The following is a 44,311-nucleotide window of genomic DNA, read 5'->3' as shown; positions in this document are numbered from 1 at the left end:
GGCAACTGCCCCGCTTTAAATTTATGCTTTTAAATCTAACTTTAATTCTAGTTCATCGAGCTGTGCATCAGCAATAGAAGCAGGTGCATCGATCATTACATCTCGCCCTGAATTGTTCTTAGGGAATGCAATATAATCTCTGATTACCTCATTTCCATCAAGGATTGCTACCAAACGGTCAAATCCGAATGCTAAACCACCGTGTGGAGGAGCTCCGTATTTGAAGGCATTCATTAAGAATCCAAACTGAGCTTCAGCTTCCTCTCTTGTGAATCCTAACAGGTCAAACATTTTAGACTGTAGCTCTTTATTGAAAATTCTGATAGATCCTCCTCCAATTTCATTTCCGTTAAGAACCATATCATAAGCATTGGCTCTTGCCTTTCCGGGATCAGTTTCTAATAAGTGTATATCTTCTGGTTTTGGAGAAGTGAAAGGGTGGTGCATTGCGTGATAACGTCCACTTTCTTCATCAAATTCCAATAATGGAAAGTCTACTACCCAAAGTGGTGCAAATACATCTCCTTTTCTTAATCCTAAACGATTTCCAAGCTCCATTCTCAATGCAGAAAGCTGAGCTCTTACTTTGCTTTCGTTTCCGGAAAGGATCAGCATCAGGTCTCCTTCTTTAGCTCCGAATTTTTCAATGATCTTAGCTAGATCTTCTTCGTTGTAGAATTTATTCACCGATGAGGTCTTCACTCCGTCATTCTGGAATTTTGCCCAAACCATTCCTGAAGCTCCTACCTGAGGACGTTTTACCCAATCCACAAGCTCATCAATTTGCTTTCTGGTGTATTCTGCACATCCTTCTACATTGATTCCCACAACCAATTCAGCATCGTCAAAGATTTTAAAGTCTTTTCCTTTTACCAGCTCATTAAGCTCTACGAATTCCATTCCGAAACGGATGTCCGGTTTGTCATTTCCATATTTTTTCATCGCATCAGCGAAAGTCATTCTTGGGAAATCTCCGAATTCCTGACCTGTAATGTCCTTAATAAGAGTTTTGGTCATTCCTTCAAAAACATTCATGACATCTTCCTGCTCTACAAAAGCCATTTCACAGTCAATCTGTGTAAATTCCGGTTGTCTGTCAGCTCTTAAATCCTCATCACGGAAACATTTTACAATCTGGAAATATTTATCCATTCCACCTACCATCAAAAGCTGCTTGAAAGTTTGTGGAGACTGTGGCAATGCATAGAATTGTCCCGGATTCATTCTGCTTGGTACTACAAAGTCCCTTGCCCCTTCCGGAGTAGATTTGATCAAAACAGGAGTTTCCACTTCAATGAAGCCTTCATCAGATAAATAATTTCTTACTTTCTGTGCCATTTTATGACGGAAGATCAATTTATCCTTTACCGGGTTCCTTCTGATATCCAGATAACGGTATTTCATTCTTAATTCTTCACCACCATCCGTTTCATCTTCAATGGTGAAAGGAGGAAGTTGAGAATCATTCAGAATCGTTAGTTTCTCTACTAAAATTTCAATTTCTCCAGTTGGAATATTTGGATTTTTACTTACTCTTTCAATTACTTTTCCGGTAGCCTGAATCACAAATTCACGTCCTAATTTCTTAGCCTCTTCCATAAGCTGTGCTGAAGAACGGTCCTGATCAAAAACAAGCTGAGTAATTCCGTATCGATCTCGAAGATCTACCCAAATCATAAATCCTTTATCACGGATAGTCTGTACCCATCCGGATAGTGTAACTTCTTCATTCAGATTTTTCAGAGAAAGCTCTCCGTTGGTGTGTGATCGAAACATAATTATTTGTTTAAAGTTCAATGTTTAAGGTTCAGCCCTGAACCTTATTTTTTTCGTTGGCAAAGATAAGATTTTTGCAGGTTTTATAAATAAAAAAAACTTCCGAAATGGAAGTTTTTGGGTATGGTAATAAGATTTTTTAATCTCTTTTTGCTCCTCTTTCAATCAAATATTGCGCGATCTCCACGTTTTTTGAACTTTCTGCAATTTCAAGAGGAGTCTGGTTTTGACATTTTTTATTAATGTTCACTTTACTGTCCAGCAGAAACTTTACGATAGTTTTTTTTGTTGATAATGTACTGAATCCAAGTGGTGTAAAAGATTCGTTACCTATTGTAAAACATTTGTTGTAATCTCCTGGTGTAAATTGTTTTTTGAATTGTGTTACATCATCAGTATAAATGGCTTTCATTTTTTCCTGTGTCATCTTTTGAGCAGAAAACATATTGGCACATAATAACGCTCCAAATAGAAAGGTGGTAGAGATTATTTTTTTCATAAGGATAATTTTTAAGAATATACAAATCTAAATTAAATTTTATTATCAATTGCTAAGTTTTACTAATAATTGGATTTGTATTTTTGGGTTTAAATAAATTATTGATTGTAAAATGATGAAATATGTTGATTTTTTGAAAAAAGCTTTCAGTGGAGAGGATACAGATTTTACCAAGGTGAATATCAGAAGTGCTGTTTTGCTTTTAGCTATTCCGATGATGCTGGAGATGGCTATGGAATCTGTATTTGCACTAGTTGATCTTTATTTTGTGGGGCATTTGAAAGAAAGTGGTTTTGCTATTCAGACAGTAGGGCTTACGGAGTCTGTACTTTCAATTATGTATTCTATTGCGATCGGAATGAGTATGGCTGCTACAGCTTTAGTGGCAAGAAGGATTGGTGAAAAAAATCCTGAACAGGCTTCCAGAAGTGCTGCACAGGTAGTGTTGGTTTCATTTGTTATAACACTTATTTTAAGCTTGCTGGGAGTAATATATGCTGAAAAAATACTGATTCTGATGGGGGCAACACCCGAAGCTGCTGCTTATGGAAAAGACTTTACAAGAATCATGATGGGAAGCAGTACAATTATTATGCTTTTATTTTTAATCAATGGTATTTTCAGAGGTGCAGGAAATGCAATGATTGCCATGAAAAGTTTATGGATAGCGAATATTGCCAATATTATTCTTTGCCCGATCCTGATCAAGGGTTTAGGACCTGTTCCTGCTTTAGGGCTTACCGGAGCAGCATTAGCAACTACTATAGGAAGAAGTATCGGGGTGATCTATCAGCTGTATCATCTTTTAATAGCAGATACACAGATCCGGATTAAGCTGAATTATTTTAAACCCCATTATGATTTAATCAAATCTATTATAAAAATAGCTACTCCGGGAATATTTCAGTTTGTAATTGCTTCATGCAGCTGGATTTTTCTTGCGGAGCTCGTTGCTACTACCGGAGGCGAAAATGCTTCAGCTGGTTACCAGACTGCATTGAGGCTGATGATGTTTTTTATACTTCCGGCCTGGGGATTGAGTAATGCTGCCTCTACTTTGGTCGGACAGAATATGGGGGCTAATGAAATGGGACGGGCAGAGCAGTCTGTTATGAAAACAGTGAAGTATAATGCGGTCTTTATGTTGATAGTGAGCTTAATCTTTGTTTTTATGGGAAATTTCCTGGTAAGTTTTTTCACCCAAGAGGTTGAAATTAAAGAATTTGCTGAAAATGCACTTCATATAATGAGTACAGGCTTTATTTTCTATGGAATCGGGATGGTGATGATCAATGCATTCAACGGGGCAGGTGACACCTGGACACCAACCTGGGTAAACTTTTTTGGATTTTGGTTATTTCAGATCCCTTTGGCTTATTTTCTTTCCAAGCATTGTGAGATGGGCCCAAAAGGAGTGTTTATCTCAATTCCTGCAGCTGAAGCATTGATTACTGTAATTGCCTTTATTTTGTTTAAAAAAGGGAGATGGAAAACGGTGAAGGTTTAGATGGTGTATATGAAAGATCCCAAAAGCTAAAAAAACTTCCCGAAAGAAGTTTTTCTAATAGGATGTATTGAAATTTTTTATAAAAGCCATCATCATTTATTTTGAATGGAATTATTTCTTGATAAATTTAGAAAAGAATCTTCCTTCTTTATTTTATATTGTTAAAATGTAATTTCCTTTAATAAGTGATGATACATTTATTCCTTTACTTCCATCTGCATTATCTTTAGAGAGTACCAGCCTTCCTTCGGATGAATAAATATTCATTTTACCGGTTGCGTTGAAATTTAAAATATCATCCTCCCGGATCATTATCCCAGAAATATTCTCCGTTTGTAAGAGTTTCTGCTCCTGTTACGGGAAGGATTCCCGTATGAACAATATTTTGAAAGACCTGTCCCCAATTTCCCTGGCTGTCTTTAAGTCGAATTGTAAAAGTATGAAATCCATTAGCAGAAGGAATAAATGATGTATCTTGAAGTACATCTTCTATCACATTATCAAAATTACCGTCCAGGGCTGTTAATGCTATTGTATTTCCTTATCCTGGATCAGTATCCCATTAGTATTCTCTATTAAAATTTTGATTTCAATTTATTTAAAAGAGAAAAGAATAGATATTTTTAATTTAAGTACATTATTTTACAGAAGAGGTTCTCGACTTTGAACAAAATATTTTAGAAACTTTTACGGGTAATTTTTTGATTTTAAATACATATTTTTTAAATTCGTTATAACAACAAAATACTTATTATTATGGGAAAAGGAGACAAGAAGTCCAGAAGAGGAAAAATCAACGCCGGAAGCTATGGGAAAAGAAGACCCAGAAAAGCGTCAAAATCTGTTGTAACTTCTGAAGAAAAAGCTAAAAAGTAAAGTAATAAAAAAGACCGGAGATCATTTCTCCGGTCTTTTTTGTATAAAAATTAAATTAATTATTTTCCAAAAATATTTCCAAGGATACTGCCTAAGCCGCCACTTTGTTGTTGCTGGTTTCCGCTTCCACCAAGTACATTTCCTAGAATATCACTCAGAGGATTTCCTGATGACTGGGATTGTCCATTACCTAAAACACTTCCCAAAATGTCATTTAAAGGACTGGATTGCTGAGTCTGGGCCTGATTCGTGGCATTTCCAAGAATGCCATCTAAAAGTCCTCCTAAACCTCCTGCACCTACATTGTTTTCTTGTTTCTGCTGACCAATATATCCCATAACTACGGGAGCCAGCATGGCTAGAACAGGACCAATTTTATCAATGGAAATTCCTGTATTTTGTGACAGTTGATTTTCTACCGTACTCTTTTGTCCTCCAAAAATATGATCAAGAATAGAACCTCCTTCGGCTTGTCTTGTTTCAATCTGTGAGGCATCATTTAAGATACTTCCATTATGATCTTTATCTAAAGCATTATTTAAAGACTCTGCTTCTTTAGCATCCTGAGACTTGTTTCTAAGATAAGAAATGATCAGAGGGGTAGCTACAGCCAATAGAGCAATTACCTGGTTTCTGCCGATCCCGAATTTGTTTTCAGCCTGTTCAGCAACCTGGTTGCTTGTGTTCCCTGTTAGTAGATCAATTAAACTCATTTTTTGTGTTTGTTAAGGATTAAGTAACCCAAAGCTAACAAAAAATATGCCTTACAAAATCTCTGTACTTCATAATTATTGTTAAAGTTTTCTAATCTGTTCGTTTGTATATCCTTTACTTTTTAGAATCTGTATATACTCAACAGCACTTACTGTCATCCAGTGAATAGGTTCAGGAGCTTCTTTTTTATCAAGTGTAAACTCCAGAATTCCAACGTTGTTGTTCATCCATGGAAGTAAGTAATACTCCAAGCCGCCTTTATATTTTTTATAAGTATCGAATTCTTTGGCTTTTTCAGTAGAAGCTACTATAGTGTAACAAAGAATATAGCCCATGGGAATAAAAAGGCAGACCCACGAAAACTTTCGAAAACTAGCATATTTTACGGAAGACAGACCGTAGCCAATAGCAAGTGCAAAGATAATATTGAAAGGAAGGAAGAAAACATAATTATCTGAAACAGCATAGAATGTTGAAAAACCATACACACATACCGCTCCTACAAAAAAAGTGTAAAACATTTTTTTATTGGATTTAAAGAGTAAAATAACTCCTGCAATTCCAAAAAAAACAAATATATTAAAGTTGTAAATGAGATAAGCCAATGATACAAAAAAATCTCTTAAATACTGTGATGGTGTTTTTTTAAAGGAATCTTCCACCCAGGTTCCCTGGCTTGAGGAGTAAACAGAACTCACAGAAAGACCTTGTAAGATATTCAGGATAAATAAAAATGAAAACAATCCTATAAAAATAAATAAAGAAGGATAAAAATATTTTTTCTCACTTCTGAAATAAAATAGGAAAATAAAGAAAGCGGGAATTAAAAGAATATTCTGAATATGCACCCAGAGGCTAACTCCTAGAAAGAAAGCACTCCAGATAATATACTTTTTTTTATCCTCTGAAAATACTTTTATCATTGAAAAGAAAAAAAGACTGATCCATAATGTATTGTAAGTATACACTTCTATAATCTCAGCATTTCTCCAAAACGAAAAACTGAACCCAAAAACTATAGCGGTACTTAGTGAAACCCATTCAGTTTTAATCAAACTTTTGAGGATGAGGTAAATAACAGTAACTGTTGCGGCTCCTGAAGTTACAACCAGAAACCGACTGGCATCAATAGCATTAAAGCCCGTAAGGAGTTTAATTAATATTGCTGTATTTACATATAAAAAATGGCTTGTTGCATCCGCCACTGTTGCCCATTCTTCTTTTTCCACAGACAATACAAAACCAACGCAGTCGGCAAATGGAATTCTTGAGAAACTTCCTATATAATAAATGCCCCAAAATAGTAAGAATAAAAATAGTACAGATAGATATTTATTCATTCCTAATTCTTTATAATAGGAACATTAGAACATGCTTCTCCGAACATAAGTGATTTTACAACAGGTTTCAGCTGCTCTACCAGTTCTATATAAGCATTTTCAGGAATTTCCTTATCAGAGCAGCCTTTTACCAGTACTCTTTTACCTCTCATATCTCCGAAATCATAAGTCTGTATAGCATTGTGCATCAAAATAACCTCAAGATCCTCACGACTTCCAAAAACAATTTTTTTAGAAACGTCTGTAAGCTTTGCTGTCAGTACAAAATATGCCCAAAGTGGAATTATTGTATCTACAGAATTGTAAATGTATATGTATGAGTCTCTATATTCTTCAGTATCGATTGCTTCCACCTTTTCACGGAAATCTTTCTCCTTAAGGATCATTTCCTGAAAAAGAAAATCTTTAAGATCCACCCCCTTTCTTACCCCTTTTGGAAGCAAGGTAGAAAGGTCAAAATTCACAAGGCCGCTTTCGGCAACTTTATTTCTGATTTCAAATTCTTCTGACATTTTTATCATTATCTTTGGACAAATTTACAAATTAAGATCATATTTATTTTAATTTGTTCTCTATCCTTACCATAGAAACCTCATATAATTCGGAATTATCTATGATTATAGACGGCTATGGTTACACAAACAAATAATAAAAGATTTCGAAAGAAATGAAATACTACATTATTGCAGGAGAAGCTTCAGGTGATTTGCATGGAAGCAATTTGATGAAAGCTTTAAAACAAAAGGATCCCTCTGCCGAATTTAGATTCTGGGGTGGAGACCTAATGACAGCTCAGGGAGGAACATTGGTGAAACATTACAGAGATCTCGCTTTTATGGGATTTCTGGAAGTGGTGATGAATCTGCGGACTATTTTGAATAATATAAAATTCTGCAAAGAAGATATTCAGAACAATAGACCGGATGTTCTTATTCTGGTAGATTATCCCGGTTTTAATTTAAGGATTGCCAGATTTGCTAAAGAGCTGGGAATTAAAGTGGTGTATTATATCTCTCCACAACTTTGGGCCTGGAAAGAAGGGCGTGTAGAGATCATCAAAAAATATGTGGATGAAATGATGGTCATTCTTCCGTTTGAAGAAGATTTTTACAGAAAACACGGTGTTCATTCTCATTTTGTAGGACATCCTTTGTTAGATGCTATCTCTGATCTGAAGGAAATAAGTCCAGAACAGTTTAAGTCTGAAAACGGACTGAACGAAAAAGAAATTATTGCCCTTCTGCCAGGTTCCAGAAAGCAGGAAGTGGAAAAGATGCTTGAAATAATGCTTTCCGTAAGGCCGTATTTTAAAAACTATCAGTTTGTAATTGCCGGAGCGCCAAGCCTGCCCAAAGAGTTTTATCAGAAATATGTAGATGATAATGTCCATTTTGTTTCCAACAAAACTTATGATTTGTTGAGATGTTCAAAGGCTGCACTTGTCACTTCCGGAACTGCTACCTTAGAAACAGCATTGCTGAATATTCCTGAAGTCGTTTGCTACAAAGGAAGTAAAGTATCTTACGCCATTGCCAAAAGGCTGGTTAAAAATATCAATTATATTTCTCTTGTCAATCTGATTATGAATAGAGAGGTAGTAAAGGAGCTGATCCAGGCTGATTTGAGTACAAAGAACCTTGTAGAAGAACTTAATAAAGTGTTAGAAGGCCAAAAAAGAGACCAGGTTCTGAATGATTATAAACTGTTAAGAGAGAACCTAGGAGGAAAAGGGGCTAGTGAGCATGCTGCTGATGTGATTTTAAAAGTTTAATCCGGCTTTGAGAATATAAACTGATTTTTTACCATGAATTACTTTAACCGTTTCTTATTATCTATCATATTAACGTTTTTTTTCTCACACAGTTCTGCACAGAAGAAAGGGAGGGAAAACATTCAGATATTCTATTATGGCTGGTATGGTAATCCTTTAACAGACGGTAGTTACTCCCATTGGAACCATGATATTCTGCCCCATTGGAAAGACCCGAAATGGAATGATCTTGGTCATTATAAAGGAGGCAATGATATCGGAGCTAATTTCTATCCTGCTTTAGGAAATTATAGTTCGAACGATACAAAGATCATTGAAAAGCACATGAAAATGATCAAAGAATCCGGAGTAGGAGTTGTTGTGGTCAGCTGGTTAGGGAAAGATTCCTATACAGATAAAAGCATGGCTCAATATCTGGATATTGCAGATCGTTTTGGTTTAAAAATAGCATTTCATATAGAACCATTCTATAAAAATATCACTGAGCTTAAAGAGCAGCTTTCTTATCTTGTACAGACTTATTCTCATCATCATGCTTTTTATAAAAAGGCAGGTAAACCGTTATATTATGTGTATGACAGCTACAAAATTTCTAAAGAAGAATGGGCGAAACTGCTAGCTGATGATGGAGAGAAAACGGTTAGAAATACAGAGCTTGATGCATTTTATATAGGATTATGGGTAGAAAAGAATGATTCGGCTTTCTTTGATTCATCCGGTTTTGACGGGTTTTATACTTATTTTGCAAGTGAAGGATTTGTGTTCGGAAGTACCGTTTCAAATTGGAATTATCTTGCAGACTTTGCGAAACTGCATAATCTCATTTTTATCCCATGCGTAGGCCCTGGATATTCAGATACCAGAATAAGGCCCTGGAATGAGGCTAATTTTAAAAGCAGAGACAATGGTAAGTATTATGAAAATATGTTCGATGCTGCTATAAAAGTTAAACCCGAATTTATAGGGATCACTTCATTTAATGAATGGCATGAAGGAACCCAGATAGAACCTGCTATTCCTAAAAAAAGTGGGGATTTTACTTATGAAGATTATGGTAAAGATCCTGAATTTTATATTAAAGAAACGAAGCATTTGATGGATAAATTTCTTAAAGAGAAGTAAAGTAAATCTAAAGTTTCTTTTAGGAGTAAATAATCACGCGTTCTATTGGCGTTTTTACAAATAAAACAATATAGTTTCGGTAATTAGGGAGATGATGCTGTGATGATTAATTTCTTACTTTGGTGAGGTAATTGATTGGAATTGAATAAACAGCCTCTACTTATTTTAGTTATATGCTTTATTCTTGGAATATTGTTCCAGGATAAATTTTTATTAGAAGACGGTCGTGTTTATTTTGTGATGATCGCTGGTCTGGTAATTTTACTTGCATTGCTTTTTCATTCTTATTTTTTGCATAAAACAAAAGCACTTATTCTGGGAACCCTGTTCTTTTGTGCAGGAATTATTCTTCATTTCTTTAATACAAATCCGGCAGAACTTAAACCGTTCGGTAAGGAAAAAAGAGTTGTTGTTTTTATGATTACTCAAAAATTAAACTCGACTGAAAAGTATAAGAAATATGAAGGTATAGCACAGCTGGAAAACAAAAGAATTAAATCAGTTTTTTATCTTCCCAAGAATAGCAAGGACCTGGATTTTGTCCACTATTACAAGTCTGAAGTTTTCATTACAAAGCCTTATTCTCCACAATATGATTTCCAGTTTGATTACTCCAAATATCTGAAACGAAAAAATATTCAGTATCAGATTTATCTTTCAAAAGAAATTTTATCTGCAGGACGGAATGATTTGAATATTTCAGATAAGATCCGGCAGCAGAGGTTTGAAGTTCTTAAGAAAATTGATGAGGTGAAAATTTCTGCTACAACCAGAGAGTTTTTAAAAGGAATTATTTTGGCAGACAGAACTGAGATGGATGCTGATACCATACAGGATTTCAATAAGTCCGGGCTTGTTCATTTTTTAGCGATTTCCGGGACTCATATTGTTGTCATTTTCGGAATGGTTTATTTCCTCATGATACGATTGGTTCCTTTACGATTCAGAAGTTATACCGTAATTTTTAGTTTGCTGTTTATTTGGCTCTTTTCAGGATTTATAGGGTTCGGAAATTCAGTATTGCGATCCTGTATTATGCTCAGTGTATATTTTATATACGTATTACTTCAGAGAAAACCCGATATGCTTCATTCATTGGCATTATCAGCGTTTATTATTCTTATTTTGGATACTCAGCAGCTGTTTGAGGTAGGATTTCAGCTGAGTTTTATAGCGGTATTAGGAATATTTTGGCTGAATAAGCCGTTACTGGATCATTTCCCGAAACAGGATACCTATTTGAAAAAACTTGTATTTAATACCATTACAATATCTTTGTCTGCTCAGCTGGCAACGCTCCCGCTCGTACTGTATTATTTTCATCAGTTTTCTTTTATCTCTATCATCGCTAATTTTATCGTTGTCCCTTTTTCGGAAGTAATTATTGTCTTTTCTTTCCTAATGACAACCCTCATTGCTATCGGCTTTGACTTTGAATTAATCAATATTCTCTATGATTTTATTATTCAGATCTTGTTAAAAGTTATACACGAATTTGCGGATGTTGATAAATTCTTTTTTGATGATATATCTGTAAATTTAGTTGAGGTGTTGCTGGCCTCAATAATTGTTTATTTACTGAGACCGGCCGTTCATAAATTTGATTTCAGAAACACAATGAATTTAATAATGGCCGTTTTGATGTTTTTTATGGTAAGAGCCGGATATTGCGCTGTTGAAAATCAGAAAGAAGAAATATTACTGCATGATTCTGGAAGAAATAAAGTTTTATCAGTAAAGACGGGTGGTAAGGTATGCTTCTGGATTTCGGATATGGCAGACCGTGACAAGATTTTACGGTTTATTGTTAAACCTTATTGTTCTTCAAGAAGGGTAGATCGTTTTATAATAAAACCACTCCCAGGGTCTGTGCAGAAAGTAGTTTTTAAAGATCAGATTTATGATATAAAATAAGGTTTTTGTTTTTATATTTTTCCTGTATTTATAAAGTATTATAATCTTATTTAGAAAGATTACAAACTGTCTAATTGTGAGATTTCTCACTTTTCGATATTGTTAACATTTCCTAATTTTGTAGGAAATTCAAATTTAAACTTATATGGCAGGTTTAACGAGTTCTACGATAGGTAGAAAATACGCTATGGCATTATCAGCTATGTTTTTGCTGATTTTTCTTATACTGCATTTGACAACCAATTTGTTATCAGTTCTAAACAAGGATGCATTTAATACAGCATCTGACTTTATGGGCTATAATCCTTTTGTGCAGTTCTTAATGCAGCCTATTCTTGGCTTTGCAGTAATATTCCATTTTGCGATGGGATTTGTACTTGAAATCAAGAATAACAAAGCGCGTCCGGTAAAGTACGCATCAAACAACGCGTCTGTGAATTCTTCATGGATGTCCAGAAATATGATTATTTCCGGAGCTGTTGTGTTGGCTTTCCTGGCGCTTCATTTATATGATTTCTGGTTACATGAAATTAATTACAAGTATGTAGAAGGGCTGGCTCCTGATGCAGAACGTTTCTGGCCGGAACTTCATGAGAAGTTTGCTGACCTTTGGAGAGTGGCTTTATATGTGATCTCTTTTGTTCTATTGGGATTACACTTAGCTCATGGCTTTCAGTCTTCGTTCCAGTCAGTTGGAGCAAGACATCCAAAATATACGCCGGTAATTAAGGCTTTTGGGAAATGGTATTCAATCCTTATTCCTGCAGGATTTATCATCGTTGCAGTTTTTCATTTTGTAACTCAATAATATCAATATACTAGTATGAGTAAATTAGATTCAAGAATTCCGGCGGGTCCTCTTAAAGACAAGTGGAAAAATCATAAAGACCATATGAACCTTGTTGCACCAAACAACAGAGATAAGATTGATATTATTGTTGTTGGTACAGGTTTAGCAGGTGGTTCTGCTGCTGCAACTTTAGCAGAGCAGGGATATAATGTAAAAGCATTTTGCTACCAGGATTCTCCAAGAAGAGCGCACTCTATTGCGGCTCAAGGAGGGATCAACGCAGCTAAAAATTACCAAGGAGACGGTGACTCTACTTACAGATTGTTCTACGATACCATCAAAGGTGGTGACTATAGAGCAAGAGAGGCCAACGTTTACAGATTAGCTGAAGTTTCTGCTAACATTATTGACCAGTGTGTTTCACAGGGGGTTCCTTTTGGAAGAGATTACGGCGGTCAGCTAGACAACCGTTCATTTGGAGGAGTTCAGGTAAAAAGAACGTTCTATGCTAAAGGACAAACAGGTCAGCAGTTATTATTAGGTGCATATTCTTCAATGAGCCGTCAGATTGGTAAGGGTAGAATTAAAATGTACAACCGTCACGAAATGATGGAATTGGTAATTGTAGATGGAAAAGCAAGAGGAATCATCGCAAGAAACCTGGTAACAGGTGAAATCGAAAGACATTCTGCTCACGCTGTTGTTATTGCTTCTGGAGGTTATGGAAACGTATATTTCCTTTCTACCAACGCAATGGGTTCAAACGTTTCTGCAGCTTGGAAAATCCACAAAAAAGGAGCGTATTTTGCAAACCCTTGTTACGTACAGATTCACCCGACTTGTATTCCGGTTCACGGAACGCAGCAGTCTAAACTGACTTTGATGTCTGAATCATTAAGAAACTCAGGAAGAATTTGGGTTCCTAAGAAAATTGAAGACTCAGTTGCGATCAGAGAAGGTAAATTAAGACCTGAAAATATTAAAGAAGAAGATAGAGATTATTATTTAGAGAGAAGATATCCTGCATTCGGAAACTTAGTGCCTAGAGACGTTGCATCTAGAGCGGGTAAAGAAAGATGTGATGCTGGATTCGGAATCGAGAATAATGAAACGAAAGAAGGTGTTTACTTAGATTTCTCTACAGAAATCATTAAAAAAGGTAAAGAAGCCGCTATCGAAAAACATATTCACAATCCTACAGATCAGCAGATCTATGATTTAGGAAAAGCTTGGATCGAGGAGAAATACGGTAACTTATTCGTAATGTACGAAAAGATTACTGCTGATGATCCTTATAAGACTCCAATGAAGATTTATCCTGCAGTTCACTATACAATGGGTGGTGTATGGGTTGATTATAATCTTCAGTCTACAATTCCAGGATGTTTCGTAATTGGTGAAGCTAATTTCTCTGATCACGGAGCAAACAGATTGGGAGCTTCTGCTTTGATGCAAGGTTTGGCAGACGGATATTTCGTACTTCCCTACACGATTGCAGATTACCTTTCAGCGGACATCAGAACAGGTACAATTCCTACAAACTCTGAAGATTTTGATAAAGCTGAAAAAGAAATTAAAGATAAAGTTGATTTCTTCTTAAATAATAAAGGAACTTATTCAGTAGATCATTTCCACAAAAAATTAGGACACATCATGTGGAATAAGGTAGGAATGGGAAGAACTCCTGAAGGTTTGAAAGAAGCTATTGCTGAAATTGCTCAGGTGAAAAAAGAATTCTGGGCAGACGTGAAAGTTCCTGGTGATGCCGATGGAATGAACACTGAGCTTGAAAAAGCATTCAGAGTGGCAGATTTTATTGAGCTTGGACAATTGATGGCTATCGATGCTTTACACAGAAACGAATCTTGTGGTGGACACTTCAGGGAAGATCATGCTACTTCAGAAGGTGAGGCAGAAAGAGATGATGTTAACTTTAAATATGTTGGAGCTTGGGAATATCAAACAGATGATATCACAACAGAAGTTCTGCATAAAGAAGACTTGATCTACGAAAACATTGAAGTTAAAGCAAGAAGTTACAAATAATCTCCAACCTATAAAAAAATAATTATGAGTGCAAAAAAAGGCCTTCATCTTACCCTAAAAATTTGGAGACAAAAAAATAGCAAAACTAAAGGTCAGTTCGAGACCTACAAAATATCAGATGTTTCTACAGATTCTTCTTTCTTAGAGATGTTAGATATTTTGAACGAAAATATTATTAACGAGGGAAAGGAACCTATCGCTTTCGATCACGACTGTCGTGAAGGAATCTGCGGAATGTGTTCTCTTTACATCAATGGTAGAGCACACGGCCCGGATACAGGTATTACAACTTGTCAGCTTCACATGAGAATGTTCAAAGACGGTGAAACTATCGTTATTGAACCTTGGAGAAGTGCTGCTTTCCCTGTTATTAAAGACTTAATGGTAGACAGAAGCGCATTCGACAGAGTAATGGCTGCAGGAGGTTTTATTTCTGTAAATACTTCTGGTAATACGTTGGATGCTAACGCAATTCCAGTTCCTAAAGAAGATGCAGACAAGGCAATGGATGCTGCTGCTTGTATCGGATGTGGAGCTTGTGTAGCGACGTGTAAAAACGGATCTGCAATGCTATTTGTGGGAGCAAAAGTTTCTCAGTTTGCTTTACTTCCTCAAGGTAGAGTAGAAGCTAAGAGAAGAGTTCTGAACATGGTGAAAGCTATGGACGAAGAAGGATTCGGAAACTGTTCAAATACTGGAGCATGTGAAATTGAATGTCCTAAAGGTATTTCTCTTGAGAATATCGCAAGAATGAACAGAGAGTACATGGCTGCTTTTGTAGATCAAGGATAGAATTGATTCAAATACATAAAAAATCGCCTTCATTTTGGAGGCGATTTTTTTTATGGAGGTTGATTACCTGTTAAAGTTTGTTAACTTATTAATAAGCTTTAGCATTCTTTTATTTAATAAGTATATATTTGGAGGGCATTTGAATTGTTCTAAAGAAATTTTTCATGTGCTTTTTAAAGGTGAAAATGTATTTAAAACATCACCTTTGATCGGTCCTAATAAAATTTTTAAAAAAAATAACCAGTGTGAATTAAGAAGCCCTAAAAAGCTTATTTTTGTATAATATTAAAATTGAAATGAAAAAATATCTTTTATTGTTTATCATCGCGATTTTCGTGATGTCTTGTTCAAAAAAAGTAGAGGTAAAAGGAAAAATTACTGGAAGTTCACCATTAGAAAGAATTGAATTTGTTGAAGCTTCAGGAGTAGGAACCTTGCCTTTGATTAATATAGGCTTAGATAAAGACGGCAACTTTTCAGGAAGCTTTGAAGCTCCAAAAGATGGTATGTACGTGATCAATTATGCAAACAAGCAAAACCTTATCTACCTTGAAGGAGGTCAAAAGGTTAATATTTCCGGAAATGCAATGACTTTTCCTAATGAATACGTGATTACCGGAGATGCTAAAAAGAATAATGATTTCCTTACAGCAAGTCAGAAGTTTCTGGGAGAATATGGTACTAAAGTTAATTTAGGAGCATTAATGAGCGGAGACGAGGCAGCATTTGTAAAAGGAATGCAAAAAGTGGAAGCTGACATTAATAAGAATATAGATGACCTTGCTCAGAAAAATAACCCAAGCAAAGGACTTTTAGCATGGAAAAAGAACGATGCTAAAGTAACTATTCTGAACCTGCTTGCTAACTATGAAATGTCACATGGTCCAATGTCTGGAAACCCATCTTACAAAGCTTCTAAAGCTTTTAAAGATTACGAAACAAAACTGGATGATGACAAAGATGCAATGGTTAAAGCTATTCCTCTTTACAGACAGTACCTGCTTGTAAAAATGACTCCCGATTTTCAAAAATACGCGGAAGCTAACAGCAAAGGGAAAACAGGAATTACCACTTCAGAGATGTTTGCTCAGTATTTGAAAACTAAGAAAGATCTGTCACAAACTGCAAAAGACTATCTTTTGGCATTTGTAATGGCTCAGGCTGATATTCACCCAACAACTCCTGCAGCGAACATTGATAAAATTAAAAAAATCATTGATACAGATATTAAAGATGCTACCATTAAAAGTGACCTGTTAAAAATGCAGGTAGCTATTACAGGACTTAAAATTGGAGATGCAGCTCCTGAAGCACCTTTGGTAAAACAAGATGGAAAGGCGTATAACCTTTCTGAAAACAAAGGGAAGCCTTATATGTTATTCTTCTACGCTTCATGGAATCCTTATATTGGTGAAGCTACAGTACCTGTTTTAAAAGAAGTAGTTAACTTCTATAAATCTAAAATGAACTTTGTATTCGTAAATGTTGACGATACTAAAGATCAGTTCATCAAAACAAGTAATTCTTTACTGAAAGGAATTCAGGGAGTAAACGTATATGGTGAAAAAGGAATGGAATCTGAGATTGCTAAGAAATATGGTGTTTACGGATTTAAATTACCTTGCTTTGTAATCGTTGATAAAGACGGGAAGATTGCCAGCAGATCTTTTGTGAACTTAGGTGAGCAGGAATTGGTGGTTATCCTTGATAAATTAACCGGTCTTTCAGCGCCAAAAGTAGAGCCGAATATGCAGCAGATGCCACAGCAATTGCAAATTGATCCTTCTGCACAACAGCAGGCTCCACAGCCAGCAAATCCTCAACCTGCTAAAGCAAAATAATAAACTTTAACATAGTATAGAGACCTTATCTTCGGATAAGGTTTTTTTTATTGTATTTTTGCAAAATGGAACCGAAAGGTTTCGTATTAGAAAAATAGAATTTATAGAATGAGAAAGAAGAAAGATATTATTCTTGAAAATATTAAGCTGTTAAATGCCGGAGCAAAAGGAGTCGCTATTGGTAAAACGGAAGACGGTAAAACAGTATTGGTTTCAGGAGCCATTCCTGGGGATATTGTAAATGTCAGAGTGAAAAAAGCTAAAGCCAAATATTATGAAGGAGTAGCAGAAGTTGTTTTGGTAAAGTCTCCTTTTAGAGTAGAGGCTAAATGTATTCATTTTGGCACTTGTGGAGGATGTAAGTGGCAGAATATGAGTTATGAAAAGCAACTTGACTTTAAACAGGAAGAAGTATATAATAATATCAAAAGAATCGGAGGTATTGATGATTTTGAAACCGTACCCATTTTAGGTTCTAAAGAACAGTATTTTTATAGAAATAAAATGGAGTTCTCTTTCTCCAATGCAAGATGGCTTACCCAGTATGAAATCAGTTCCGAAGAAAACTTTGGGAGTAAAGATGCTTTAGGATTTCATATTCCGGGAATGTGGAGTAAGATTCTTGATCTTAAAGAATGTTTCCTGCAGGAAGATCCTTCCAATGCAATAAGGCTGGCTGTAAAAGAATATAGCGTTAACAACGGACTTGATTTCTTTGATGTGAGAAACCATGCAGGGTTTTTAAGAACCCTAATGATGAGACAGAACTCTAAAGGTGAATGGATGGTACTTTTCCAGCTTTACAGAGAAGAGAAAGAAAACAGAGAAAAACTTTTTGAATTCCTGTTGGAGAAATTTCCGCAGATCAAAACATTGGTATATGCTATCAATCCAAAATCTAACGACTCTATCTACGATCTGAACATCAATGTTTACTTTGGAGAAGGATACCTGATGGAAGAAATGGATGGCCTTAAATTTAAAATAGGACCTAAATCTTTCTTTCAAACCAATTATAAACAAGCTCTGGAATTGTATAGAAAAACGTTGGAGTTTGCAGATCTGAAAGGAGATGAAGTTGTATATGACCTTTATACAGGAACCGGAACCATAGCACAGTATGTGGCTAGAAATGCAAAACAGGTAATAGGAATAGAATCTGTACAGGAAGCAATAGATGCTGCCATTGAGCATGCTGAATTAAACGGTCTTACCAATACAACGTTCTATTGTGGAGATATGAAAAATGTCTTTAATGATGAGTTCTTAGAAAATCATCCAAAGGCAGACGTCTTAATCACTGACCCTCCAAGAGATGGAATGCATCAGAAAGTAGTAGAACAGATTTTAAAACTGGCACCGGAAAAAGTGGTATATGTAAGTTGTAATTCTGCTACACAGGCAAGAGATCTTGCATTAATGAAAGAACATTATACGCTGGTTAAAATATTACCTGTAGATATGTTTCCTCAGACCCACCATGTAGAGAACATTGCGTTATTGGTAAAAAAATAAAAAATTATTTAAATTTGAATTTCAAATCTTAATATGAAACGCCAGTTCCATCTGACTAAATAAAAATATAAAAATATACAGATGAAATATTTTAAATTTCTTATCATAATATGCTTTTTAGGAACGCTTTTTTCCTGTGGAGGAGAGGATGATATTTGCGAAAGTGGAGAAGGTACCCCGAGAATGAAAGTCGCATTCAGATCTGCAGATTCGGATAAGCCAAAAACACTGGATTCACTATACGTGGCAGTGGATTATGGTTCCGGAAAAGTTGATTTGGGGAGGCTTGTGAAAATTGACTCAAGGCTTATTCCTTTAAGAGTAGACGATTCTCCTTACACTGATGTGTATTTTAAACTGACAATTAAAGGAGCTGAATCTAAAGTAAGAATCAACTATACTACAAAGTCGAGTTATGTATCTCCCGGTTGTGGTATTAAGAAGTATTATGAAAATTTAAAATCAGAATTAATAACCCCAAATCCCGTTCTTAAGCTGGAAGACGGACTAAATCAAATAGAGAATGAAGACAAGACTAATCTTTACCTTGTTTTTTAGTTTATTAGGAATAATAAGCTGGGCACAGGATAAAAAAGGAGAAGAAAAAAAGGAGCATACTAAATATGAACCCAATTTTATGGTTGGTCTTGATGCCTTGAATACAGGGATGGGATTTTTCTCAGACAGAAAGCTGTATCAGGGATTCATTTCTTCAAAAATTAGAGGAAATGTTCATGCTGTCGCAGAAGCAGGTTTCGAGAAGAATATATATCAGAAGAATGGTTATGACGCCAAAGTAAATGGTCCCTTTGTAAAATTGGGGGGATTCTATATGTTGGCAAAAGATGCAGAAAATGAATTCAACGGTTTTTATGCGGGAGGAAAAGTGGCCGGATCATTCTATAAGCAGGAATATATGGCAGTGCCTGTTCGTGGATTTGGAGGAAGTAGTTCTTCTGAAACTTTTCCCTCATCATCTCAGTCATCTTTTTGGCTGGAAGGCACATTGGGAGGAAGAGTGCAGCTGTTTACTTCCAATTTCTATATTGATGTGAATCTCCAGCCGAGATATTTGATGTATACATCCAAGCAGGATGATATCTATCCGATGATTGTACCAGGCTTTGGGAAAAGCTCTTCAAAGTTCAATATGGGATTTGCATGGAATATTGCGTATAAATTTTAGAAATAAAAAAGATTTGCTTTTAAAGTATATAAAACACAAACTGTAGAACGTTCTACAGTTTGTGTTTTTTTTAATAAACATAAGTGTTGAATGTATTTTATTAAAAAATATTGAATCATTTGTTAACATAATGTTTAAAATAGCTATATTTGGCAAAAATTATAATTGTATTTTAATTTATGAAAAGAGTATTTACTGCCTTAATTTGTAGTTTGATAGGTATTTCTGCGACTGCACAGTGGACACCTACCAGCGCTAAAGTAGATAGCCGAAAAAGGCCAACAGATGTTAAAACCAGTACTGTCGTGTCATATTTCAAATTGGACCTAAATCAATTAAGATCCAAATTGAAAGACGCACAGGAAATGGGAAGAAATGCTAAACCTATTGTTGTTTCAATCCCTACTTTGGACGGGAAAGTTAAAAATTTCAATGTTTATAGTTTTCCTGTTGTTGTGAAAGAACTTGCTGATCAATATGAGCTAGGTTCTTATGTAGGAACTGCAATTGATGATCCTACTCAGAGTATTAGATTCTCTGTGGCACCAAATGATTTTCAATCAATGTTGTTTAACAATGGAAATTATGAATTTATTGAACCAGTAGATAAATCAACAGGATTATATTCTGTACATCCTAAAACTGCAAAATCAGGTGACAAGGCTTTTGTATGTAGTACTGCAGAAGCTCCTTCTTCTGTAAAACAAATTGATAACCTGCTTAAAAGAGGTAAATCTTTTTCAAATCAATTGGGTAATACTGCTGTAGGTAATACAAATAAGAGTTACGATAAGCAATACAGAACATTAAGATTAGCAATGTCTGTTACAGGTGAATATACTCAGTTTTTTGGAGGTGTTGCGGGAGCTTTAGCTCAAATTAATGCTACAATAACAAGAGTGAATTTTGTTTTTGAAAAAGATTTTGCATTGCATTTAAATGTATTAAATTATCCGGCTCTTATTTATCCGAATCCTGCATCTGATCCTTATGCGACAGTTACGAACGCGAGTCAGCCACCATCTTCTTGGAATACTTCGCTTCGTGATGTTTTGGCATCCCAAGTAGGGCAGGCAAATTATGATATAGGTCATTTATTTGGGGCTTCAGGAGGTGGAGGAAATGCAGGGTGTATAGGTTGTGTTTGTTTAGATCCTCTTCCTACTGGTTATGATCAGGTAGTAGGCTATGGCAAAGGATCGGGAATCACTTCACCGCTTACAGGAAGTGTAAACCCAACTCTTGCTGCGCCGCCATCAGGTGATACATTTGATATTGATTTTGTTGCTCATGAAATGGGCCATCAATTGGGAGCAACTCACACTTTTGCACAGACTTTGGAAACTTATGGTACCAATATGGAACCTGGTTCTGGATCTACAATTATGGGGTACGCAGGTATTACAGGTGCTACTACAGATGTTCAAGCGCACTCAGATCCATATTTTCACGTAGTAAGTATAGATCAAATCCAAGATAATCTGATAGATAAAACTTGTGATGTAGAAACTCCAATTGTAAATAATCCTCCAGTGATTACAAGTATGGCAGATGTTACGATTCCAAAAGGCACTGCATTTGTATTGACGGCTTCGGCTACGGATCCCGAAAATGATCCTATGACTTATACTTGGGAAGAAGTAGACAACGCAAGTGTTACTATTAATAAGACTAATTTGGGATCAACTTTGACAGGAGCTACTTTCAGGTCGTTAACACCAACGACAAGTCCTACTCGTTATTTTCCTAAGTTAGAATCTGTATTAAATGGATATTTAGACAATAGCAATAATACTTGGGAATCAGTTTCAAAAGTTGCAAGAACAACAAATTTTGCAGTGACTGTAAGGGACAATAATCCAAACCCGGCTCAGCAACAAGCAGATTATGATATTCAAAAAGTTATTGTTGGGAATGATGGACCTTTCAAAGTAAATACTCAGTACTTAAACGGTGGTACTACAAATGTATTAGAATGGGCTGTTGCCAATACAGTTGCTGCTCCATATAATGTAGCGAATGTTAAAATTGACTATACTACAAATAATGGAACTTCTTGGGTTACGTTAGCCGATTCTACTCCTAATGATGGTACTGAAAGTTTTACTTTCCCTGCATCTTTAAATGGGCAGTTAATCAAGTTAAGAGTTTCATCTATTAATAATGTATTCTATGCAATAGGACAAATTAATGTAATGGCATTTTCTGCATGTGATGGTTCTGCTCCTTCAGGAGTGGCAGCAAGTAATATTACCTTAAACGGAGCTACTGTAAGTTGGACACCAGTTTTAAATGCTACTTATATTATTAATTACAGAAAAACAGGGCAGACAACTTGGATACAAACAACCTCTAATACACCTACTGTGACATTGTCTGGCTTAGCTGATGGAACAAGCTATGAAGTTCAAGTAGCAGCTGTTTGTTCTGGAACTGCAGGAACATTCTCAAATCCAATAACTTTCGTAACTACAGCAGTAACGTATTGTACAGCAGCAAGTGATAGTGGACAGTATAATTATATTTCTAATGTTACATTAGGTACAGTAAACAATACAACAGTAGGAACAACATATTCAGACTTTACAACAAATCCGATATTACAAGCTACTTTGCAAGCAAATAGTTCAAATACAATCAGTGTTTCTATTACTACAACAATTAGTGGTGCTGCAAATAATGGAATGGCTGCATGGATCGATTACAATAAAAATGGTCTTTTTGAAGCTAATGAAAGAGTTTTAAATATGGTTGGAACAGCTTTACCAGTTGGAGCTACTCCAAAAACTGCAACGTTTACTGTTCCATCTACGGCGGTGACAAATTCTCCATTAAGAATGAGAGTCGTTACAGTTTTACTTAACGCGGCAAGTATTGGTGCTACTATACCAGATTCTTTTGCATGTGGATCGTTTTATAATGGAGAAGTGGAAGACTATAACGTAGTTATTGCAGATAACCTTGCAACTGCTGAAACTAGTGTGAAGAACAACGGTATTCAGATCTATCCAAACCCTGTAAGTGATATTCTAAATGTAACTAAAGTTTCGGATAAAGCGACTTATAAAATTTATAGTGCCGTCGGACAATTAGTAGATAGTGGAAATATCAATAATGGAAAAGTTAATGTTTCAACTTTAATTAAAGGTGGATACGTTATTACGATAGATGAGAAGGGCGCAGAGCAATTCAAATCTAAATTCATCAAAAAATAGAGTTAACTCTTAAATATTAGTAAATCCCCGGGACTTCCCGGGGATTTCTTTATTTAAAGCATAAGTGAATAAATTGTTTGATTTTTACAAAAAAAATCTAAAAGCACCTGTAAATTAATAATAAAAAATGATTAGATTTGTATGATTAACATTATAATGAAAACATTATGAAGAAACTCTTTACCTCTTTAATTCTGTTTCTCTGTTTGATTTGTACAGGCTTTGTATCCAAAGTCTCGGCTCAGGCAGGTCAGATCGGGACAGGAACAGGTACCTCTGTGTACCTCCCCATACGTTCCTACTACGGGTATAGCTACTCTCAGCAGATTTATACCGCTGCTGAAGTTACTGCTGCCATAGGTACATCTACCTATATCACATCCGTAAAATTTTATGTGAATACAGCTGTTCCCTCCCAGGATGTCTATAAGGATTGGGTAGTGTATATGGGAAATACAACCCAAACCGCTTTTGCATCCAATACCAACTGGGTTCCGTTTAGTTCTCTGACTCAGGTTTATTCCGGAGATTTACCCACTCTGACCAATGGAAACTGGGTGACTTTGCAATTAACCACTCCCTTTCAGTGGAATGGTACAGATAATCTTGTAATTGCTGTTAATGAAAAAACTCCGGGTTATTCAGATTCACCAGGTGTAGCTTGGGGATCTTACAATGTAACGGGAGGAAACAGAGGGATGGTTTATTATGAGGATACTGTCAATCCCAATCCTGCATCACCTCCTGTAGCAAAAGATGTACTAGCCAGTATTCCAAGAGTACAGCTGGTAAGTTATCTTTTGACTGCTTGTACAACAGCTCCTCCTGCTAATATTGCAGTAAGTAATTTAACAGCTACTACTGCGAATGTTACCTGGAATGCAGCTACAGGAGGTACTTATATTGTTAGATACAGACCTGTAGCAGGAGGACCATGGGTAACTATTAATGTACCGGGAACCCTTACAGGCAGCCAGGCATTGGCAGGGTTGATAGAACAGACTCAATATGAAGTTCAGGTAGCCACCATCTGTGGAGGTACTACAGGAGCATTCTCTTCTAGTGTAAACTTTACTACACCAGCTATTACATATTGTACTGCGGCTTCTACAAGTTCAATTATAGACGGATATATCAGCCAGGTTGCGGTGACGGGATTAGGTGCTCCTTCTATGGTAAGTAACTCAAACTTTAGTAATTATACAGATTATAGCACAGATCCCACAAGACTGGTTACTCTGGTAAGAGGTAATACAGCTACGGTTAGTGTTGCTAAAACATGGCCGGATTATCAATGGGGATTTGGAACAGCGGTTTGGATTGACTTTAACCGAAATGGTGTTTTTGAAGCCAGTGAAAGAGTATTAAACTCTGCAAGTAGTACAACAACTCCTGTTACAGCTACTTTTACCGTACCGGGAACTGCTTATAGTGGAAACCTTACAACAAAGATGAGAGTTGCTTTAGCAGAAAGTGTAACCCCTGGTGCTTGTGGAACTTTCTCTTATGGTGAAGTAGAAGATTATGCTGTGAGGCTGATTGATCTGTCTGCTTGTACAGCAGCACCTCCTGCCAATATCTCAGTGAATAACATATCACCTACCTCAGCTAATGTTACCTGGACCTCAGCAACGAATGCTACTTATATAGTAAGATACAAACCTGTAACTGCAGGAACTTGGTTATCAGTGAATGTCAATACACTGCTGGCAAGTAATGTTTTGCTTAACAATTTACTGGAACAGACTCAGTATGAAGTACAGATAGCTACTGTATGTGGAGGCACTACAGGAGCGTATTCATCCAGTGTACTCTTTACTACCCCTGCTATTACTTACTGTACAGCGGGGCCTACAAGTACTACTTCAACCGGGTATATTAATAATGTAACCGTTACTCCAACAAATACACCTATTATGGTGAGTGATTCAGGGTCAGATGGTTATAAAGATTATACCACAGATCCTACAAGGGTCATTATAATGGAAAGAGGTTCTACTACTAATAAAATTTCTGTAAACAAATACTGGCCGGCTTCTGCTACTTCTTATAGCGTGGCTGCATGGGTAGATTTTAACAGAAACGGTACTTTTGAAATAAGTGAAAGAATACTGAATACTACCTATAATACAACAACTCCGGTAACTGCAAATTTCGTTGTACCTACAACAGTAAGTGGGCTTGTTTATACAGGTACTCTTCCTACCCGTATGCGTGTTGTCATGAGATATTATGATACCGCTAATGCTTGTGGATCATTTACACAGGGAGAAGTTGAAGACTATGCTGTGAAGTTTGTAGATTCTCAAACTTGTACAACTGCTGCTCCAACAAATATTACAGTGAATAGCGTTACTGCTACTACAGCTACAGTATCATGGGTTTCAACAGTTGGTGGAACATATACAATTAGATATAGAGTAGCACCTAGTGGTACATGGCAGACCATTACAGTACCTGCAGGTCAGAATTTCTATACCATTACTGGTCTTACTGAGCAGACTAACTATGAAGTTCAGATTTCTACGAAATGCGGTACTTCTACAGGAGGGTACTCTTCATCAGTAACATTCACAACACCGCCATTAAGTTACTGTCCGATGACAGGTACCGGAACTAACGATCATATTTCAAATGTAACCGTTACTTCTTCAAACCTGGGAGTTCCTGTGATGAATAATACTTCAGTGCAAACGAATTATATCAGTTACGCAACCCCTCAGACACTTATTACTTTAGATGTTAATTCTCAAAATAATAAAATCTCTGTAGCAAAAGGTTGGACTGGTTCTACAGGAAATGACGCTGTAACAGCATGGATTGATTTTGACAGAAACGGACAATTTACAGATGCAGAAAAAATTCTGGTTTCTGCTGCAAGTACAGCTACTCCTGTTACTGCTACATTCTCTGTTCCTTCAACTGCTTATACTGGTGCACTTACAACTACAATGAGAGTTGTCTTGAAACGTACAAGTGCTCCTGTTATGTGCCAAAATGCAATAGACGGAGAAGTAGAAGACTATAAGGTGAAAATAAGACCATGTAGCAATGCTACTCCAAATGCTCCTACATTTGTAGCTACACACACTTCTGTTACAGTTAATATTACAGGGGCAGGGGTAAGCTACGTTGTGAGATACAGAGTTCAGGGAACTACAGCATGGACTCAGGTGTATGCTTCTACACTGTTAGCAAATATTCCACTTATAATCAATGGATTGACGCCAGCTACAACTTATGAAGTTGAAATTGCAGCGATTTGCGGAGATGTGGTAGGAACTGCTACTGCAATAAAAACATTCACTACAAGATGTGACCCAACGCCTCCAAGTGTTACAGTTACTAATATTACCCCAACCACTGCATTGGTTACATGGAACCCAACTGTACCAAGTGCTACCTACTATATGCAATGGAGAAAAGTAGGGACTACAACATGGAATAATGTTAATCTTCCTGCTCCTCCTACCAATACATATGTACTAGGAAGTGTGACTCCTTTAGAGCCATATACAACGTATGAAGTGCAGATTGCTAATAAGTGTAACGGAGAAACAACGATGAATCCATATTCAAATCCGAAAGTATTTACTACGGAAAGAATATGCCAGCTTCCTCCTCCTGGTTTAACGATTACCCAATTGTTACCAACATCAGCGGAAGTTAAGTGGGATCCGTTCCCGGGAGCGACCTATCTTCTTAGATACAGAAAAGTAGGTATTCCTAGCTGGACTGAAGTTCCATCATTAGTTAATAATTTAGTATTAACAGGTCTTACTGAACTGACAAAATATGAAATGCAGGTTGTAAATATCTGTAGTGGTACACCTGGAACTTATACTCCTCCATACTACTTTACAACTCCTACTGTGGTGTATTGTAAAATGGCTTCAGGAAGTTCAACAGGAGAACATATTTCTAAAGTTACAGTTAAGCCGAATGGTAAAAAGACTATGGAAAATGAATCAGGAGCATCAACTTATACAGATTATACAGGCGTTCCTAAGACTTTCATAGAATTGATTCAAGGATCTACAGATAATGAAATCATTATTGAGAAGAAATGGACTGGAAATACCTACAATGAAGGAATTGCAGTATGGATCGACTTCAACAGAAATGGAGAGTTTGATATCAATGAAAGAGTATTTACTTCACCTCCAAATACTACAAGCCCGGTATCAGGGAAATTCAATGTTCCTGTGGATGCCTTTGTAAGTATGACTGATTACAAATATGTTGTAATGAGAGTCGCAATGGAGAGAGATGGTATTCCAGTGAATTGTATCGGCTTCAAAAACGGAGAGGTTGAAGACTATACGGTAAGAATTTCTAAACCGGTAGTTGCTAATCCTCTTGATCAGACTGACATTATGATTTATCCTAACCCGGTAAGCTCAGTATTGTTTGTGAAAAATATTAGCAAAAGAGCTAAATATAAAATCTACAATTCAGCAGGGCAGGTAATCGCAGATGGTATCCTATTAAATAACCAAATCAACGTAAGCAGATTGATTAACGGTGTTTATGTAATAGATATCGATGATAATGGTAAAACTGTTCAAAAGAAATTTATTAAAGAATAATAGCTAAATTTCACATAGAATAAGCCTCCGGAAACGGAGGCTTTTTTTTTGCTCTATGAAAAATTTTTGATAGTAGCTTATGTGATTGAAATAAAAGAGATAGAATAAAATATCTTCCACTTTATTCTTTGCTCTGTCATCCATTCAAATAGGATCTGTAAATGAGTAATAAAGCATCCTGTTAAGGCTATACGTAGTCTTTTTTATTATGGTTGAGGGTTGACAGAAAACTTTTTATACGATCTAAAAGCTGGGATAAAGTGTACTCTTTCTGGACAGAAAAAGAGGCTTTCCTTTTAGGGTAGCCTCTTTTATTTATTCAATACTAAAGATTACTTTTTCAGTCTGTTCCTTTAGTTCCTCCAGATTAGTGTTATTGTAGATAATGCAATCCGCCATTTTGATTTTGTCTCTTTCTGACATTTGTTTTTCCATGACAGCTTCTACTTCACGGTAGGTCTTATGATCCCTGTCCATGACTCTCTTAGTTCTGATGTTATCTTCAGCAGTTACCAAAAGAGATTTATAACATTGTCTGTTGAGTTTTAATTCAAATAACAATGCTGTTTCTTTGAAAATTAAATATTTAGTCTGCTTTTTCACCCAATTTTCAAAATCAATTCGCACTGCCGGATGGATGATTTCATTTAATTGGTGAAGAAGATCTTTATTATTAAAAACGTTTTCTGCAACAAATTTTCTGTCGTAAAGGCCGTCTTTATCATAAGCCTTTTCTCCTAGCAGTTCTTTAATTTTGACCTTTAAGTCTTCACTCTCATTGACGATGGCTTTTGCCCGGTCATCAGAATAGTAAACCGGAAAACCGAATTCCTCAATAAAATGAGCTACTGTAGTCTTTCCAGAACCAATTCCACCTGTTAATCCTATGATCTTGGGTTCCGGTTCCGCTTGCTGTGTTTCAGAATGCAATTCCTCCATATTTAAAAATTAATATCCAAAAACATCATTAAAGCTGAAAGTCTCATCAAGTCTTACCCCTTTTTCAGTCATTTTAAGACTTGCCAGCTCGTGGTGAGCATCATGTTCAAAGAAAAGTAAATATTCATTATCTATACATTGTTTTAGAAACTTACCTTTCTCCTCCAATGTTAAAAGAGGTCTTGTGTCATATCCCATCACATACACCTGATTGATGTGTCCTGCAGTAGGAATAAGATCTGCAGCAAATACAACGGTTTTTTCCTGATATTGAATAACCGGAAGCATTTGCTTTTCTGTGTGCCCATCTACAAATATGACATCCATCTTCAGATCCGGTGCAAAACCGTAATTGCCGGTTGTAGGAAGTGGTAGAAAGTTTAGTTGTCCGCTTTCCTGAATAGGCATAATGTTTTCTTTAAGGAAACTAGCCTTTTCCCTTGCATTAGGCTCCGTTGCCCATTGCCAATGATTTTCATTTGTCCAGAAGTGTGCATTTTTAAAAGCAGATCTGTATCCGGTTCTGTCATCATTCCACTCTATAGCACCGCCACAATGGTCAAAGTGAAGGTGGGTAAGGAAAACATCCGTAATATCTTCCTTTACAAAACCATATTTTTTTAAATTTTTATCAAGATTATCATCTCCCCAAAGAGAATAATGGCCGAAAAATTTATCATCCTGTTTGTTACCAAGACCGCAGTCTACCAGAATAAGTTTCTTTCCGTCTTCAATAAGCAGGGAACGTGTTCCAAGCTCGATTAGGTTTTTTTCGTCTGCCGGGTTAGTTTTTTCCCACAGACTCTTTGGGACGACTCCAAACATGGCACCGCCATCCAGTTTAAATTTTCCACATTGTATTGGATATAGCTTCATATGTATATTTTGATTATTTTTTTATTGATTTCATTTTGTCAGCAATCTTTCTGGCATTATCATCTGATTCTTCAAGATGAGAAATGATATTATGAAAATCTGCTTCTTTTCTGTTTTGAGACAGCTTCTGTTTGATAAATATTTCGGTAGGAAGAATTTTAACTCCAAAAGCACCTTTCATCTCTTTTTCCACAAACTCCTTTCCCATATCTTTTACCATCATTGGGCACTGCTGGAATTTTTCGTATTTTGAAGTTAGTTTTTCTAAATGAGCATAGAGTTCATCATGATTCATTACTTCAATTTTACCATAAATCTGTACCGCCTCATAGTTCCATGTAGAAACATTGACGTGATCATACCAACTGCTGGATATATAAGTATGAGCCCCTAAAAAATCGCATAGAACTTCATCGCCGTTCTTCAATGTTTTTGCCTGCGGATTAGCTCTTGAAATATGAGCTTCAATATAAGGATTTTCAGAATCATCCTCATTCAGAATCATCATAGAATGAGTAGCGCGGATTTTATCCACCGATGAAATGAGTAAAGCAAAAGAATTTTCTCTGATGATCTGTTTCATCACATCATAATCTTCACTTCTGTATAATTTAGGTATGAACATAAACTTTCACTAAGTTTTAAACCCTGAGCTTTAGTTAAAAAAGCTCTCCCGGATTTCGGGGTAATGCAATATTTAAATGTTTATAAGCTTTATCTGTAACCTCCCTGCCTCTTGGAGTTCTGATAATGAACCCTTCCTGAATCAAAAATGGCTCGTATACCTCTTCCAATGTTTCAGGATTTTCAGCAATTGAAGTTGCCAGAGCAGAAATTCCCACTGGTTTTCCTTTGAAGTTTTCAATCATGACCCGCATGATCTTATTGTCCATTTCATCCAGTCCGAACTCATCTACATTCAGAGAATTTAGCGCGTACTTGGTAATAGTTATCTCTATTTCACCATTCCCTTTGATCTCTGCAAAATCTCTTACCCTTCTTAGCAGTGCATTGGCAATTCTGGGAGTTCCGCGGCTTCTTCTCGCAATCTCAATAGCAGCATCCTCATAAATAGCAACACCCAGCACTCTTGCACTTCTTTGAATAATCATTGATAAAAGTTCAATAGAGTAGTATTCCAGCCTGCTTTGAATTCCAAATCGGGCAAGCATTGGCTTGGTAAGCATACCACTTCTGGTAGTCGCCCCAACTAATGTAAAAGGATTCAGCCCGATCTGTACACTTCTTGCATTAGGACCTGTCTCCAGCATGATGTCGATTTTATAATCCTCCATGGCAGAATATAGATATTCCTCTACAATCGGAGAAAGACGGTGAATCTCATCAATGAAAAGAACATCATTTTCTTCCAGATTAGTTAGTAAACCAGCTAAACTTCCCGGCTTATCCAATACAGGGCCCGAAGTGATTTTGCAGTTTACCCCAAGCTCATTGGCTATAATATTGGCTAAAGTTGTTTTTCCAAGACCTGGAGGCCCATGTAACAAAACATGGTCCAGTGCACCGCCACGTCTTTTGGCAGCAGTCACGAAAACCTCAAGATTTTCCAGTGTTTTTCTCTGTCCTGCAAAATCTTTAAAGCTCTGAGGACGTATTTGCTCTTCCTGCATCAGCTCCTCTCGTGAGTAGTTTTCTTTATCTGGATGTAAAAAATCTGGCATTAATTCATTTCATTTACCTCAAAGATAGGAAATTTAGAATAAGGTTGAGGAGTAGAATAAGAAAAGGTTAATATTGAGGCCTGGCTTTAGCTCCAGGTTAAAAATGAGGGCAGATAAGATTGAAATATTTGGGATATTTTGATTATTTTTGAGAGTAATTAAAAATTGAATTATTACCGATTTACTTTTTTAATCTGTTCGGATTCCTTCGGAATAACTAACCGGACACTTGCCTTATGATGCCGCAAGCATCTAAATATTGAAAATTATAAAACATTATAATTCATTTTCTAACCTTTAGCCTTAATACATGAAATTAATAGGACCATTTAAGCAGGTAGTAACACTTGCCAACTTACCTTTAAGAGGAAAACTTTCCGATGATCAAATCGAAATTATTGTTGATGGAGGAATTGTAGTTAATCACAATGTCATCCAAAAAATTGGAAACTTTGAAACATTAAAATTAGAAAACCCCAACATAGAAATCGAACAGATAGAAGAAGATCAGATTGTTCTTCCTGCCTTTGTAGACTCTCATACCCACATATGTTTCGGAGGTAACCGTGCCAATGACTTTGCAATGCGTAATGCGGGTAAGACATACCTGGAAATTGCAGAAAGTGGCGGCGGAATCTGGAGCTCTGTACAGCATACAAGAAATGCTTCGGAAGAAGAATTACTGAAAACCCTTTTAGAAAGAATCAATTTCCTTGTTGACTTAGGAATTACAACCATTGAAGTGAAAAGCGGATATGGCCTGGATGTGGAAAACGAGTTGAAAATGCTTCGTATCATAAAAAAGGCACAGAATTCTACAAAAGCAACATTAGTTTCCACTTGTCTCTCTGCTCATTTAAAACCTAGAGATTTTGAAGGAAGCAATTCTGAATATTTAAACTATATCATTACCGAGATTTTACCAAAAGTAAAAGAAGAAGATTTAGCGAAACGTGTGGATATCTTTATTGAAAAATCGGCATTCCAGCCCGAAGAAAGTAAAGATTTCTTGCTTAAAACTAAAGAATTAGGTTTTGAAATTACCGTTCATGCAGACCAGTTTACCCCGGGGAGTTCAAGAATTGCTGTGGAAGTAGGTGCTAAATCTGCTGATCATTTAGAGGCGACGATTGATGAAGATATTGAATTTTTAGCTCAGTCTGATACAGTGGCTACTGCTCTTCCGGGAGCAAGCTTAGGATTAGGAGAAAAATTTACTCCTGCCAGAAAATTACTTGACGCAGGAGCTATTGTGGCTATTGCAAGTGACTGGAATCCGGGATCTGCCCCAATGGGGAATTTAATTACCCAGGCTTCAATTTTAGCTACCTTCCAAAAATTAACAACTGCTGAAATACTGGCAGGAATGACTTTCCGTGCTGCATATGCTCTTAACCTGGAAGACAGAGGAAAACTGGAAGTGGGGAAAAAGGCCGATTTTGTTACCTTTAAAACCAATAATTTCCAAAATGTACTTTATAATCAGGGAAGTTTAAAAGCAGAACATGTTTATATTAACGGAAATAGTATTGATTAAATAGTAAAAAACCTATTGAGTATATGGAAGAAAAACACAATGAACTGAAACTTAATTACCGAGAATTTTGGGATTGGTTTTTAACAATGGAAAAGAATTTTTATGAAGTTGTTGAAAAAAAAGATGTGAAAGCTATTGAAAAAGATTTTTTTGATGTTATCGCTCCTAAACTTAATCAGGTGAATGAGGGATATTATTTCCTGACCGGAATGTCTGATGATATTACCGCAGAATTGATTATTACTGTAGAAGGAGAAATAAAGAATATTGTTTTTGCAGAAGAACTCATTGATGCTGCTCCCAAACTCAGCCATTGGAAATTTACAGCGCTAAAACCTGCAATGGATATACAGCAGATTAGTGTCAGTATGGGCGATTATCAATTCTCTAAGGATACTATTTTCTTCTATTCCAATGAACAGGAAGAATATCCGGATGAGATTGATCTTGTTTTTGTCTTTAAAGGCAATGCCGAAAATAAAGATAAAATCACTACAGGAGTCTGTATCTTTTTGGATAACTACTTAGGAGAATTAAACTTTGCAACGCAGATCGATACCTTTACGGTTGTTGGGATAAACGAAGCTGAGAAAGAACTTGTCCCTATTGAAAAGCTGAAGGATTTTCTGCAATGGAGGGAAAGAGAATTTGTAGAAAAGTATAAAAGTGCAGAGAGAGCTGATAAGGAAGCCGAATTTTCAATTCTAAGAGCTGACCTGGAAAATGGCAGACCTCTTCTTGCCTGTATGGATATGTCTTTACTAAAATATGATGCAAAAACTTCCTACCCATGGGTGGCGGTACTTAAAATTTACTATGATGGAGATAATAATGATGGGCTCCCTGAAAAAGAGGATTTCGAAAAATTAAGCGATATTGAAAATAAAGTGATTGACGAACTACAAGGAGAAGAATATCTGTATATTGGAAGAGAAAGTGCTGATAATGTAAAGGAAAGTTACTTTGCAGGAAAGGATTTTAGGAAGATTTCTAAAGTTTTCAATGCGATAAAGCAGGATAATCCAGAATATAGAATCTCTCCCGGAATTTTTAAAGATAAATACTGGCAGTATTTTAAATATTATACAGAGAACTAAAAGTAAATTTTACTTTAACAAAAATAAACAAATGTGGAAGAACTCTCTTCCACATTTGCTTTTTAATGAAGGGTGACTAAACACTGATATTGTTTTTTTATATAAACAATATTAATTAGCTTTACTGAATATAATGATGTGACTAAAATTGAATTTTTAAAGAATTATGTTTCAAAATATTTGGCAGGGTAGAATGGATGGAGAAGAACTTCTCTTCCACAGACTATTTCAGAGAGTAAAAGAAGAACACAATTATGACAATATTGTAACCAATGACTTTGCTTTACATGGCTTTGCTGTGGACGAAGGAGTCAGGAGAAATAAGGGCCGTCAGGGAGCAAAAGATGCTCCAGATGTGATTAGGAAAAATATGTCTAATTTTCCGGTTATTCTTCCGGATTTTTCCATGCTTGATTTTGGAAACGTTACTTGTGAAGACGGTAATTTGGAAAACACCCAGAATAATCTTGCTAAAAATGTTTCAAAAGTACTTTTGAAAGGTGGAAAATCTCTTGTTCTGGGCGGAGGGCATGAAGTTACGTATGCTCATTATTTAGGCGTTAAAACGGCCTTTCCGGAACAGAAAATAGGAATCATTAATCTTGATGCCCATTTTGATAACAGACAACCAGAAAAAGGAGTAGGGCCAAGTTCCGGAACAGGATTTTGGCAGATCGCACAAGAAAAACCTATTAATTCTCTTCATATCGGTATTCAGAGGAATTCCAATACCTTAAAACTTTTTGATACCGCACATCAGTACGGAATGAAATACATTCTAGCCGATGAATTGTTCTTTGAGAATCTTCCCTCGATCTATCAACGCATTGATGATCTGCTGGATACCGTAGATTTTGCTTACCTTACTATTTGTATGGATGTTTTTAATGCTTCTATCGCTCCGGGGGTTTCTGCTTCGGCTTATAATGGTATCTTTGCAGATGCAACCTTTATGCATTTTTACAGACATATTTTAAAAAACAAAAAACTGGTTGCACTGGACGTAGCTGAAGTTAATCCGTCTTTCGATATTCAGGACAGGACGGCAAGGCTGGCAGCATGTCTGGTGAATGAATGGCTAATGATATAAGGTAAGGTTCTATTTTTCCGATAGAGAAAATCATTTTTTTATTGACCCTTAGGGAATGGAATTTGCTGATTTCAGCGTGCTTTTAAAATGAAAGCACTCATAAATTCATTAGCTGAATTTAAAACAGAAATTATATTATGGAACAATTAATTGAAAGCAAGCTTATTAAAGCAGATAAAGCGTTTTCAGTGTGGAGAAAAGTGTCGTTTGAGGAAAGACAGAAGTTAATTGCCAAAGCAGCAGAAATTTTAAAAGATAATTCAGAGAAGTTTGGAAGGATCATTACTACGGAAATGAATAAACCTATTTCAGAATCAATTGCTGAGGTAGAAAAGTGTGCATTAATGATGAATTATTATGCCGCTGCTGAAAATATTCTAAAACCTGAAAGAGTTGAATCTGAATTTACTTACTCTGAAGTGCATTATGCTCCAAAAGGGGTGATTCTAGGTGTAATGCCTTGGAATTTTCCTTTCTGGCAGGTATTGAGATTTGCTGTTCCGGCTATTTTGGCAGGAAACACAGTGGTTTTGAAACATGCTTCAATTTGTTTCGGAAGTGGAAATGCAATAGTAGATGTTCTTTTGGAGGCAGGGTTTCCAGAAGGAATTTTTCAGAATCTTGAAGTAGGGCATCAGGCTGTAAAGGAAATTCTTGAACATGATGTTGTAAAAGGAGTGAGCTTGACAGGCAGCGGAAAGGCAGGTGGTGAAGTTGCTTCGATAGCTGGTCTAAATATCAAAAAATCTTTACTTGAACTAGGGGGAAGTGATGCTTTTATCATTTTTGAGGATGCGGATCTGGATAGTGCTGCAAAAGCTGGAGCAAAATCGAGACTTCAAAACTGTGGGCAAACCTGTACTGCTGCGAAAAGATTTATTATTGATGAAAAGATTGAAGATGAGTTTTTACCAAAATTCATTGAAGAATATAAAAAATATGAGATTGGAGATCCTTTAAATAAGGAAACTAAGTTGTCAGGGATGGCAAGACCAGACTTAGCCGATGAATTGGAAGCTCAATTCAACAGAGCGTTGGAAAATGGGGCAGAAATCATTATTCCTCTGGAAAGAATTTCTGAGAACGAATTTAAACCCGGCCTAATCAGAGTTCAGGAAGGCAATCCTATTCTAAAAGAAGAACTTTTTGGACCTCTTGGAATGATAATGACCTCTAAGAATGATGAGGAAGCTTTACAGATGGCAAATGATATTCCTTTCGGACTGTCAAACTCTGTTTGGACGAAGAAAGTAGAACGTCAGTTATTCTTTATTGAAAACCTGGAATCCGGAACGGTCAATATCAACAGAATGACGAGTTCTGACCCTCGCTTCCCATTTGGAGGAAGTAAAGCTTCAGGATATGGTACAGAGCTATCGCTATTCGCTTTAAAAGAATTTGTGACGGCAAAGACTATCGTAGGAAATTAATATTTTGTATCATGCAAGATGATGTGTTATGATACGAACTTTATATGGTAAAATAAACGCTCCCGGAAATTAATTTCCGGGAGCGTTTTATAGATGTTGGCAAACTACCTATAATTTGCCTTTTCTTTTATATTAGACGGTAGTCAATCTCAATGTATTTGTTTTTCCACCTTCATAAGATGGGGTGGCATTGATGTTGATTACGAAATCTCCGGTTTCAATAAAACCATAATTATGCGTTAACATATTCACCTGGATAATCGTTTCGTCAGTAGACTTCTTCATATCATAATAATAAGCATGAACACCCCAAAGAAGGTTCAGCATAGTAATAACTCTTTTGTTACCACTGTACACAATGATTTGGGAATTCGGTCTGTGAGCCGCAAGCTGGAAAGCTGTATAGCCAGAATGGGTAAGGGTTACAATAGCAGAAACATTAGTTGTTTTAGCAATTCTTACTGCTGCAAGACATACTCTGTTAGTGATGAATCTCTCATCGATACAGTTGTAGTCTTTTTCAATAGGTTCATTTTTATGTTGATAGAAATGAGTAGTCTCAATGTTTTTAACAATTTTCGCCATGTTTTCCACAACCTGTACCGGATACCTTCCTACAGAAGTTTCTCCTGATAGCATTACCGCATCCGCTCCGTCCAGTACAGAGTTGGCAACATCATTTACTTCCGCTCTTGTTGGCGTTAAGCTGTTGATCATCGTTTCCATCATCTGAGTAGCAATGATAACCGGTTTAGAATAGAATCTTGCTTTTTCTACCAGATTTTTCTGGATAGCAGGAACTTCTTCCATTGGAACTTCCACACCCAGGTCACCACGGGCAACCATCAGTCCGTCACATTCTAATAGAATTTCTTCAATATTTTTTACCCCTTCAGGTTTTTCAATCTTCGCAATAATTGGAGTTTTGAATTTACCATTTGGATGTTTTGCAATTAATTCTTTAAGGTCGATAATATCCTGAGCATGACGTACAAAAGAAAGGGCCATCCAGTCAACTTCCATATCAAGCATGAAGTTGGCATCCTGAACATCCTTTTCTGTCAATGCAGGAAGAGATACCTGGGTATTAGGCAGGTTCACTCCTTTCTTAGAACTTAGAGGTCCGCCTTGGATTGTTTTAGCTTTTACAGTATCCTTCTCATTGGTTTCAATAACCTCCAATACAAGCTTCCCATCATCAATAAGGATTCTTTCCCCTACTTTTACATCCTGTGGAAACTGTTGGTATGTCATATAAACCTTGGTAGAGTCACCTTCCATCTTTTCATTAGTGAAGGTAAGAATATCTCCAGGGTTCAGATAAGAACCTTCTTTTACAACGCCTACTCTTAATTTCGGCCCCTGCAGATCTCCCAGAATACCCACTGAATAACCATACTCGCTGTTTAGCTCTCTAATTATTTCAATATTTGATCGAACTAAGTCGTAATCTGCATGTGAAAAATTTATTCTGAAAATATCAACACCCGCTTTCATTAAATCTAACATAACCTCCTTCGATGATGAAGCAGGCCCTAGTGTTGCGATAATTTTTGTCTTCTTTAAATACTTATTCATAATACTGGATAATTTGATAAAGTTCCTCATCAGAACTCAGTGTGTAATCTTGAATTGGAAACACAAGATTTTCAGGGAGCAAAATTACGGAAAAATCAGGAAACTGTTCCGAACTATGCAAAATATATTCTACATCTACCTGATTATTTAATAAAAATTTAATGTTTTCTTCTTCTGTAAAAAGTTCAGTTTGAACTTTTTTTTGCTTACTTTCAGAAGATTTGTTTGAAATAAATGTAAAACAGGTTTTAGAAAACTTGTGATAGGCTTCAAATCTTGGAAAAAAATAATCATAATAGCCTCCGTGAAAGACAAGATCTTTTTTTCTTGAAAAACTGAGGTTATTTGTTTTATTTATTTGGTAGAAAAACTCGTGAGCGGGTATATCTTTTGCTAATCTTACCAATCCTATGGCAATATCTTCAAATTCTATCTCATCCAGATCATAAAGTTTTTGAATTTCCAAGTATATTTTCTTTTTTATTTAAAATATAAAATGCCCTTTGCGCAGCCTTTTCTTCAGCTTTCTTTTTGGAAGTTTCTGTTGCATTGGCAATTTTCTCATCTCCCAGCCATACATGGCATCTGAATACAACCGACTTATTGACCTGTATTTCCTCACAGGTTTCGTACTTTATGTTTACCTTCTTCTTTTGGCTCCATTCTAGAAGGAGGCCCTTATAGCTTACAATTTTATTTTCTAGCTTGTTTATTTCGGAAGGCGTCAGTAATTTTTCCAGAATAATCCTTTTACAGGCATCATAATGGAAGTCTAAATAAACGGCACCGATTAAGGCTTCAAATAAATTTCCGGAGATATTCTCACCTAAAGCTGATGAACTGTTTTGCTTTTGCAAAAAACTGGTAAGCTTAAGGTCTTCTCCTAATTTATTAAGGTTTTTCCTATTAACAATCTTAGATTTCATCTGTGTCAGGTATCCTTCATTGGCTTGAGGATAGGTCTGAAACAAATGACAAGAAATAATTGTACCCAAAACAGAATCTCCCAAAAATTCAAGTCTCTCATAGTTGCTGTCTTGATTTTTAGAAGAATTTTTTAAAGAAAAAGCTTCACGGTAAAGAGCAATATTTTGTACCTCTGTACCCAATACTTTTTTAAGCTCGGTACTAAGGAAAAAGTCTCTTTCCGTTAATTGTCTTTTTCTTTTTTTGAGAAGGAATTTAGAAAAGTATTTCTGTAACTCCATTCATTGAATTTAGATTTTCTTAAATAGAACGCAAGCATTATGCCCGCCAAATCCAAAAGTATTGCTCATGGCTACTTTTACATCTTTCTTCACAGCTGTATTAAACGTAAAGTTTAGTCTGCTGTCAATATTTTCATCATCAGTAAAATGGTTGATGGTAGGAGGAACAATACCATGAATAATAGTTCCTAACGCAGCGATAGCCTCAATAACTCCGGCTGCTCCTAAAAGGTGGCCAGTCATTGATTTTGTAGAATTAATCTGAATATCATAAGCATGCTCGCCTAATAATCTTGAGATTGCATTGGATTCTGCGATGTCTCCTAATGGAGTAGATGTACCATGCATGTTGATATGATCTACTTCATCAGCAGTTAAACCTGCGTCTTCCAAACAGCTCTTCATTACCAGATAAGCGCCAAGGCCTTCAGGGTGAGGGGCAGTCATGTGATGTGCATCAGCACTTAAACCTCCTCCTAATAATTCTGCATAAATTGTAGCACCACGTTTTACAGCGTGCTCATATTCTTCAAGAATGATCGTTCCTGCACCTTCACCTAATACAAATCCATCTCTGTCTTTGTCAAAAGGTCTTGAAGCTGTTTTCGGATCATCATTTCTTGTAGAAAGTGCCATCATTGCATTAAATCCACCGACACCACTTGCTGTAACGGCTGCTTCAGAGCCTCCGCATACAATAACGTCTGCTTTTCCTAATTGGATAAGCATTTTGGAATCAATTATCGCATTTGCTGAAGAAGCACAAGCAGATACAGTAGTATAATTTGGTCCGTGGAAACCGTATTCAATAGAGATATGGCCAGGAGTGATATCCGCAATCATTTTTGGGATAAAGAATGGATTAAATCTCGGGATTTCCGTATTTGCCCATCCTAGTACTTCCGTTTCAAACGTCTCTAAGCCTCCGATTCCGGAACCCCAAATTACACCGACTCTGTTTTTATCTACATTGTCTTCCATAATTCTGGAATGTGCTACAGCCTCTCTGGCAGCAACAAGTCCCAATTGGGTATTTCGGTCCATTTTTTTAGACTCTTTCTTCTCGAAATGCTGTAATGGATCGAAATTCTTGACTTCGCAAGCGAACTTTGTTTTAAAGTTTGTGGCATCAAAAAGAGTAATCGGAGCGGCACCGCTCTCACCTTTTACAAGATTTTCCCAGTATTCTTTTGCATTATTTCCTATTGGTGTTATTGCTCCAAACCCGGTTACAACTACTCTTTTTAATTCCATAAACTTTGTTTAATTTCTTTTTTGTTGAAGAATATTATTTATTTACTACTTCTTCGATGTAAGCGATAGCGTGTCCTACAGTAGTAATTTTTTCAGCTTGATCATCAGGGATTTGAATATTAAATTCTTTTTCAAATTCCATGATTAACTCAACTGTATCTAGTGAATCAGCTCCTAAATCGTTAGTGAAGCTAGCTTCAGGAGTTACTTCTGTTTCTTCAACGTCAAGCTTATCAGCGATGATAGCTTTTACTCTTGATGCAATGTCTGACATAGTAAATTATTTTTTTAATTGTTAGATGGTGCAAATATATAAAATTCTTTACGATAAAACATTTTTTTAGTCTTTTTTGTGGACTGAGGGCTCTCATTTTAGATCATAAAGGTTTAGTCTTTTAGTTTTCAGTTATTTATATTTAAGTGTATATAGGTTGTTTATTTTCTAATTTAAGATAAGTTGACCCATTTCTAACCTGAGTTGTTTTGAATAAGGATCGTTTTTACCGTGTTGGGAGATCGTTCTTATATAAAACATTGCTGATTTTCCCCTATATGGTTGTCATAAAATTAGTACAATTAGCTTTTTTTGAATAGTAAATCATTCTTTTTTTTTTGAGCTTTTTAACAAAGTTTAATTGAGCTTTACAACAAAATGATGGCTTTGTAATTATCGGAACTTTGTCCTATAAAATTTAAATAAATACATATGAAAAGTATAGACAAAGCCTACATTGATGGCGAATTTACAAGCTTACATGGTAAAGAAATCTTTGAGTTGATCAATCCATCAAATCATCAGAAAATAGGAGAGGTTGTATTAGGAGATGAAACAGATACTCAAAAAGCTGTTGCTGCGGCGAAAGAAGCTTTTAAAACATTCTCAAAAACGAGTATTGAACAACGTATTACAATTTTAGAAAACCTGCAAAAAGCTGTAAAACAAAGAAAAAATGATCTTATTGAAACCATGATTCTGGAATATGGGGGAACAAGACAGTTTTCCATAATGAGTTTTCAGAATATGGTGAGTGCTTTCGATAATATGATTGAAACGTTACGTCATTTTGAATTTTCCAGAAAAGCAGGAAATACTTTGGTGCAGATGACTCCGGTAGGAGTAGTGGGGATTATTACCCCCTGGAATTCCAGTAATAGCTTTATCTGCAGTAAATTTGCGACTGCTGTTGCAGCAGGTTGTACTGTAGTAGTGAAACCTAGTGAAATGAGTGCATTACAGACTCAGATTATTATAGAGTGTTTTCATAGTGCAGGACTTCCTAAGGGAATTTTTAACGTAGTGAATGGATTAGGGGATGTCGTAGGAAATGAAATTGTTAACAATCATGATATTGCAAAAATATCATTTACAGGTTCTACTCAGACAGGAAAAATGATAGCAAAAGGAGCAGTAGATTCAATGAAGAGGGTAACGCTGGAACTTGGAGGGAAATCTCCTAATATTATTCTTGATGACTCAGATCTGAATACGGTAATTCCACAGGCTGTTTTTGGGGCTTATATGAATAGCGGACAAGCTTGTATCGCACCTACCCGTTTACTCGTTCCCCGATCAAAAATGGAAGAAGTGAATGCAATTGCAAAAGTAGCTGCTCAACAGGTTGTGGTTGGTAATCCGGAAAATGAAGATACGAATGTAGGGCCAATGGTTTCTGCAAAACAATATGAAAGAGTACAGTCTTATATTCAGCTTGGGGTAGAAGAAGGAGCTGATTTATTAGCTGGTGGTACAGGAAAGCCTCACGGTCTTGAAAACGGGAACTTTGTAAAAGCGACTATTTTTACCAATGTAAGGAATGATATGAGAATTGCACAGGAAGAAATTTTCGGTCCTGTACTTTCTATTATTCCATATGATAATGAAGAAGAAGCGGTGGCAATAGCTAATGATACAGCTTATGGGTTAGCTGCTTATATATCTTCCTCAGATGAGAAACGTGCCCTGAATGTGGCTTCGCAGATTGAAGCGGGAAGAGTTTGTGTTAATGGCTTTAAGCATGATCCTTTAGCTCCTTTTGGTGGTTTTAAGCAGTCTGGGATAGGCAGAGAATTCGGAGCTTACGGATTAGAAGAGTATCTGGAGCCGAAATCAATTTTAGTATAAAGAAATAATTAAAAACACTATCTTTAACAGTCGGGCCAAAAGAACTTTGACCTGGCTTTATATTAAGTATAACAATGTCTGAAAACTTAGACTATATTAATTACTCCTGTTACTTTACAGTTTTTCGTGAAGGGGAACAGTTTGTTTCATATAATGCTTTGTCGATGGTGATCTCCGGGGAGATGGAGCTCAATGACGGAGAATACAGAAAAGTGTTCCGAAGCGGAGATGTATATCTGGTGAGAAAGAATCAACTTTTGAAATTTCTTAAAAGGCCTGGGGAAGAGATGGGATTTAAATCTTTATCCATCAGGTTTGATGATGAAATGTTGAAAGATATGCGTCGTGAAGAAGATTTTGTAATCCAGGAAGAAATCAAATCACCGGTTTTTACAGATCTGTCGCAGGTTCCGCATTTGAAATATTTCATGGGTTCTTTGTTGCAATACCAGTCTCTTTTAGAAAATAAATCACCGGAATTAGCTTTACTGAAACAAAAAGAAGCTCTGTTGCTTTTGTTCAGTCATGATCCTTCATTGAAAAATGTTTTATATGATGTTTCTGAGCCTTATAAAGTCAACCTTGAGGAATTTATGCAGAAGAACTATCACTTTAATGTGAAGCTTGACCGTTTTGCTTATCTTACAGGGAGAAGCCTCGCTTCCTTTAAAAGGGATTTTCAGAAAGTATTTGGAATAACACCGGGAAAATGGCTGCTTCAAAGAAGGCTGCAGGAAGCGCGGTACCTTCTGGAAAAAGGAAAAAGGGCCTCCGATGTTTATCTTGATCTTGGATTTGAAGACTTATCTCATTTTTCATTTGCCTTTAAAAAGCAGTTTGGATTGCCGCCGAGTATGGTATCGTAATAATATTCGGGCTTATTTTATATAATGATTCATCTTTCTATGATGTTCTCATCTTGTTTTGCTATATTACATAACATAACAAAATCACTTAAAACTATTATTATGCAGAAAGTAATTGGGCTTATCGCAGGTAGTCTGCGTAAAGAGTCTTTTTCAAAGAAGATATCACGAACATTGGTATCCATGGCACCTCAGGGATTTGAATTTAAAATTATTTCAATTGAAAACCTGCAGGTGTATAATCAGGATTTTGATGATGATAATAATGTTCCTGAATCTTATGTAAAATTCAGAGAAGAAATTAAAAATATCGACGGGGTTATTTTTATTACTCCCGAGCATAACAGATCTGTTCCAGCAGCCTTAAAAAATGCTATAGATATTGGCTCTAGGCCCGCAGGAAAAAATATATGGAATGGTAAACCGGGAGCGGTATTCAGCAATTCCCCGGGCAACGTGTCAGGTTTTGGAGCGAATCATCACTTGAGACAAAGTCTTGTTTCTCTCAATGTGCCTGCTATGCAACAGCCGGAAGTTTATTTATCTCATATTGATAAAGCGTGGGATGAAAATGCAGATTTAAAAGATCAGGGGACTAAAGATTTTCTTCAGAAGGCGGTAAATGCTTATGTTGAATGGTTTAAAAAGAATAGCAATTCTTAAAATAACCTACTTACTAAACTTTACTGGGCATAAGACGGAAAGGCAAGTGTTAGCTTACATAAACAAAACTGATGTTGAAAAAGCAAAATCAACAGCAAAAATTTTTAAAAGTCTTGGGTATTAAGATGCTTAGAATAGTAATAAGTATTATTGATGATGTGCTGACCGTATGACTTTATTGAAATTAAAATGTTGCTGTCTCAAAGCGTTCTCAGAATGACAAAAGTCAAATTATTTGACATTTGAGACAGTAACATTAAAGAAATAACTTTGATATTAGGATATCAAGGTTGTCCTGACAAGAATTCTTCCACAGGACTCGTATCGAATGAATATCCAGTCTCATCATCTTTGTCAAAAGCAAATCTTAATCCCAATTCAAACATTACATTAGGATTCTTAGAGCTTACGTCACAGATGATAATATCATCATCAAAAACATTTTGTACAATGGTTTTCTGGATAACACGCACATC

The 44,311-nt window shown here is 36.2% G+C and carries 38 protein-coding genes (1 of these 38 only partly in view); 21 read left to right on the top strand and 17 right to left on the bottom strand.

Going from position 1 to position 44,311, the window contains the following annotated elements:
- Positions 1-21: 21 nt before the first annotated feature.
- Both aspS and AC27VX_RS14030 read right to left on the bottom strand, forming a co-directional pair.
- Complete coding sequence (aspS, locus tag AC27VX_RS14035) at positions 22-1,776, bottom strand: aspartate--tRNA ligase (RefSeq protein ID WP_488696184.1); 1,755 nt, start codon at positions 1,774-1,776, stop codon at positions 22-24.
- Positions 1,777-1,915: 139 nt separating this feature from the next.
- Entirely contained in the window at positions 1,916-2,275 is a 360-nt protein-coding gene (locus AC27VX_RS14030) for an ankyrin repeat domain-containing protein (RefSeq protein WP_236856237.1), read from the bottom strand.
- 112 nt (positions 2,276-2,387) lie between these two features.
- On the opposite strand from AC27VX_RS14030, the gene AC27VX_RS14025 reads away from it, so the two are divergent.
- Positions 2,388-3,782, top strand: a complete 1,395-nt coding sequence (locus tag AC27VX_RS14025) for an MATE family efflux transporter (RefSeq protein ID WP_300686574.1) — start codon at positions 2,388-2,390, stop codon at positions 3,780-3,782.
- Between the two features lie 153 nt (positions 3,783-3,935).
- Here the strand turns inward: AC27VX_RS14025 and AC27VX_RS14020 are convergent, their stop codons facing one another.
- Both AC27VX_RS14020 and AC27VX_RS14015 read right to left on the bottom strand, forming a co-directional pair.
- Complete coding sequence (locus AC27VX_RS14020) at positions 3,936-4,094, bottom strand: T9SS type A sorting domain-containing protein (protein ID WP_410680451.1); 159 nt, start codon at positions 4,092-4,094, stop codon at positions 3,936-3,938.
- The gene (locus AC27VX_RS14015) at positions 4,078-4,278 is read right to left on the bottom strand and encodes a hypothetical protein (RefSeq protein ID WP_488696181.1); all 201 of its coding nucleotides are present in this window, start codon (positions 4,276-4,278) and stop codon (positions 4,078-4,080) included. The genes AC27VX_RS14020 and AC27VX_RS14015 overlap by 17 nt, the downstream gene beginning before the upstream one ends.
- Positions 4,279-4,538: 260 nt before the next feature.
- Here AC27VX_RS14015 and AC27VX_RS14010 point away from each other — a divergent pair, with 260 nt between their 5' ends.
- Positions 4,539-4,658: a 30S ribosomal protein THX gene (locus AC27VX_RS14010; RefSeq protein WP_236856234.1), complete on the top strand. Its 120-nt coding sequence runs from the start codon at positions 4,539-4,541 to the stop codon at positions 4,656-4,658.
- Between the two features lie 59 nt (positions 4,659-4,717).
- Here the strand turns inward: AC27VX_RS14010 and AC27VX_RS14005 are convergent, their stop codons facing one another.
- The 3 genes from AC27VX_RS14005 to AC27VX_RS13995 form a co-directional block, all read right to left on the bottom strand.
- Complete coding sequence (locus AC27VX_RS14005; protein WP_236856233.1) at positions 4,718-5,371, bottom strand: DUF937 domain-containing protein; 654 nt, start codon at positions 5,369-5,371, stop codon at positions 4,718-4,720.
- An 81-nt stretch (positions 5,372-5,452) separates the two neighbouring features.
- Positions 5,453-6,712: a protein O-mannosyl-transferase family gene (locus AC27VX_RS14000; protein WP_300686578.1), complete on the bottom strand. Its 1,260-nt coding sequence runs from the start codon at positions 6,710-6,712 to the stop codon at positions 5,453-5,455.
- A 2-nt stretch (positions 6,713-6,714) separates the two neighbouring features.
- The gene (locus AC27VX_RS13995) at positions 6,715-7,224 is read right to left on the bottom strand and encodes a DUF2480 family protein (protein ID WP_236856230.1); all 510 of its coding nucleotides are present in this window, start codon (positions 7,222-7,224) and stop codon (positions 6,715-6,717) included.
- Between the two features lie 155 nt (positions 7,225-7,379).
- Between AC27VX_RS13995 and lpxB the strand changes: the two genes are divergently transcribed.
- The 12 genes from lpxB (at position 7,380) to AC27VX_RS13935 (ending at position 27,493) form a co-directional block, all read left to right on the top strand.
- Entirely contained in the window at positions 7,380-8,483 is a 1,104-nt protein-coding gene (lpxB, locus tag AC27VX_RS13990) for a lipid-A-disaccharide synthase (protein ID WP_236856229.1), read from the top strand.
- Positions 8,484-8,516: 33 nt separating this feature from the next.
- Positions 8,517-9,605, top strand: a complete 1,089-nt coding sequence (locus AC27VX_RS13985; RefSeq protein ID WP_236856228.1) for a glycoside hydrolase family 99 protein — start codon at positions 8,517-8,519, stop codon at positions 9,603-9,605.
- A 192-nt stretch (positions 9,606-9,797) separates the two neighbouring features.
- Entirely contained in the window at positions 9,798-11,519 is a 1,722-nt protein-coding gene (locus AC27VX_RS13980; RefSeq protein ID WP_488696177.1) for a ComEC/Rec2 family competence protein, read from the top strand.
- Positions 11,520-11,664: 145 nt separating this feature from the next.
- The gene (locus AC27VX_RS13975) at positions 11,665-12,327 is read left to right on the top strand and encodes a succinate dehydrogenase cytochrome b subunit (protein ID WP_236856226.1); all 663 of its coding nucleotides are present in this window, start codon (positions 11,665-11,667) and stop codon (positions 12,325-12,327) included.
- A 15-nt stretch (positions 12,328-12,342) separates the two neighbouring features.
- Positions 12,343-14,355 (top strand): fumarate reductase/succinate dehydrogenase flavoprotein subunit, encoded by a 2,013-nt coding sequence (locus tag AC27VX_RS13970; RefSeq protein ID WP_236856225.1) that lies wholly within the window; start codon positions 12,343-12,345, stop codon positions 14,353-14,355.
- A gap of 24 nt (positions 14,356-14,379) precedes the next feature.
- A complete protein-coding gene (locus AC27VX_RS13965) occupies positions 14,380-15,147 on the top strand; it encodes a succinate dehydrogenase/fumarate reductase iron-sulfur subunit (protein WP_488696174.1) in 768 nt (255 codons plus the stop codon).
- Between the two features lie 296 nt (positions 15,148-15,443).
- Positions 15,444-16,988, top strand: coding sequence for a TlpA family protein disulfide reductase (locus tag AC27VX_RS13960; RefSeq protein WP_236856223.1), 1,545 nt, complete (start codon positions 15,444-15,446; stop codon positions 16,986-16,988).
- A 108-nt stretch (positions 16,989-17,096) separates the two neighbouring features.
- Positions 17,097-18,503, top strand: coding sequence for a 23S rRNA (uracil(1939)-C(5))-methyltransferase RlmD (gene rlmD, locus AC27VX_RS13955; RefSeq protein ID WP_300685639.1), 1,407 nt, complete (start codon positions 17,097-17,099; stop codon positions 18,501-18,503).
- Positions 18,504-18,584: 81 nt separating this feature from the next.
- A complete protein-coding gene (locus tag AC27VX_RS13950) occupies positions 18,585-19,061 on the top strand; it encodes a hypothetical protein (protein WP_236856221.1) in 477 nt (158 codons plus the stop codon).
- Positions 19,027-19,689: a DUF6048 family protein gene (locus tag AC27VX_RS13945; RefSeq protein WP_236856220.1), complete on the top strand. Its 663-nt coding sequence runs from the start codon at positions 19,027-19,029 to the stop codon at positions 19,687-19,689. Before AC27VX_RS13950 ends, AC27VX_RS13945 begins: the two co-directional genes overlap by 35 nt.
- A gap of 179 nt (positions 19,690-19,868) precedes the next feature.
- The gene (locus AC27VX_RS13940) at positions 19,869-22,904 is read left to right on the top strand and encodes a reprolysin-like metallopeptidase (RefSeq protein ID WP_488696171.1); all 3,036 of its coding nucleotides are present in this window, start codon (positions 19,869-19,871) and stop codon (positions 22,902-22,904) included.
- A gap of 167 nt (positions 22,905-23,071) precedes the next feature.
- Positions 23,072-27,493: a GEVED domain-containing protein gene (locus AC27VX_RS13935; RefSeq protein WP_488696169.1), complete on the top strand. Its 4,422-nt coding sequence runs from the start codon at positions 23,072-23,074 to the stop codon at positions 27,491-27,493.
- A gap of 315 nt (positions 27,494-27,808) precedes the next feature.
- Here the strand turns inward: AC27VX_RS13935 and coaE are convergent, their stop codons facing one another.
- From coaE to ruvB, 4 genes are read right to left on the bottom strand one after another with little or no spacing between them, the layout of a single operon-like run.
- Positions 27,809-28,432, bottom strand: a complete 624-nt coding sequence (gene coaE, locus AC27VX_RS13930) for a dephospho-CoA kinase (protein ID WP_488696167.1) — start codon at positions 28,430-28,432, stop codon at positions 27,809-27,811.
- A gap of 9 nt (positions 28,433-28,441) precedes the next feature.
- Positions 28,442-29,308, bottom strand: a complete 867-nt coding sequence (locus AC27VX_RS13925) for an MBL fold metallo-hydrolase (RefSeq protein WP_236856216.1) — start codon at positions 29,306-29,308, stop codon at positions 28,442-28,444.
- A 13-nt stretch (positions 29,309-29,321) separates the two neighbouring features.
- Entirely contained in the window at positions 29,322-29,933 is a 612-nt protein-coding gene (locus AC27VX_RS13920) for an FMN-binding negative transcriptional regulator (RefSeq protein ID WP_236856215.1), read from the bottom strand.
- A gap of 34 nt (positions 29,934-29,967) precedes the next feature.
- Entirely contained in the window at positions 29,968-30,990 is a 1,023-nt protein-coding gene (gene ruvB / locus AC27VX_RS13915) for a Holliday junction branch migration DNA helicase RuvB (RefSeq protein WP_236856214.1), read from the bottom strand.
- A gap of 310 nt (positions 30,991-31,300) precedes the next feature.
- Here ruvB and hutI point away from each other — a divergent pair, with 310 nt between their 5' ends.
- From hutI to AC27VX_RS13895, 4 genes are all read left to right on the top strand, one after another.
- Entirely contained in the window at positions 31,301-32,527 is a 1,227-nt protein-coding gene (hutI, locus tag AC27VX_RS13910; protein ID WP_236856213.1) for an imidazolonepropionase, read from the top strand.
- 23 nt (positions 32,528-32,550) lie between these two features.
- On the top strand, positions 32,551-33,624 hold the full coding sequence (locus AC27VX_RS13905; RefSeq protein ID WP_488696164.1) for a DUF695 domain-containing protein: 1,074 nt from the start codon (positions 32,551-32,553) through the stop codon (positions 33,622-33,624).
- A 166-nt stretch (positions 33,625-33,790) separates the two neighbouring features.
- Positions 33,791-34,714 (top strand): formimidoylglutamase, encoded by a 924-nt coding sequence (gene hutG, locus AC27VX_RS13900; protein ID WP_236856211.1) that lies wholly within the window; start codon positions 33,791-33,793, stop codon positions 34,712-34,714.
- A 137-nt stretch (positions 34,715-34,851) separates the two neighbouring features.
- Entirely contained in the window at positions 34,852-36,144 is a 1,293-nt protein-coding gene (locus AC27VX_RS13895; protein ID WP_488696161.1) for an aldehyde dehydrogenase family protein, read from the top strand.
- 132 nt (positions 36,145-36,276) lie between these two features.
- On the opposite strand, the gene pyk is transcribed toward AC27VX_RS13895, so the two are convergent.
- From pyk to AC27VX_RS13870, 5 genes are read right to left on the bottom strand one after another with little or no spacing between them, the layout of a single operon-like run.
- A complete protein-coding gene (gene pyk, locus AC27VX_RS13890) occupies positions 36,277-37,722 on the bottom strand; it encodes a pyruvate kinase (protein ID WP_236856209.1) in 1,446 nt (481 codons plus the stop codon).
- The gene (locus tag AC27VX_RS13885) at positions 37,715-38,188 is read right to left on the bottom strand and encodes an IPExxxVDY family protein (protein ID WP_488696159.1); all 474 of its coding nucleotides are present in this window, start codon (positions 38,186-38,188) and stop codon (positions 37,715-37,717) included. Before AC27VX_RS13885 ends, pyk begins: the two co-directional genes overlap by 8 nt.
- Entirely contained in the window at positions 38,166-38,930 is a 765-nt protein-coding gene (gene rnc / locus AC27VX_RS13880; protein WP_236856207.1) for a ribonuclease III, read from the bottom strand. The genes AC27VX_RS13885 and rnc overlap by 23 nt, the downstream gene beginning before the upstream one ends.
- 9 nt (positions 38,931-38,939) lie before the next feature.
- Complete coding sequence (fabF, locus tag AC27VX_RS13875; RefSeq protein ID WP_236856206.1) at positions 38,940-40,184, bottom strand: beta-ketoacyl-ACP synthase II; 1,245 nt, start codon at positions 40,182-40,184, stop codon at positions 38,940-38,942.
- Between the two features lie 34 nt (positions 40,185-40,218).
- Complete coding sequence (locus tag AC27VX_RS13870) at positions 40,219-40,458, bottom strand: acyl carrier protein (RefSeq protein ID WP_002976354.1); 240 nt, start codon at positions 40,456-40,458, stop codon at positions 40,219-40,221.
- 432 nt (positions 40,459-40,890) lie between these two features.
- Here AC27VX_RS13870 and AC27VX_RS13865 point away from each other — a divergent pair, with 432 nt between their 5' ends.
- From AC27VX_RS13865 to AC27VX_RS13855, 3 genes are all read left to right on the top strand, one after another.
- Complete coding sequence (locus tag AC27VX_RS13865) at positions 40,891-42,306, top strand: aldehyde dehydrogenase family protein (RefSeq protein WP_236856205.1); 1,416 nt, start codon at positions 40,891-40,893, stop codon at positions 42,304-42,306.
- A 74-nt stretch (positions 42,307-42,380) separates the two neighbouring features.
- On the top strand, positions 42,381-43,172 hold the full coding sequence (locus tag AC27VX_RS13860) for an AraC family transcriptional regulator (protein ID WP_236856204.1): 792 nt from the start codon (positions 42,381-42,383) through the stop codon (positions 43,170-43,172).
- 102 nt (positions 43,173-43,274) lie between these two features.
- Entirely contained in the window at positions 43,275-43,835 is a 561-nt protein-coding gene (locus AC27VX_RS13855; protein ID WP_236856203.1) for an NADPH-dependent FMN reductase, read from the top strand.
- Between the two features lie 284 nt (positions 43,836-44,119).
- Here AC27VX_RS13855 and AC27VX_RS13850 read toward each other — a convergent pair whose 3' ends face one another.
- Positions 44,120-44,311 carry the 3' portion of a hypothetical protein gene (locus tag AC27VX_RS13850; RefSeq protein WP_488696146.1) on the bottom strand. 213 nt of this gene lie beyond the right edge of the window, so only the last 192 of its 405 coding nucleotides appear in the window; the start codon falls outside the window, past its right edge; its stop codon occupies positions 44,120-44,122.

The sequence above is a fragment of the Chryseobacterium sp. 14P4.3.2 genome, from assembly GCF_057799275.1.
Note: the sequence above shows the minus strand (reverse complement) of the source record. Positions and strands in the feature narration are given on the sequence as shown.

Coding starts and splice junctions, on each gene's coding strand:
- aspS (WP_488696184.1), bottom strand. CDS start 1,776: ATGTTTCGATCACACACCAACGGAGAGCTTTCTCTGAAAAATCTGAAT.
- AC27VX_RS14030 (WP_236856237.1), bottom strand. CDS start 2,275: ATGAAAAAAATAATCTCTACCACCTTTCTATTTGGAGCGTTATTATGT.
- AC27VX_RS14025 (WP_300686574.1), top strand. CDS start 2,388: ATGATGAAATATGTTGATTTTTTGAAAAAAGCTTTCAGTGGAGAGGAT.
- AC27VX_RS14020 (WP_410680451.1), bottom strand. CDS start 4,094: ATGATCCGGGAGGATGATATTTTAAATTTCAACGCAACCGGTAAAATG.
- AC27VX_RS14010 (WP_236856234.1), top strand. CDS start 4,539: ATGGGAAAAGGAGACAAGAAGTCCAGAAGAGGAAAAATCAACGCCGGA.
- AC27VX_RS14005 (WP_236856233.1), bottom strand. CDS start 5,371: ATGAGTTTAATTGATCTACTAACAGGGAACACAAGCAACCAGGTTGCT.
- AC27VX_RS14000 (WP_300686578.1), bottom strand. CDS start 6,712: ATGAATAAATATCTATCTGTACTATTTTTATTCTTACTATTTTGGGGC.
- AC27VX_RS13995 (WP_236856230.1), bottom strand. CDS start 7,224: ATGTCAGAAGAATTTGAAATCAGAAATAAAGTTGCCGAAAGCGGCCTT.
- lpxB (WP_236856229.1), top strand. CDS start 7,380: ATGAAATACTACATTATTGCAGGAGAAGCTTCAGGTGATTTGCATGGA.
- AC27VX_RS13985 (WP_236856228.1), top strand. CDS start 8,517: ATGAATTACTTTAACCGTTTCTTATTATCTATCATATTAACGTTTTTT.
- AC27VX_RS13975 (WP_236856226.1), top strand. CDS start 11,665: ATGGCAGGTTTAACGAGTTCTACGATAGGTAGAAAATACGCTATGGCA.
- AC27VX_RS13970 (WP_236856225.1), top strand. CDS start 12,343: ATGAGTAAATTAGATTCAAGAATTCCGGCGGGTCCTCTTAAAGACAAG.
- AC27VX_RS13965 (WP_488696174.1), top strand. CDS start 14,380: ATGAGTGCAAAAAAAGGCCTTCATCTTACCCTAAAAATTTGGAGACAA.
- AC27VX_RS13960 (WP_236856223.1), top strand. CDS start 15,444: ATGAAAAAATATCTTTTATTGTTTATCATCGCGATTTTCGTGATGTCT.
- rlmD (WP_300685639.1), top strand. CDS start 17,097: ATGAGAAAGAAGAAAGATATTATTCTTGAAAATATTAAGCTGTTAAAT.
- AC27VX_RS13950 (WP_236856221.1), top strand. CDS start 18,585: ATGAAATATTTTAAATTTCTTATCATAATATGCTTTTTAGGAACGCTT.
- AC27VX_RS13945 (WP_236856220.1), top strand. CDS start 19,027: ATGAAGACAAGACTAATCTTTACCTTGTTTTTTAGTTTATTAGGAATA.
- AC27VX_RS13940 (WP_488696171.1), top strand. CDS start 19,869: ATGAAAAGAGTATTTACTGCCTTAATTTGTAGTTTGATAGGTATTTCT.
- AC27VX_RS13935 (WP_488696169.1), top strand. CDS start 23,072: ATGAAGAAACTCTTTACCTCTTTAATTCTGTTTCTCTGTTTGATTTGT.
- coaE (WP_488696167.1), bottom strand. CDS start 28,432: ATGGAGGAATTGCATTCTGAAACACAGCAAGCGGAACCGGAACCCAAG.
- AC27VX_RS13925 (WP_236856216.1), bottom strand. CDS start 29,308: ATGAAGCTATATCCAATACAATGTGGAAAATTTAAACTGGATGGCGGT.
- AC27VX_RS13920 (WP_236856215.1), bottom strand. CDS start 29,933: ATGTTCATACCTAAATTATACAGAAGTGAAGATTATGATGTGATGAAA.
- ruvB (WP_236856214.1), bottom strand. CDS start 30,990: ATGCCAGATTTTTTACATCCAGATAAAGAAAACTACTCACGAGAGGAG.
- hutI (WP_236856213.1), top strand. CDS start 31,301: ATGAAATTAATAGGACCATTTAAGCAGGTAGTAACACTTGCCAACTTA.
- AC27VX_RS13905 (WP_488696164.1), top strand. CDS start 32,551: ATGGAAGAAAAACACAATGAACTGAAACTTAATTACCGAGAATTTTGG.
- hutG (WP_236856211.1), top strand. CDS start 33,791: ATGTTTCAAAATATTTGGCAGGGTAGAATGGATGGAGAAGAACTTCTC.
- AC27VX_RS13895 (WP_488696161.1), top strand. CDS start 34,852: ATGGAACAATTAATTGAAAGCAAGCTTATTAAAGCAGATAAAGCGTTT.
- pyk (WP_236856209.1), bottom strand. CDS start 37,722: ATGAATAAGTATTTAAAGAAGACAAAAATTATCGCAACACTAGGGCCT.
- rnc (WP_236856207.1), bottom strand. CDS start 38,930: ATGGAGTTACAGAAATACTTTTCTAAATTCCTTCTCAAAAAAAGAAAA.
- fabF (WP_236856206.1), bottom strand. CDS start 40,184: ATGGAATTAAAAAGAGTAGTTGTAACCGGGTTTGGAGCAATAACACCA.
- AC27VX_RS13870 (WP_002976354.1), bottom strand. CDS start 40,458: ATGTCAGACATTGCATCAAGAGTAAAAGCTATCATCGCTGATAAGCTT.
- AC27VX_RS13865 (WP_236856205.1), top strand. CDS start 40,891: ATGAAAAGTATAGACAAAGCCTACATTGATGGCGAATTTACAAGCTTA.
- AC27VX_RS13860 (WP_236856204.1), top strand. CDS start 42,381: ATGTCTGAAAACTTAGACTATATTAATTACTCCTGTTACTTTACAGTT.
- AC27VX_RS13855 (WP_236856203.1), top strand. CDS start 43,275: ATGCAGAAAGTAATTGGGCTTATCGCAGGTAGTCTGCGTAAAGAGTCT.